The 57,671-nt window shown below is 68.7% G+C and carries 35 protein-coding genes and 1 pseudogene (2 of these 36 running past the window's edge); 8 read left to right on the forward strand and 28 right to left on the reverse strand.

Features of this window, described 5'->3' with window-relative positions:
* Positions 1 to 1,639: the 3' portion of a molybdopterin oxidoreductase family protein gene (locus tag ABZ909_RS16280; RefSeq protein WP_356999800.1), read on the forward strand. It extends 326 nt beyond the left edge of the window; 1,639 of the gene's 1,965 nt are visible here — the last part of the coding sequence; the start codon falls outside the window, past its left edge; it ends in the stop codon at positions 1,637 to 1,639.
* Between the two features lie 18 nt (positions 1,640 to 1,657).
* Here the strand turns inward: ABZ909_RS16280 and ABZ909_RS16285 are convergent, their stop codons facing one another.
* The 5 genes from ABZ909_RS16285 to ABZ909_RS16305 all read right to left on the reverse strand — a co-directional run bounded on the left by ABZ909_RS16285 (position 1,658) and on the right by ABZ909_RS16305 (position 8,503).
* Positions 1,658 to 2,554 (reverse strand): SGNH/GDSL hydrolase family protein, encoded by an 897-nt coding sequence (locus ABZ909_RS16285; protein ID WP_356999803.1) that lies wholly within the window; start codon positions 2,552 to 2,554, stop codon positions 1,658 to 1,660.
* 129 nt (positions 2,555 to 2,683) lie between these two features.
* Positions 2,684 to 5,197 carry an MFS transporter gene (locus ABZ909_RS16290; protein ID WP_356999806.1) on the reverse strand — a complete coding sequence of 838 codons (2,514 nt, stop codon included), beginning with the start codon at positions 5,195 to 5,197 and terminating at the stop codon, positions 2,684 to 2,686.
* Between the two features lie 121 nt (positions 5,198 to 5,318).
* The gene (locus ABZ909_RS16295) at positions 5,319 to 5,978 is read right to left on the reverse strand and encodes a PhoU domain-containing protein (protein WP_356999809.1); all 660 of its coding nucleotides are present in this window, start codon (positions 5,976 to 5,978) and stop codon (positions 5,319 to 5,321) included.
* A gap of 242 nt (positions 5,979 to 6,220) precedes the next feature.
* Positions 6,221 to 7,468 (reverse strand): sensor domain-containing diguanylate cyclase, encoded by a 1,248-nt coding sequence (locus ABZ909_RS16300; protein WP_356999812.1) that lies wholly within the window; start codon positions 7,466 to 7,468, stop codon positions 6,221 to 6,223.
* A 156-nt stretch (positions 7,469 to 7,624) separates the two neighbouring features.
* Positions 7,625 to 8,503: a DMT family transporter gene (locus tag ABZ909_RS16305; RefSeq protein ID WP_356999815.1), complete on the reverse strand. Its 879-nt coding sequence runs from the start codon at positions 8,501 to 8,503 to the stop codon at positions 7,625 to 7,627.
* Positions 8,504 to 8,654: 151 nt separating this feature from the next.
* Here ABZ909_RS16305 and ABZ909_RS16310 point away from each other — a divergent pair, with 151 nt between their 5' ends.
* From ABZ909_RS16310 to ABZ909_RS16320, 3 genes are all read left to right on the forward strand, one after another.
* Positions 8,655 to 9,275, forward strand: a complete 621-nt coding sequence (locus tag ABZ909_RS16310; RefSeq protein WP_356999818.1) for a TetR family transcriptional regulator — start codon at positions 8,655 to 8,657, stop codon at positions 9,273 to 9,275.
* 57 nt (positions 9,276 to 9,332) lie between these two features.
* A complete protein-coding gene (locus tag ABZ909_RS16315) occupies positions 9,333 to 10,901 on the forward strand; it encodes an FAD-dependent monooxygenase (protein ID WP_356999821.1) in 1,569 nt (522 codons plus the stop codon).
* Positions 10,902 to 11,025: 124 nt separating this feature from the next.
* On the forward strand, positions 11,026 to 12,399 hold the full coding sequence (locus tag ABZ909_RS16320; protein ID WP_356999824.1) for a DUF2252 domain-containing protein: 1,374 nt from the start codon (positions 11,026 to 11,028) through the stop codon (positions 12,397 to 12,399).
* 12 nt (positions 12,400 to 12,411) lie between these two features.
* Here the strand turns inward: ABZ909_RS16320 and ABZ909_RS16325 are convergent, their stop codons facing one another.
* Entirely contained in the window at positions 12,412 to 13,392 is a 981-nt protein-coding gene (locus tag ABZ909_RS16325) for a zinc-binding dehydrogenase (protein WP_356999827.1), read from the reverse strand.
* A gap of 268 nt (positions 13,393 to 13,660) precedes the next feature.
* Complete coding sequence (gene hrpB, locus ABZ909_RS16330; RefSeq protein WP_356999830.1) at positions 13,661 to 16,108, reverse strand: ATP-dependent helicase HrpB; 2,448 nt, start codon at positions 16,106 to 16,108, stop codon at positions 13,661 to 13,663.
* A 160-nt stretch (positions 16,109 to 16,268) separates the two neighbouring features.
* Between hrpB and ABZ909_RS16335 the strand changes: the two genes are divergently transcribed.
* The 3 genes from ABZ909_RS16335 to ABZ909_RS16345 all read left to right on the forward strand — a co-directional run bounded on the left by ABZ909_RS16335 (position 16,269) and on the right by ABZ909_RS16345 (position 20,129).
* Positions 16,269 to 17,807: a DUF4185 domain-containing protein gene (locus tag ABZ909_RS16335; RefSeq protein ID WP_356999833.1), complete on the forward strand. Its 1,539-nt coding sequence runs from the start codon at positions 16,269 to 16,271 to the stop codon at positions 17,805 to 17,807.
* 154 nt (positions 17,808 to 17,961) lie between these two features.
* Entirely contained in the window at positions 17,962 to 19,167 is a 1,206-nt protein-coding gene (locus tag ABZ909_RS16340) for an Ig-like domain-containing protein (RefSeq protein ID WP_356999836.1), read from the forward strand.
* A gap of 341 nt (positions 19,168 to 19,508) precedes the next feature.
* Positions 19,509 to 20,129, forward strand: coding sequence for a pyridoxamine 5'-phosphate oxidase family protein (locus ABZ909_RS16345; RefSeq protein ID WP_356999840.1), 621 nt, complete (start codon positions 19,509 to 19,511; stop codon positions 20,127 to 20,129).
* A 106-nt stretch (positions 20,130 to 20,235) separates the two neighbouring features.
* On the opposite strand, the gene ABZ909_RS16350 is transcribed toward ABZ909_RS16345, so the two are convergent.
* The 16 genes and pseudogenes from ABZ909_RS16350 to ABZ909_RS16425 all read right to left on the reverse strand — a co-directional run bounded on the left by ABZ909_RS16350 (position 20,236) and on the right by ABZ909_RS16425 (position 47,738).
* Positions 20,236 to 21,609 carry a cutinase family protein gene (locus ABZ909_RS16350; protein WP_356999842.1) on the reverse strand — a complete coding sequence of 458 codons (1,374 nt, stop codon included), beginning with the start codon at positions 21,607 to 21,609 and terminating at the stop codon, positions 20,236 to 20,238.
* Between the two features lie 322 nt (positions 21,610 to 21,931).
* On the reverse strand, positions 21,932 to 22,495 hold the full coding sequence (locus tag ABZ909_RS16355; RefSeq protein ID WP_356999845.1) for a hotdog fold thioesterase: 564 nt from the start codon (positions 22,493 to 22,495) through the stop codon (positions 21,932 to 21,934).
* Positions 22,496 to 22,539: 44 nt separating this feature from the next.
* On the reverse strand, positions 22,540 to 23,841 hold the full coding sequence (locus ABZ909_RS16360) for a PLP-dependent aminotransferase family protein (protein ID WP_356999848.1): 1,302 nt from the start codon (positions 23,839 to 23,841) through the stop codon (positions 22,540 to 22,542).
* Positions 23,838 to 24,794 (reverse strand): alpha/beta hydrolase, encoded by a 957-nt coding sequence (locus ABZ909_RS16365; RefSeq protein WP_356999851.1) that lies wholly within the window; start codon positions 24,792 to 24,794, stop codon positions 23,838 to 23,840. The genes ABZ909_RS16360 and ABZ909_RS16365 overlap by 4 nt, the downstream gene beginning before the upstream one ends.
* Before the next feature lie 28 nt (positions 24,795 to 24,822).
* Positions 24,823 to 25,704: a MaoC/PaaZ C-terminal domain-containing protein gene (locus ABZ909_RS16370; RefSeq protein ID WP_356999854.1), complete on the reverse strand. Its 882-nt coding sequence runs from the start codon at positions 25,702 to 25,704 to the stop codon at positions 24,823 to 24,825.
* Positions 25,701 to 26,510 carry a hypothetical protein gene (locus ABZ909_RS16375; RefSeq protein ID WP_356999978.1) on the reverse strand — a complete coding sequence of 270 codons (810 nt, stop codon included), beginning with the start codon at positions 26,508 to 26,510 and terminating at the stop codon, positions 25,701 to 25,703. The genes ABZ909_RS16370 and ABZ909_RS16375 overlap by 4 nt, the downstream gene beginning before the upstream one ends.
* Positions 26,507 to 26,755, reverse strand: coding sequence for a hypothetical protein (locus ABZ909_RS16380; protein ID WP_356999981.1), 249 nt, complete (start codon positions 26,753 to 26,755; stop codon positions 26,507 to 26,509). The genes ABZ909_RS16375 and ABZ909_RS16380 overlap by 4 nt, the downstream gene beginning before the upstream one ends.
* A gap of 28 nt (positions 26,756 to 26,783) precedes the next feature.
* A pseudogene (locus tag ABZ909_RS16385) lies at positions 26,784 to 27,092 on the reverse strand (carboxyl transferase domain-containing protein); the annotation flags it as partial.
* A gap of 47 nt (positions 27,093 to 27,139) precedes the next feature.
* Complete coding sequence (locus ABZ909_RS16390; RefSeq protein ID WP_356999857.1) at positions 27,140 to 28,123, reverse strand: hypothetical protein; 984 nt, start codon at positions 28,121 to 28,123, stop codon at positions 27,140 to 27,142.
* Positions 28,116 to 29,255, reverse strand: coding sequence for a 3-oxoacyl-[acyl-carrier-protein] synthase III C-terminal domain-containing protein (locus tag ABZ909_RS16395; protein ID WP_356999859.1), 1,140 nt, complete (start codon positions 29,253 to 29,255; stop codon positions 28,116 to 28,118). Before ABZ909_RS16395 ends, ABZ909_RS16390 begins: the two co-directional genes overlap by 8 nt.
* A 42-nt stretch (positions 29,256 to 29,297) precedes the next feature.
* Positions 29,298 to 29,564, reverse strand: coding sequence for an acyl carrier protein (locus tag ABZ909_RS16400; RefSeq protein WP_356999862.1), 267 nt, complete (start codon positions 29,562 to 29,564; stop codon positions 29,298 to 29,300).
* Positions 29,565 to 29,695: 131 nt separating this feature from the next.
* Entirely contained in the window at positions 29,696 to 30,526 is an 831-nt protein-coding gene (locus ABZ909_RS16405) for an SDR family oxidoreductase (RefSeq protein WP_356999865.1), read from the reverse strand.
* A gap of 12 nt (positions 30,527 to 30,538) precedes the next feature.
* The gene (locus ABZ909_RS16410; protein ID WP_356999969.1) at positions 30,539 to 36,928 is read right to left on the reverse strand and encodes a type I polyketide synthase; all 6,390 of its coding nucleotides are present in this window, start codon (positions 36,926 to 36,928) and stop codon (positions 30,539 to 30,541) included.
* Positions 36,929 to 36,954: 26 nt separating this feature from the next.
* Entirely contained in the window at positions 36,955 to 39,003 is a 2,049-nt protein-coding gene (locus ABZ909_RS16415) for an AMP-binding protein (protein ID WP_356999868.1), read from the reverse strand.
* 31 nt (positions 39,004 to 39,034) lie between these two features.
* Positions 39,035 to 41,170, reverse strand: a complete 2,136-nt coding sequence (locus tag ABZ909_RS16420; RefSeq protein ID WP_356999870.1) for a beta-ketoacyl synthase N-terminal-like domain-containing protein — start codon at positions 41,168 to 41,170, stop codon at positions 39,035 to 39,037.
* A gap of 28 nt (positions 41,171 to 41,198) precedes the next feature.
* Positions 41,199 to 47,738, reverse strand: coding sequence for a type I polyketide synthase (locus ABZ909_RS16425; RefSeq protein ID WP_356999873.1), 6,540 nt, complete (start codon positions 47,736 to 47,738; stop codon positions 41,199 to 41,201).
* Positions 47,739 to 48,086: 348 nt separating this feature from the next.
* Here ABZ909_RS16425 and ABZ909_RS16430 point away from each other — a divergent pair, with 348 nt between their 5' ends.
* Positions 48,087 to 49,826: a hypothetical protein gene (locus ABZ909_RS16430; RefSeq protein WP_356999876.1), complete on the forward strand. Its 1,740-nt coding sequence runs from the start codon at positions 48,087 to 48,089 to the stop codon at positions 49,824 to 49,826.
* A gap of 61 nt (positions 49,827 to 49,887) precedes the next feature.
* On the opposite strand, the gene ABZ909_RS16435 is transcribed toward ABZ909_RS16430, so the two are convergent.
* The 5 genes from ABZ909_RS16435 to ABZ909_RS16455 all read right to left on the reverse strand — a co-directional run.
* The gene (locus tag ABZ909_RS16435) at positions 49,888 to 51,477 is read right to left on the reverse strand and encodes a class I adenylate-forming enzyme family protein (RefSeq protein ID WP_356999879.1); all 1,590 of its coding nucleotides are present in this window, start codon (positions 51,475 to 51,477) and stop codon (positions 49,888 to 49,890) included.
* Between the two features lie 16 nt (positions 51,478 to 51,493).
* Positions 51,494 to 53,983, reverse strand: a complete 2,490-nt coding sequence (locus tag ABZ909_RS16440; protein WP_356999882.1) for an FtsX-like permease family protein — start codon at positions 53,981 to 53,983, stop codon at positions 51,494 to 51,496.
* Positions 53,980 to 54,681, reverse strand: a complete 702-nt coding sequence (locus ABZ909_RS16445) for an ABC transporter ATP-binding protein (protein ID WP_356999884.1) — start codon at positions 54,679 to 54,681, stop codon at positions 53,980 to 53,982. The genes ABZ909_RS16440 and ABZ909_RS16445 overlap by 4 nt, the downstream gene beginning before the upstream one ends.
* Positions 54,678 to 56,759 (reverse strand): helix-turn-helix transcriptional regulator, encoded by a 2,082-nt coding sequence (locus ABZ909_RS16450; protein WP_356999887.1) that lies wholly within the window; start codon positions 56,757 to 56,759, stop codon positions 54,678 to 54,680. The genes ABZ909_RS16445 and ABZ909_RS16450 overlap by 4 nt, the downstream gene beginning before the upstream one ends.
* Before the next feature lie 683 nt (positions 56,760 to 57,442).
* On the reverse strand, positions 57,443 to 57,671 hold the end of the coding sequence (locus ABZ909_RS16455; RefSeq protein WP_356999888.1) for a KR domain-containing protein. 1,187 nt of this gene lie beyond the right edge of the window; only the last 229 of its 1,416 coding nucleotides appear in the window; its start codon lies beyond the right edge, outside the window; it ends in the stop codon at positions 57,443 to 57,445.

A 57,671-nucleotide genomic window follows, 5' to 3' on the forward strand; every position in this document is an offset into this window, starting at 1 on the left:
GAGCCTCGGCTACATCCAAGGACTGGAGGGCTTTTCCGGCCGGCGATTCTTCAATGCGCTCGGCGCCTCCCTGCACGACCCGACCATCTGCTCCATCGCGGGCAGCACGGGGCTGAAATACACCCTGGGCACCGCGGGCGGCATGGACCCGGAGGAGCTGGCGCAGTCGCGGCTGATCCTGTTGTGGGGCACCAATCCGCTCAGCTCCGGCCATCATGTCTGGAAGTTCATCCAGGACAGCGGCGCGTACACGGTGGCCATCGATCCGGTGCGCACCCGCACCGCCGAACGCTGTGACGAGCACCTGGCCCCGCTCCCCGGCACCGACGCGGTGCTGGCGCTGGGCCTCATGCACGTCGTCGTAGGGCTGGGGGCCGAGGACACCGAATTCCTGGAAGCCCGCACCGAGGGCTGGCCCGAATTCCGTGACCGCATAGCGCAGTACCCGCCGGAGCGGGTCGCCGAGATCACCGGGCTGCCGGTGGAACGCATCGTGGCCCTGGGCGAACGCATCGCCCGCACCCGGCCCACGGCCATTCGCGCCTCGCAGGGGATGCAGCGGCACGCGGGCGGCGGGATGGCGCTGCGCACCCTGGCCTGCCTGCCCGGCGTCACCGGCGACTGGGCGATTCCCGGTGGCGGACTGCACTATTCGACCAGCGGGCACTTCCGGCTCGACACCCCCGCGCTGATGCGGTTCGACCTGCTGCCGCATCCGGTCCGGACGCTCTCCATGACCCGCATGGGCGAGGTGTTGCTGGACACCGACGGGCCGCCGGTCAAGGCGCTGTTCGTGATCGCGGCGAATCCGGTGGGCTCCAATCCCGATCAGCGCCGCGTGATCGAGGGCCTGTCCCGCGAGGACCTGTTCACCGTTGTCCTGGAACACTTTCCGACCGACACGGTCGACTACGCCGATATCGTCCTCCCGGCCACCATGCAACCCGAGCACCTCGATGTGCTGGCCGCGTACGGCAATCTCTATCTGGTCTGGAACGAACCGGCCGTTTCCCCGCCCGGCGAATGTCTGCCCACCACCGAGACCTTCCGCCGGCTGGCCCGGCGCCTGGGGCTGACCGAACCGGCGCTGTACGAGTCGGATGAAGACCTCGCGAACCAGCTGTTGAAACAGTACGACGTCGATCGGTTGCGCGCCGACGGCTTCCTGAAGATCGATCCGCGCCCGGTGCCCGTGGACAAGCTCCGGTTCGTGTCGGACCGCGCCGCGCGGGCGGGCCACGATCCGCTGGCCGGGTACACCCCGCCAGCCGATCCGGGCGACGGGCTGGTGCTGATCTCCGCGGCGTCGCACTACTTCCTGAATACCAGCTTCGGCATCGATCCCGAATTACGCAGGCGCGCGGGCGAACCGACCGTTACCCTGCATCCCGATGACGCGGCAGCGCGCGGCATCACGGACGGCGATCCGGTCACCGTCCACAACGGCCGCGGCTCCTTCGAGGCCGTCGCCGAGGTCTCCGACCGGGTCCGGCCCGGTGTCGCCGCGACCACGAAGGGCCGCTGGGCCAAGCACTCCGGCGGTTCGACGGTGAATGCCACGGTCGCGGAACGTGATTCGGACTTCGGTGGCGGCGCGGTGTTCCACGACAACCGGGTATCGATCACCCCGCGCCGCTGACGGAACGGCGGCGTCGGGTCAGGACGCGGCGTCGAGGGTCTCGAGGACCCGCCGCGCCTGGTAGTCCGCACCGAGCTGGTTGGGGTGGAACGGCACCGCGAGCCCGACCGGGCTGCCAGAGAACGGCAGCAGCCCCTCCACCCAGCGGGTGCCGACGGGCTGGCAGGCGTCGTGCCCGGAGCTGCCGCCGTAGGTGTCGACGAACTCGACTCGGGTCTCGGCGGCCACCCGCCCGAGCATGTCGTGCAGTTCGATCAGCTTCTGTCCCAGCCAGATGGCGTCGGCGTCGGAGATGGGGATCTCCGGCCAGCAACCGCCGACGAGGCCGATGCCCTCGAAGTAGTCGAGCAACAGGATGCGGGCGTGCGGGGCGCGCTCGCGAATGCCGGCGATGGTGGCGGCCACCCGGGATTCGGTGCGGACGATGTTCTGCGACATCCGGTCGGCGCCGTTCACCACCATCTCGTTCAGACACGGGCTGACGGCCGGATCGACTGTGATGCAGTCGGTGACGGTGGCCGCGAGATTGGCGTCATTGCCGCCGATTTCGAGGGTGACCAGGTCGGTGTTCTCGGTCAGCCGGTCGAACTGCGGCGCGTTGTCGCCGAGTGCGGTGTGCTGCGGCCGGGTCATGTCGGCGGTGACCGCGCCGGCGCAGGTGGCGTCGCGGAACACCGGCACGGCCAGGGCCGCGGCGACCTGCTTGGCGTAATTGTGGACGCTCTGCACGCAGGGCGCCGGGGTGAAGGCGGTGGTGAGCTGGCTCAGGGTGGCGTCGGCGGCCCAGGAATCGCCCAGGGCCACATACTCGTTGACGGCTGCGCCGGTCTTGGGGGAGGCTGGTGCGGCCTGGGCGGCGGCGGGCACGATAGCGGCGAGGGCGGCCACGGTCAGCAGCGCACGCGAGGTCTTCATGTCTGTTCTCCCCTCAACCAGCCCAATACCGAATGTTGTACCGTATTCAGATCGGAAACCCAACAGCGACACGACCGTGGCGCGCGGTGAATTGAAACAATCCCTACTCGCAACCTCTCCCGGCCGGGCTCAGACCCGATCCACCGACTCCCAGCGCTCCCGCTCCGGCGACTGCACCCGTTCGTAGCCCAGCCGGACATCGTGGGCGACCTCGCCATCGGCGACCGTAACCCGGCTGAACACCGCCGGATATCCCCGGGCCATCACGGTGTAGCGCCCCTCCGCCAGATCCGGCACGGCATAGCGTCCGGTGTCGTCGGTGCGGGTCACGGCGATCAGATCCCCGGCCTCGTCCAGCACCGTGATCTGGGCATCGGGCACACCGTGCCCGCGGTCGTTGCAGGCCGATCCGGCCAGCACCGCGCGCGGCGCCAATTCGATGTCGTGGCGCAGCATTCCGCTGCCCGGCACGGTCAGGGTGACCGCGGAGGGACGCATGTGATCGGCCACCGCGACCAGCGTGTAGGTGCCGGCCAGCACGCCGCGGCAGATGAAATCGCCCTCCGGGGTGGTGATCGTCGAGCCGACCACGTCGCCGAACGCGTCGGTGAGGGTGACGGTCGCATCGCCCAGCGGCGCACCGCGTCCCACCGACCGCACCACGCCCGACACCTCACCGGATCCGAACAGGGCCACATCCAGGCGGTGCGGGCGGCGGCCGACCGAGATGGTCACCGCGGCGGGCTGATACCCGAACGCCGACACGATCAGTACATAGCCGCCCGCCCGCGGAACCCCGATGACATAGCCGCCGTCGGGCTCGCCGACGGCTCGCGAAACCTGGCGTCCGCGTTGGTCGATGAGGGTGAGCACGGCGTTGGGCACCGACTGGCCGTCCTCGCGGTGCACACACCCCGACACCGACAGCCCCGACCGCTCGACGAAATGCAATTCCGGCTCCGGCTCGGGCTCGAGTTCGGGTTCGGGTTCGGGTTCGGGTTCGGCGATCTCCTCCATGACCGGCGTCGGAACATCCTGCAGCGGAATCTCTTTCATGAACATGAGCACGAACGCCGCCACCACCGCCACTGCGGCCGCCACGAAGAAAACCCCGCCCATGGCGTGGGTGAAGCCGGCCAGGATGGGTACGCGCAGCTGGTCCGGCAGTGCCGCGATGCCGCTGGTGTTGCTCTGGATCCGGCCCAGCTGCCCGGCGTCGAATCCCGGGGGCAGCTGTCCACCGAAGGCCGCCAGGATCTTACGCGGCAGCAGGTTGAACAGAATGGTCAGGAACACCGCGACGCCGAGCGTGCCGCCCATCTGTCGGAAGAAGGTGGCCGACGCGGTGGACACACCCATATCCGAGCGCGGCCCCGCGTTCTGCGCCGCGATGATGAGCGTCTGCATGCACCCGCCGAGGCCGAAACCGATGATGCCGCAGTACAGCAGCGGCTGCCACAGCGGGCTGTCGTAGTGCACGAACGCGAACAGCACGGACCCGGCGGCGATCACCAGTGAGCCGAGGATCGGCAGCGCCTTGTAGCGCCCGGTGAATTTGGTGATGAGCCCGGACAATTGCGCGCCCAGCATGATGCCCACCACCAGCGGCAGCATGAAGAGCCCGGAGCGCGTGGGCGAATATCCGCGTACCACCTGGAAATACAGCGGCACCAGCACGATCGCGCCGAACATGGCGACACCGACGATGAACCCGCCGAGGATGGCGATGCTGAAGGTGCGATTCGCGAACAGCCGCAGCGGAATCAGCGCGCTGCCCTTCATGCGGAATTCGACGATCAGGAACAGCACCAGACCGGCCGCCGCGATGCCGTAGCAGAGCAGCGCGCGATGGGAGCCCCAGCCCCAGTCCCGGCCCTGCTGGGCGACGATGAGCAGTGGAACCGTGCCCGCCGCAAGGGTTATCGCCCCCAGCCAGTCGGTGCGGTGGCGGTGCCGCGCGAAGGGCACGTCCAGCACCTTGCCGACCACGATCAGCGCCAGCACCCCGATCGGCACGTTCACCAGGAACACCCAGCGCCAGCCCGCGAGCCCGAGAATGTGGTCGGCATTGGAGAAGAAGCCGCCCAGTACCGGCCCCAGCACCGTGGCGATGCCGAAGACCATCATGAAATAGCCCTGGTACCTGACCCTTTCGCGGGGCGGCACGATATCGCCGATGATGGTGAAGGCCAGCGACATGAGCCCGCCCGCGCCGACGCCCTGCAGCGCACGGAATCCCGCGAGCTGGTACATGGAGGTGGCGAAGGTGCAGCACACCGAGCCGATCACGAAGACGCCGATGGCAATGAGGTAGCAGGGTTTTCGGCCGTAGATGTCGGCGAGCTTGCCGTAGAGCGGCGTCGAGATGGTGGCGGTGATGAGGTAGGCCGTGGTGGCCCAGGCCTGTTTGTCGAAGCCGTGCAGGCTGTTGGCGATGCGGACGATCGCCACGCTCACGATGTTCTGGTCCAGCGCCGCCAGGAAGACGCCCAGCAGCAGGCCGGACAGGATGGTCATGATCTGACGGTGCGACAGCGTTCTCTCGATCGGCGCTGCCCTGTCGCTCGGTGCCGGGGCGACCCGGACCGGCGCCGCCACCCGCGGCGGGGTGGACACCGATGTCTGGGTGGAGATGTTGGTCATGTTTGGGGCCCTTGTCGGATTTCGACTGTCCGTACGTGCGGTACTACTCGAAAAGACCTCGCCATGAAGCAATTCGAGCAGCCTACTCCCGCCGATCGGGGCCCCTCACACGAGGTGGTGGTTACGTCTCCGTTTGCGCGTAGAGCGGAATACCGGTGTGGAAGAAGCGAATGAGCCGCCCGATGCGCACGCAGTGGTCGGCCCCGCGCTCGTAGTGGTGGGCCAGCAAGGCGATGTCGATGGCCATGGCCGACCCGTGCGGCCAGCCATCATCGGCCGCCAACTCCACCAGCCGGCCGCGCAGCCGCTCCAGGTTCTCGTCGCGCGGCACCAGTGCGCGATCGCGCGGCGGGTTCTGCGCCGCAATGACTTTGCCCGCCAGATCGGTGAGATCGGTGACTGCGGCGGACATTTCCGCGAGCAGGTCGAGCACGTGCTCCGGGGCCACCGCATTCGGGTAGCGGCGCACCACTACATCGGCCACCCGGCTCAGGGCGCGGCTGACCGCCAGCAGGTCGTCGGCGATCTGCATGGCCGTCACCACCTGGCGCAGGTCGCGGGCCACCGGCGCCTCCAGGGCGAGCAGGATGACCGACCGGTCCTCACATTTCGCGTGCTCGATCTCCACCTGCTCTTCGAGCGCGAACACCTCGTAGGCGGCGGTCAGGTCGCTGCCGAGGAGCGCCGCCGCGGCCCGCTCGGAGGCCTCATGTGTCAGCCGCGCCATATGCGCGAGCTCATCGGTCAGCGCTATCAGCTCGCTGGAGAATTTCGTGCGCACTCGCATATCTTGGCCGCCCACCCGCATGCCTGCACACTATCGCGGCAAAACCTTTATCCCCGAACGGCTCTCGATTCTCTTCCCGAGGTAAAAACAGACCGCCCAGTCGGACGCGAGCCGGCTCCCGATGGTCACCACCTGCTCGAATACCGTGCTGCGCCAGAGGAACAACGGACCCGTGGCCACCAGAGTTGCCCCAGCGCGCTCTCATAGCCGTCGGACACCCACGTGTCGGCCATGGCCTACTGCTCGGCTGCGGGGCCGTTGTCGGTGCGGTGCAGTACCCAGGTGCCGCGGCCGGCGGCCTTGGCGCGGTACAGGCCGGCATCGGCGTCGTCCAACAGCTTTTCGGCATTCGCGCCGGCAACCGGGGTGACAACGGCGCCGATGCTGGCCGAAATCGACAGCAGATCGCTGGGACCGACCGGAACCGGGTCTCGCAGTGTGGCGAGCATGGTCTCGGCGGCCGCGTGGGCGGTGTCGTCGTCGCAGGGCGGTGCGAGTAGTGCGACGAACTCGTCTCCTCCGATGCGGGCCGGCGTGACCGTGGGCGAGGTCAGGGTCGCGTCGAGCCTGCGGCCGACCTCCGCCAGCACGCTGTCTCCCGTGTGGTGGCCGTAGCGGTCGTTGATCAGCTTGAACGCGTCGAGATCGAGGAAGCACAAACCGATCTGATCGTCGGGCCGGGCCGCCGCGACAATGGCCTCCAACTGCTCGAGCAGGTAATGACGATTCGGCAGACCCGTCAACGGGTCGTGACGAGCCTCCCACCACAGTTTCTGCTGCATAGCTCGCCGTTCGGTGATGTCCTCCCCGACGGCGAGCACGCGCACCTCACGTCCGTCCGCGTCGTGCACCAGCGTCATCGTCCATGCACCCCAGCAGACGCTGCCGTCGGGGCGACAGAAGCGGCCTTCCAAGTGCGCGGTGCCGCTTCTGCGCTTGAGCAAACCGACGACCGCGTGACGGAGTTTGTCGCGGTCTTCGGGGTGCATCAAGTCCAGAGCGGACACTCCCGGCAGGTCCTCCTGGTTCATCCCGACCATCCGTGCCGTCGTGGCATTGGCCTCGAGCGTGATGCCGTAGTCGTCGTAGAGCGCGATAGCCACCGCCGCGTTGTCGAACACCACGCGGAAGCGTTGCTCGGCAGCCTCCTGGCTGCGGGCGTGGACGTCCAGCAGCTCGGTGGTGTAGCCGCGGCCCAGCTCTCCCAAGAGTGCGCCGAACCGCTGCGCTCGATCCGGCCGCTGTGACCGCTCCAGCAAACCGGCCAGCACCGCCGCGGTCGGGGTCATCATGGCGGGGACCGTCAGGTTCGACTGGACCATTTCGACCCCGACTCGGCATGCGGGCGACGGGTCGAACGCCTCAGCCGACAAGGCAGCTTCCAGCTCGACGATCCATCTTGTCGTCAACTGGCGGATGTCGTGCGGCACCGATGCCGGCACGCCATCGCAATCGACCAGGGCCGCCGACCATTCCCGCGCCATGTCTGCAACCTCACGACCGTCCATCCGTGAGGACCTTCCTCCATAGCCGGACCATCGTGGTCCAGCACTTCCCCCCACTCGCTAACAATGAGCATACGAAAGAACCGCTGTGCCCGGTTCGGTGCCGGCCGCAACCGGCCGAAGAGGGCGGCCGAGCTAGGCCGGCGCGGGCTCGGCCGCGGGCTGCACCCGGGCCCGGGCGGTGCCGAGGATCGAGCCCAGGATCACCAGCGGGAAGCCGATCGCCATGCCCGCGGTGAGGGACTCGTCCAGCAGCGAGACGCCGATCAGCAGTGCCACCGCGGGATTGATGTAGGTGATGACGGTGGCGCGCGACGGGCCGACCTCGCCGATCAGGGCGAAGAAGACCACGAAGGCCAGCGCGGTGCAGATCAGGCCCAGGCCCACCACCGACCAGCTCGCCCCGGCGGGGAAGCGAGAAGGCATGCGCCACAGCGCGAACGGCAGATAGATGGCGGCGGCGAAGATCAGCGACCCGGTCACCACGCCGATCGGCGGCAGCTCGGCCAGCTTGCGGTCGATGATGATCGGACCCAGCGCGTAACCGACGACACTCACGCCGATGGCCGCCAGCGCACTCAGATTCGAGACGTCGATATCCAGACCGACCAGGGCGGTCACGCCCGCGAAGCCGATCACCAGGCCGAGAATGCGCCGCGGGTCGAGGCGCTCGTGCCCGAGGCGGGTGGTGAGCACGATGGCGATCAGGGGCACCGCCGCGATCAGCAGGCCCACCGTGGAGCTGGTCAGCCTGGTCTCGGCGCGCCCGATGAGCAGCCACGGACCGGTGATCTCGACGATCGTATACGCCAGCACCCAGCGCCAGTGCCGCAGTGCCGGCCGCAGCACCCGGGTGGACAGCGCGATGGGCAACAGCACCAGCGCACCCAGGAGGGTCCGCCCGAAGGCCACGAACACCGGATCGAAATCCCGCACCGCGACCCGGATCATGGCGTACGGCACACCCCAGATGACACCCATGCCCAGGAACAGCAGCCAGCCGCGCTTGCTCACCGCCCCACCCCGCAACCTCGTCGCACGTCGCGCTCCTTCCGAATCCCCGGGAGCGTAAGCCACGCCGCCGACACGTAGGCCACGAGTAGCGGCAAAAAATTTCCCAGCGAGCAATATTGCCCATCAGGCACGTTTTGCGCATACTGGAGTCATGCCGGACGAACAGCCCCTCGGTCTCCGCGAACGCAAGAAGCTCGACACCCGCAAAGCCTTGAGCGACGCGGCACTTCAGCTCATGTTCGAGCGCGGCCTGGAGAACGTGGTGCGCGAGGACATCGCCGCCCGCGCGGGAGTGTCCGTGCGCACCTTCAACAACTACTTCTCCGGCAAGTACGACGCACTCGCCTACCGGCACCTGGCCCGAATCAGCAGCGCCGTCGAGATTCTGCGCTCCCGCCCGGCGAACGAGCCGCTGTGGGAGTCGCTTACGGCGGCACTGCTCGAGCCGCTCGAGGCGGAACTCGCCGAGTCGCCCGGGTATCTGCCCTCCGCCACGGAGCTCGCCGAGGTCCGGAAACTGGTGGCCGCCCCCGAGACTCGGGCCCTGCTGTCCAAGGGTGTCGAGGACAACCTCATCACCGCCATCGCCGAACGCACCGGCACCGACCCGGAACTCGACCTGTACCCCCGGCTGGTGGCCGGAGCGGCGGGCGCCGCGCTGCAGGCCGCCTTCGAGGTCTATGTGCGCACGGCCCCGGCCGTCCCCGTCACCCATCTGCTCCGGCAGGCCCTGACCGCGCTCGCGGCGGGCCTGCCGAAACCACCGGCATAGCAGCGCCGCTCTCGCCGGTTTCTCCAAATACCCTCAACGACAAGAGGTTTATTTGCCATGCCCGAAAACATCGTCGACATCGTCATTGCCGGAGCCGGACCCAACGGTCTGATGCTCGCCTGCGAACTCGCACTCGCCGGCCTCCGCCCGATCGTGCTGGATCGACTACCCGCACCCAGCCCCGAGCCCAAGGCCAACGGCCTGGCCGGGCAGGTGGTCCGGGTCCTGGATATGCGGGGGCTGTACGGCGCGTTCAGCGGCAGTCCATCCGCACCGGCCCCGACGCCGCGCTACATCTTCGGCGGCCTGCCCCTGGATCTCACTGCCGTACAACCGAATCCGGTGCACGTCGTCTTCAAGCCGCAGCCGGAGATGGTGGAAATCCTCACCAAGCGCGCCATCGACCTCGGCGTGGACCTGCGCTGGGGACACGAGCTGACCGACATCGATCCCGCCCGTGACCAGGTCACGGTCACGGTGTCCGCGCCCGACGGGCCCTACCCGTTGACCGCCCGCTTCCTGGTCGGGGCGGACGGCGGTAAGAGCCTGGTGCGCAAGCGGATCGGGATCGAATTCCCGGGCATCACCTCCGACGGGCACGTCAGCCGGGTCGGCCATGCCACCCTGCCCGGCGAGTTCCGTTCCGGCGACGGCGGCATCGAGATTCCCGGGGTGGGCCGATTCGGACTCGGCCATCATCGGCTCGAACGCGGCATCTTCATCTACGCCGAACTCGATCCGGGCCGGCCGATCATCGGAACCATGGAATTCCAAGGCGGCGAGCAGTTTTCCGACGACGAGCCCCTGACCTTCGAGGAACTGCGCGAGAGCGTCGAGCGCGTCCTCGGCGCCCCGCTGCCCATCACGCCGCCGCCCGGCCCGGGTCCGCACACGCTGCGCCGCACGATCGGCCAGAACACCCGGGTAGCGCAGCACTACCGGCAGGGCGCCGTCCTCCTGCTCGGCGATGCCGCACACGTGCATTCGGCGATGGGCGGCCCCGGGCTGAACCTCGGCCTGCAGGACACCGTCAACCTCGGCTGGAAGCTCGCGGCCGAAATCCGGGGCTGGGCGCCCGAGGGCCTGCTCGACACCTACGAGTCCGAACGCCACCCGGTGGCCGAACGCGTGGTGATGTACTCGCTCTCCCAGGCGGCTCTGGTCTCCCCCGGTCCGGAAATCACCGCTCTCCGAGAGCTTTTCGGCGAACTGCTGCGGCTCCCGGCAGCGGCCGCCCATATCGCCGGGCTGCTGGCGGGCTCGGACATCCGCTACGACGTCGGCGACGATCATCGGCTGTCCGGCTACTTCTTCCCCGACTGTGCCCTCGAAACAGCCGGCGGCCCAACCCGGATCGCTGAACTCCTGCGCGACGCCCGCCCCCTCCTGGTGACCTTCGACACCGCCCTCGATCCGGTCGCCGCCGCGGCGGGCTGGACCGACCGCGTCACACCCATCGCCGCCACCGCCACCGCCACCGACGCCCCCGTCGCGGCACTGCTGATCCGCCCGGACGGCTACGTGGCCTGGGCGACCGACGACGTCACCCCGGCCGCTCAGGAGGGCCTCCGGAACGCCCTGCATCGATGGTTCGGCGCACCCGCTCTGCACGGCTCGACCGCATAGCGGCGTCGTGCGGGCTCGATCAGGCATCGCCGCCGAAGGCAAGGCAGCCAACCCGGTCGAGCCCGTCGGCACCGTCGCCCGCGGTGTCCTGGGAATCCGCGTGCGGTCGAACTAGAGTCCTCCCATGGCGACATCGGTGGCTGGCGGTAACGGGGCGGCGGAGGCCGGGCATGCCGCCCGGAAGCAGGTGCCACGACGATCGCTCGGTGAGTGGAAGCCCGCGGCGGATCGGGAGGATCCGGTGGCGGTGCTGGAGCGTCAGGCCGCGACCCGGGTGCCCGAGTTGGTGGAGATCCGGTACGCGCGGATGGCGGCCGGGCGGTTCCCGTTCTATCGGGGTGCCCCGGCGATCATGGCGGCCGATCTGGCGAGCGGGCCGAACACCGGGCTCAACGTGCAGTTGTGCGGGGACGCGCACCTGTCGAACTTCGGGTTGTTCGCCTCGCCGGAGCGGTCACTCGTGTTCGACGTCAACGACTTCGACGAAACCCTGCCCGGGCCGTTCGAATGGGATGTGAAGCGGCTGGCGGCCAGCGTGGCGGTGGCGGCGCGGGCCAATGGGTGCGACGACGCCGAGGCGAGCGGGGCGGCGGTCGCGGCGGCGCAGGCCTATCGCGAGTCCATGGTGCGGCTGGCGGGTCTGGGCGAGACCGACGTCTGGTACGAGATGGTGGCCGCCGAACAGGTTGCCGAGCTGCTGCACCCGCGCGACCGCAAGCAGACGGAGAAGGTGATCAGCCGGGCGCGGGCCCGCACCAGCCTGCAGGCGCTGGACAAGCTCACCGAACCCGGGCCCGACGGCGCGCCGCGCATCAAGGCCGAGCCGCCGCTGCTCAGGCCGGTACCGAAAGAGCTGCACACCGAACTGCTCTCGGTGCTCTCGAACTACCGGGACACGCTGCCGGAGGAGCGCCGGGTGCTGCTGGATCGGTACGAACTGCGGGATATCGCCATGAAAGTCGTGGGCGTGGGCAGCGTAGGCACGCGCTGCTTCATCGCGCTGCTCACCGGGCGCAATACCGGCGATCCGCTCTTCCTCCAGGTGAAGCAGGCCGAGAATTCGGTACTGGCCACGCACCTGCGGAACAGCCGGTTCCAGCATCAAGGGCATCGGGTGGTGCACGGGCAGCGGCTCACCCAGTCGGCCGGTGACATCTTCCTGGGCTGGGCGACCGGCTCCGATGGGCTGTTCTACTACTGGCGGCAGCTGCGAGACATGAAGGGCTCCTTGGTCATCGACGAGATGTCGGCGGCGCAGCTGCGGCAGTACGCGAGCCTGTGCGGGCACACGCTGGCGCGTGGCCACGCGCGATCGGGAGATCGGGTGGCCATCGCCGCGTATCTCGGCAGCAACGACGTCTTCGACCAGGCCATGGGGGCCTTCGCGCTGGCCTACGCCGATCAGACGGCGGCCGATCACGAATCCCTGCTCGCCGCCATCGAATCCGGTCGCGTCACCGCTGCCGAAAATCTCGCGCCGGAAAAGAACGGGCAATAGGCGGGCCGGGCGCTACTCCGGGTTGACGGCGATCACCAGCTTGCCGGTCGAGGAGCGGCCCGCCATCAACCGGTGTGCGTCCGCGGCCTCGGCGAGCGGGAACTCGGCGGTGATGGGCAGCCGCACCTTGCCGGAGGTGGCCAATTCGAAGGCGTGCGAGGCGATCTCGTGTAGAACGTCCGGGGCCTCGACACTCAGGCCGAGAATGGAGAACCCGGCCACCGAGCGGCCCTGCGGGTAGAGGTCGGGCGCGCCGACCTGCCACGGTCCCGCACCGCCCGCATTGCCGAAGGAGACCAGGCGGCCGAAGCGGGCCAGGGAATCCAGTGTGCGGCGCAGGGTTTCGCCGCCGATGGACTCGAGCGCGAGGTCCACGCCGCGACCGCCGGTGGCGGCGGCGACCTCCGCATCGAAGGATTCGTTCAGAAATGCTGCGTCATAACCGTATTCGCTGGCGTACTCGGCCTTGGCCGGGCTGGACACCACGCCGTACACCGCGCCCGCGCCCGCGAGCTTGGCGATCTGCGCGACCACAGTGCCGACGCCGCCCGCCGCGGCCTGCACCAGCATGGTCTCCCCCGGCTGCAGGCGGCCGACGGTGTGCACCAGGGCGTAGGCGGTCGGCAGCACCGTGGGAAGCGTTGCGGCGGTGCGCAGATCGACGCCCTCCGGTACCGGGAACACCATCGCGGCCGAGACCACCGCGACATCGGCGTACGCGCCGCCCTCGGTGATGGCGGCCACCGGCTGGCCGACCCGCAAGCCCTCGACGCCCTCGCCCACGGCCCGGACCCGCCCGGACAATTCCAGGCCCGGCACGAACGGCAGCCCCGGCACCCGATAGCCCACGGCCCGCGCCTGCAGATCGGCGAAATTCACTCCGACATAGGCCACGTCGATGGATACCTGCCCGGCCCCCGGTTCCGGCACCGCGAGCTCCACCGGCCGCAGGACCTCCGGTCCGCCGAATTCGTCGAATCGAATCGCACGCATGCCGCCACACTCCCTCTCCGCCCTCTCTCCGAGCGGGTCGAACCACATCATCCGAACGCCGGACGCACCGCCTTGCAGCATCGGGGCGTCACCGGCTATTCCGCATGCTGCCCTTCAAGTCTCACTCCCGCCACCCGGTCCAGTGCAACACCGGTACCCGGTGCGAGCGCCCTTCGCCGGCCAGAGCGGTGAGCCCTCCTCGGTCCCGGCAATCGGCCCTCGCCCCCCTGGTCCGGTGAGACCCGTCGATCCGAACGATAGGCCCCCGTCAGCCAGAGCGATTGGCGTTGCGGGCGGTGCCGCGGTGGGCGGTGACCGTGGTGGGGTCCTCGGGCCAGGAGTGTTTCGGGTAGCGTCCGCGCAGGTCGGCGCGGACCTGGGGCCAGCCGGTGCGCCAGAAGGACGGCAGGTCGGCGGTGACGGCCACCGGGCGCTGGGCCGGGGACAGCAGGTGCAGCAGGATCGAGGCGCGGCCGCCGGCCAGGCGGGGCGGCTCGGTCCAGCCGAAGATCTCCTGCACCTTGACCGCGAGCACCGGCGGGTCCGCGGAGTAGTCGAGGCGGACGCGGCTGCCGGAGGGGACCTCCAGGCGTTCGGGGGCGAGCTCGTCCAGGCGTGCGGCCTCTGGCCACGGGAGCAGGCGGCGCAACGCCTGACCGGCGTCGGCGCGCTCCAGGTCGGCGCGGCGGCGGGCGGTGGAAAGTTCGGGGGCGAGCCAGGTTCCGGCGGCGGCCAGCAGGGTTGCGTCATCGACAGCGGGCCAGGGCGCGCCGAGGGTGCGGTGCAGGAAGTCCAGGCGCTGCCGCAAGCTGCGGGCATCCTCGTCCCAGCGCAGCAGGTCCAGACCGGTGGCGCGCAGTCCGCACAGCAGGGCGGCCGACACCAGGCTCGGATCCGGCTCTCTGAGCGGCTGCTCCGAGAGCACGATCGCGCCGAGGCGCCGCACCCGGCGGGCCACCAGATCGCCGTCGGCCCAATCGACCTCGTCGGCGGTCTCCAGGAGGTTCGCGGCGGCCCGGCGGGCGAGCTGCTCATCGGCCTTGGCGGCCAGCCGGATTCGCCCCTCGGCCCGACCCGGGTCGCGCCCGGCCACCGCGATGGCGAGCCATTCGGCATCGCCCAGCCCGCTGCCCGGCGGCAGGGTCACCGCGGTGCCGCCCGCCATCAGGTAACTGGCCGAACCAGGGGCGCGGCGGCGGGCCAGCCGCTCCGGATAGGCCAGTGCCGCAACGAGGGCCGGGTCGTCCACGCCGTCGCCCTCGACGAGTTTCGCCAGCCGCTGTGCCTCCCGCTGCCAGCGGGCGGGCCGGTCGCCGCGCAGGCTCCGCAGCGCCGCGACCAGATCGATACCGGGAGCGAGGGAATCGTCATCGAGCAGCGCAACCACCTCGGCGGCCGCCCGCGCCCCCACCTCGCGCGCCCCGTCGAGCAGTGCGCGCGCCAGACGCGGATGCAATCCGACGGCCGCCATGCGCCGTCCCCGATCCGTCACCGCCCCATGGTCATCCACCGCGTCGAGTGCCCGCAGCACCGCCCGCCCTGCCGCCAGGCCACCCGCCGGCGGGGCGTCCCACCAGGCCAGCGCCTGCCCGTCGACGGTGCCCCAGCACGCCAATTCCAAGGCCAGCCGGGTCAGATCGGCGGTGCGGATCTCCGGTTCCGGATACGCGGGCAGTGTCGCGTGCTCGTATTCCGGCCAGCACCGCCACGCCCACCCCGGGCCTTCGCGGCCCGCGCGCCCGGCCCGCTGCTCGGCCACCGCGGCCGAAACCCGAACGGTCGCAAGCCCGGACAGCCCGCGCCGATGATCGATGCGCGGCACCCGAGCCAGCCCCGAGTCCACCACCGCCCGCACCCCCGGGACGGTCAGACTGGATTCGGCCACCGCCGTGGACAGCACTACCCGCCGCCGCGCGCCCGGCCGCAGCGCCGCATCCTGGGCCGCGGCGGACAGCCTGCCGTGCAAGGGCATCACGTCCACGTCGGGCAGTCCCGACAACAGGTCGGCGGTCCGGCGGATCTCCCCGGCTCCGGGCAGGAAGACCAGCACATCGCCGGCGCTGCCCGCCAATGCCTGGCGGGTCACCCGCGCCACCTGCTGCTCGATCCGCTCCCGGGCCGCCGGCGGCACGTACTCCAGCTCGACCGGATAGGCCCGGCCCCGCACCTCCAGCACCGGCGCGGCGGGCTCCCCCTCGCCGCCCAGCAGCGCCGAAAGCCGGTCCGCCGCAACGGTCGCCGAGGTTGCCAGCACCCGCAGGTCCGGCCGCAGTCCGGCCCGGGCATCCAACAGCAGGGCCAGCAGCAGATCCGCGTCCAGGTGGCGTTCGTGGCACTCGTCCATGACCACCACGTCGACCCCGGCCAGCTCCGGATCGTTCTGCAGCCGCCGCACCAGCAGCCCGGAGGTCACCACCTCGATCCGAGTCCCGGCCCCCATCTTCCGGTCCCCGCGCACCGCATACCCGACCGTCTCCCCGACCCGCTCGCCCAGCAGCGCCGCCATTCGCGCGGCCGCCGCCCGCGCCGCCAGCCTGCGTGGCTCCGCCACCACCACCCGTCCGCCGGTGGTCGCGGCCAGGGCCAGCGGAACCAGCGTCGTCTTGCCGGTTCCAGGCGGCGCGACCAGCACGGCGGTCCCGCACTCGCCCAGGGTGGCCGCGATGCGGTCCAGAGCCGGGCGGACGGGGAGGTCGGGAAGATCAGGCAGCTTCATTACCGCTCAGTCTGCCGCCCCGGCGACGCGCCGCCGCCACCGGAGTGGGCGGCGACGGCCCGGAACGACCGATACTGTGACCGGTTCGTACCGCTACGTGTAGCGGGCGGAACCGAACTCGGGTGAGTCAGTCGATCGTGGATGAGGAGCCGCACACCACATGGGAATTCGATCCCGCCGCCGGTCGAGTCATTCCGGATTCCCTGCGGCGCCAGCCCTCTCGGGCGTCGTCGCACTGGGTGCGATGCTGCTGCCCGCGCCGCCCGCCGGGGCCGCGCCGCATCCGTGGGCGCCCGCGCCGGTGAACGGCTGCGGCGAGACCGGATTCGACCCGCTGGATCGCCGAGCGGACCCGAACAGCTCCCAGCCGCAGGGCAATCAGACCATCAAGATCCCGATCCCGGTGCCCCAGATCGTCACCGTCCAGGTGCCGGGCCCGAAGCCCGACGACACCCGCGTCGATCCGGTCGCGCTGCCGTCCGATCCCTGCGCCAACCCGTGCCCGGACGTCCGCGACACCGTCCCGGCCCCGGCGAATCGGCCCGGCGGCGGCAGCGTGTCGCTGCCGCAGGTCGAGATCACCACCGAGCCCGAACCCATCCCGATCGTGGTGCCGGGCGGCGATCCACCCGAACCCCAGGCCGCGCCCACCGTGGCCGTCCAGCCCGCCGCGCCCGCGCCCGTGGCCGCGGCGGTGGACGCGCCGCGGGTGGATTCGGTCCAGCTGGTCAATCAGGTCACCGGGCAGGGATCGATCAATCGCACCGATATGCGCTGGTCGGTCGACGGCACCGACCTCGGGCTCATGTGGGAGACCAAGCCCGGCCAGGTCGCCGTCATGTTCGGCGACACCTTCGGCAAGGGCTGGAAACCCACCGGCGCCGGCACCGACCAGCAGGACTGGCGCAGCAATGTGCTGGCCTACAGCAGCACTCGCGATCTGTCGCAGGGTCTGATCCTCGACGACTTCGTGCAGAACAGCCGCTGCCACGCCGCCGAACTGCTCGACAGCCGCAAGATCAAGAACTTCGAGACCACCACCATCCCGACCTCGGGATTCGCCATCGGCGACCGCCAGTACCTGACCTACATGTCGGTCAACCACTGGTCCAGGATCCCCGGCATGTGGTGGACCAACCACGGCGGCATCGCCTGGTCCGACGACAACGGCCGAACCTGGACCAAATCACAGTGGGCCCGCTGGGACAACATGTTCGGACTCGGCCGATTCCAGGTCGCCACCATGGTTCCGCACGGCGACTACGTCTACATGTTCGGGACACCCAACGGCCGCCTCGGCGTCATCGGCCTCGCCCGTGTCCCCGCCGACCAGGTTCTCGACAAGTCCGCGTACCAGTACTGGATCGACGGCACCTGGACCCCCGCCGACGGCTCCAACGAATTGCTCGCCACCCCACTGGTTTCCGGCACCGCCAGCGAACTGTCCATCCACTACGACCCCGAGTCCAACCTGTGGCGGATGGTCTACCTCGACGTCACCCGCAACCAGATCGTCCTCCGCACCGCCGCCGAACCCCAGGGCGCCTGGTCGGATCCGACCCCGCTGCTCGGCACCGACGACTACCCCACCGCCTATGGCGGCTTCATCCACCCCTGGTCCACCGCCAAGGACCTCTACTTCACCATCTCCACCTGGAACAGCTACAACGTCTACCTCATGCACGCGACGCTGAAGTGATACCGACCCGCTGAGCACTCCCGTTCGATTGCCGCTAGGTGTCGGTTGCGCGACGGAACGGTGGAGGTCCCGTCCGGCGTCGTGATCTTGATAGCCGGCGGCGCGATGCTGACACGTCCGAGCCAGTTCGGGCTCAGGTCGAAGGGAGCGGGCGATGGGGTTGCGGCGTCGTCAGATATTGACCGGGATCTTGGGGCTGGGCGGCCTGTTCGTCGCCAGCAGCGTGCCGTACCGGGGCAACGGGCTGCTCCCGCGCGCCTGGCGGCCCGCGGCCATCGTGTTTCCGCCCGTGGCCGCCGGGCGCGCGTTGAGTCCGCGCCAACTCGGCCGGGTCGGTGTTCTCAACGGCACCTTGACCTCGGTCTCCTGGATCGACGAAGCCGGTCGAGCGCTACCGGGCGCGCTCTCCGCGGATCGCCGGGCCTGGATCAGTTCCGAACCACTTGGCTACGGTCACACCTATACGGCGTCGGTGGTGGCGAACGGCGAGACCGGACACGTCGACGCCACCGCCGTCTTCACCACTGTCCGGCCCGACAGGCTGACCAGCGTCTCCTTCCGCTCGAACAATCTCCTCGACATCCAGGACGGCGAAACCTACGGCATCGGCCTGGTGCTGGTCGCGCACTTCGACGAGGCCGTCGACCGCGCCGCCGCGGAACGCACCCTCCGGGTCACCACCGAGCCGCCCGTGCCGGGCGCGTGGTACTGGCTCGACGACCACAACGCGCACTGGCGTCCGGAGAACTATCACACGCCCGGCACCCGAATCACGGTGGCGGCGAACCTGTTCGGCACCCGCCTCGGCGACGGCCTGTATGGCCAGGACGACCAGCGGGTCTCCGTCGTGATCGGCCCCTCCCACCTCGCCATCGCCGACGACAACACCAAACACATCGAGGTCTTCGAGAACGGCAACCTGATCCGCACCATGCCCACGTCCATGGGCCGGGGCGGCACCGCCGTGGTGGGCGGGCGGGTGTTGTCGTTCTGGACCCATCCCGGGGTCTACACCGTGCTCGACAAGAACAGCGTCGTCAGCATGGACTCCTCCAGCTACGGCCTGCCCGTCAACTCCGGCCTCGGCTACCGCGAACTCATCAAGAATGCCGTCCGCATCAGCCATGACGGCATCTACCTGCACGAACTCGCCGCGACGGTCTGGGCGCAGGGCAATACCAACGTCTCACACGGCTGCCTCAACCTCAGTCCCGCGGACGCCGCCTGGTTCTTCGACTTCGCCAATCCCGGCGATGTGGTCGAGGTCCGCAATACCGGTGGCGATGCCCTCGACATCGGGCAGGGCGGAGACTGGACCATCCTCTGGCCGGACTGGCAGCGCGGCAGCGCCCTGGCCTGAGGGCCGTCAACGGTCGGCGGGCAGGAAGTCGCAGCCGGGTGGCGGGGTCGCCGGGCGCCGGGCCGCGAGTCCCGCGATCCTCTCCCGCAGCGCCCTGCTGGGCATCGAGCCTCCATTCCGCGTCCGCTTCGAAGTATGTGCGGACCCACCCCTCGTTGGGCCCGGACCGGGCAAATCTATCGGTGTTCCCGTGGCCGGACGGGGATGGAACGCGCCTGATAGGGGACATTTTGCGCCAAAGTGCATGATTCGATCCGCATGACTCGACGAAGAGTGGCGGCCAGATCACGTTCACGGTAAGTCGCTGGCGTGGACGCTGCCGAAACACGTTGAATCGGAGCATGAGTGAGATCACCAGTCCGGCCCGGCTCCGTGAACTACTGGGTGCACCGAGCGAGCGGGCGGTCAAGAAGGAACGGGTCACATTGCATCCGCACGACCGCGAGTGGATCTCGTTGTCCCCGTTCATCGTGCTGTCCACCAGCGATGCCGACGGGAACTGCGACGCCTCACCGAAGGGCGATCCGGCCGGGTTCGTGAAGGTGCTCGACGACACCACCCTCGCCATCCCCGAACGGCCCGGCAACCGGCGCGCCGACGGGTATCTCAATATCCTCGCCAATCCGCACATCGGCGTGCTGTTCCTGATCCCGCGCCGCGGCGAGACCCTGCGCGTCAACGGGCGCGCCCGCCTGGTCGAGGACGCGCCCTACTTCGACGACATGGTCATCAAGGGCCACCGGCCGATCCTGGCCATCGAGGTGCAGATCGAGCAGATCTTCTTCCACTGCGCCAAATCCATTCTGCGCAGCGACCTGTGGAAGCCGGAGAAGTGGGCCGCCGACACCCTCCCCGCCCAGGCCCAGATAGTGAAAGACCTCCAGCCGACCGGGCAGGACTCGCTCGAGCAGCTGGAGAACTTCTATGCGGACCAGTATTCGAACCGGCTCTATAACGCCTGAACCCCAGCGCCGCGATCGGTCACGCTGCGGGCCAATCGTTCTCGGTCGCGGCGGCCTTACCCGAGCAGCCCCGGAACCGGTGGTTCCGGGGCCGGGAGCGAACGTCCTACGAAGTGGCCAGGGAGCCCAGGAAACTCAGCAGTATCTGCGCGTCGTCGCCGTAGTCGACGTGGGCCTTCGAGGCGTAGAAGGTGGCCATGTCGACGCCTTGGCGGCTCAGTTCCAGCAGATCGTTGATGCTGTCGACGCCGCCGATGCTGAGCAGGGTTTGCGCGGCTACGCGGAGATCACCCCGTACGGCGTTGGAGAGCGGGCCGAGCACGGAGCCGGCCAGGTCGAGTCCGGCCGGGGCGAGGGTCGCCACTTCGGCAGCCGCGCCGCGCGCGTCGTTGCGGGTGAGGGATTCGACTGCACGCCAGAGGGTTTCCTGCATTCGGCCGACATTCCCCGCGATGCGCAGGATGTCGATCTGGGTCAGGGCATCGGCGATCACGCTGGCAGCGGCGGTCCAGCCCGACGGGTCGATGGCAGCGGCCGCACGGATGACCGAGCCGATGAGAGGCAGGTCCACGCCCGCGGCCGCCTGGACCATCGGAGCCAGGGCCGTATTGAGGTTGCTCGCGATCTCGTGTGCACTTGTGATGTCGCCCGCTTGGATCAGATCGGGGAGGTTGGTGAGGCTTTGGAGAATGGCGGGCAGGTTCGCGGCGGTCGCCGTCCAGCCGGCACCGACCTTCACGGCCTGCGCGAGGAGTGTGCTGGGATCCGTGCCCGCCGGAATCAGGGATGCGATCATCGCGGAGTCGCCGCTGAGCACCCGGCCGAGCGCCGAGAGGAACGGGGACGTGGCGGCATTGAGCGAGCAGTACAGATCGCCTTCGACGCACAGGGTGCGCACCCGATCGGTCAGCGCACCGAAATCCTGACTGCGCGTCCCCGCGATGCCGTGACCGGGTTGCGGGTCGCCCAGCGAGAGTGTGGTTCTCGGATCGCGATGCGGATCGGCCAGCAGCCCCACGCCGACCACCCGATCGGCGCTGATCGGCCCCTCGCCATTGCCGATCTCGGTCGCGAGATCGCCGATCCCGTCCGCGCCCTGGCTGTAGCCGGCGAGGAAGACTCGCGTCGAACTACACAGGCTGCTCGCCATCTGGTGCAGCCGGGATTCGAGCGTGCTCAGGGATTGCGCATAGCTCAGCCCTTGATCGAAAGCGCTCGCCGCATACGGGGCATAGAGCACAGTGATGTCACTGCCGTACTGCCGTTGCAGCCCATCGCCGATCGGCCTGAGCATGCCGACCGGCACTGTCGGATCCGCATCGAAACGCGTCTCCCAGGTCCCCGGCGCGAAAATCGCCGTATACGGGGTGCAGGGCAGCGCACCGTGCGTCTCCGCCCGCGCATCGCCGACCACCGTGGTTCCGACCGTGACGCCCGCGGCAACCAAGATCGCCGCGCACGCTGTCGCCAGCCTGCTCATTGTCCAATTCCTCTGGTGCCGAAGGTGTTTCGGGCCGGTGCGGCGGCAGGTCCTCGTTCCGCTGCGCAGTCATGGACAATTCTCGCCACTCGCGGTCGGTTTCGCAGGCTTTTCAGACACATAATCGTTTCAGACCACGTCAGGGCCACCGACGACCACGCCGAGCAGGCGGACAGCGAAAGGGCCCCGGAGAGAATCTCTCCGGGCCCTTCATTTGTAGCGGGGACACGCCGCCGAACCCGAAAGAAGTTGACACGCAACCACCGACGGCGCAGCTAACGCTCGGTCACCTCGAGGTGTCGCCCATAGTACTTGTGCGGGTTCAAGTCCCGCCTCGCGCACTTCTCTCTCCCCGGTCCACCGTCCCGCCGCAGATTCCTTCCGAATCCAGCTGCACAGCAGCGTGCTTCAGATTTCGGCAACCTTCTGCCGACCTCGGCCGCGGCGGGGCGGAGTCGCGGTCCGGTTCGTCATGCCAGGACGGCGGCGCAGGCAGCGCCGAATGGGATTGGGCGCGGACGACACACGTCACGCGGGCTGTGCAGATCCGCGATTCGGAGTCGTCCTTGATCAGGACTTCGTAACTCACCAGCGTTCGGCCACCGTGCAACTGTGTTGCCACGGCCGTGACATGGCCCGACACTGCCGACCGGTGATGCGAGGCGTTCAGTTCGATGCCGACCGCCGACCGCCCGGGCCCGGCGTGCAAAGCCGCGGCGATCGAGGCGGCGGTCTCGGCCAGCACACAGGACGCACCGCCGTGCAACAGGCCGTATGGCTGGGTATTGCCCGCGACCGGCATTCGCAGCACCGTCCGGGCCGGACCGGCTTCGAGCACCTCGATGCGCATGTATTCCGATAGCGCGCCCGCCCCGGCGACGCCCATGCGCCGCCATACTGCCGCGTCGTCTCGGGTGCCGGCCGGTTCGCTTATGACGCTGCCCTAGATTCCTCGGCCGCCACGAACGCCGCCAATCGCCCGACACCGGCCCGGATCTCCTCGGGAGTGACGGCGCTGCAGGACAATCGGATCCCGTGACTACCCGCGCCATCACGGTGGAAGTAGTTCATCGGCGTCCACAGCACCCGATGCTCACGGGCGGAGCGCTCGAGTGCGGCGTCGTCCGCGGTGAACGGCACGGTGAGGACGACGAAGAAGCCACCGTCGGGCCGGTTCCAGGCTATGTCGGCGCGGCCCTCGAATCGGTCGGCCAGTAGATCCAGCAGGAGCTGGAGATTCTGCGTGTACAACTTGGCGGCGTCCGCGTTCGAGTCACGCAAACGGCATCCGTTCGCGATCAGCATGCCGCCGATCACCGCCTGGCTCACCGCGGAGGTGTTCACGGTGACCATGCTCTTGATCTTCGAAAGTTCCTGGGCCAGTGTCGTTCTCCGGCCGTGCGCGCCCGACACCGGCTGATCGGCCAGCACGTATCCGACCCTGGCGCCCGGCATACAGGTCTTGGCGAACGACCCTATATAGATGACCCGGTGGTCACTGTCCAGGGCCTTGAGCGTCGGACGCGCCTCGCCCACCCGGCGGAAGAAACCGTACGGATTGTCCTCGATGACAAGCAGTTCGGCGGCCGCTGCGACCTCGAGCAGCCGCAGCCGCGCCGCGGTCGGCAGGCTGGCACCGGTCGGGTTCGCGAAATCCGGCACCAGATACAGCGCACGGGGTCGCTTGCCCCGCGCCCGGATCTCGGCCGAGATCCGTTCCAGCTCCGCGAGTTCCATCCCATCGGTACCTTCGGGCACCGCCACCGTCTCGATATCGAGCAACCGCGCCACCCCGGTGATCCCGACATAACACGGTGAGGAGACGAGCAGCACGTCTTCGGGAGAGCCGAACAGGGCCCGCAGGACCAGCAGCATGCCCTCTTGCGCGCCGACCGTCACCACAACGTTGTCCGGATCGACGGCGATGCCCTCGTCGTTGGCCACCGTACGAGCGATCAAGCGGTGGATCTGACCGTTGGTGCGGCCGTACTGGAAGAGCTCGGCGGCGATCCGCTCCGGCGAAAAACCTTCTTGCTCAGCCAGATACGACGTATACACCTCCAGATACCGGGAAACGTCCGTCGCCCGGAATTCCCCTTCGGACGGGCGCCCCGGCGCGAAGGAGATCGCATCCGGGTAGCGCTCGACCACCTCGTTGAGGAAGTTCATCGCGCTCAACGCCGGATCGCTCAGGCTGGCGTGCAGTTCCGAGAGCGGCAATGCGGCATTCACAGGCCGGCCCCGATCTGTTCGAAGACTCCGCGCAGATGACCGGCCACCTGCGCGACGGCCGCACGTGCCGCGTCGAGTTCACCGCTCATGGTGAAGAATCCGTGCATCACGCCCTCGTACCGCCGATGGAACACCGGCACGCCGGCCGCGGCGAGCCGATCGGCGTATTCCTCGCCTTCATCGCGCAACGGGTCATATTCAGCGGTGAGCACGAGCGCCGGAGGCAGACCACTGTGATCGGCGGCGAGCAGCGGCGACGCCAGCGGGTTGCGGCCGGCGGCCGGGTCGGCGAGATAATGACTCCAGTACCAGCGCACGGAATTCCGATTGAAGAACACCCGATCCTCCGGGCGGACATCGGATTCGGTATTCCCGTCGTATCGGGTGTTCGGGTATATCAGGACCTGGGACGCGATGGCCGGGCCACCGCTGTCGCGGGCCAGCAGGCTGACTGCCGCGGCCAGATTCCCGCCCGCGCTGTCCCCGGCGACGGCCAGCCGGCCCGCGTCCACGCCGAGGCCGGCCGCATTCGCCGCCACCCAGCGCACGCCCGCCGCGCAATCCAGCACTGCCGCGGGGAACTTGTGCTCCGGCGCGAGCCGATAACCGATCGAGACGGTCACGCAGCCAACGGCATTGGTCAGCGTGCGGCACAGGGCATCACAGGTCTCCAGACTGCCCAGCGTCCATCCACCGCCGAAGAAGTACACGAGCACCGGTAACGGACCGTCTGCCGCCACCGCCGGCTTGTACACCCGGATCGGCAGGGGTCCTTCCGGTCCGGAAATAACGGCGTTGGTGACACTGTGTACCGGTTCCGGCTCACCCCGGGAGTTTCGGATCGCGGCGATATCCGCGGCCCGCGCCTGTGCCAGGCTCAGGGTGTAGAGCGGCGGCACCTGCGCCGCGACCAAACGGTCCCGCAGAGCCCGCACTTGCGGATGAAGTGACATGTTCCTGCTCCTGTCGCGAGACGGAATTTCAGACCGCGAGCTCGACCAGCCCATCGGTGATCACGAAGTCGTCGCCACGCGCGGTCTCGAAGGCGTAGCGAGCGAGAGCGTCCGACCCTTCCTTGCGCCAGATGCGGGTTTCCAGGCCGTCGCCGGGCAGCACGGGCTTCCAGAATCGGCCCGCGAATCGCCTGATCCGGTGGACATCCGAGTCGCCCACCCGGGTCAGCACCGCCCACGAGGTGAAGGCCAGCGTGCACATGCCGTGGGCGATGATGCCGGGCAGACCGGCGGCCCGGGCGATCTCCTCGTCGAGATGGATGCGCAGTGGATCGCCCGACACCGGTGCGTAGCGGGCCGGCTGGTCGGCGTCGACCCGCTGGGGCACCACCACCTCCGGCGGGCGGCGGCGCAGGGTCGGATCGAAGCGGTGCAGCGGGGCCCGCTCGCCGACCTGGTCACCGGCGTCGAATCCGGGGAAGACGAAGGTGGCGTACTGCTCGTTGACCAGTTCGCCGGCGTCGTCCCGGCATTCGACCCGGGCCAGCGCCCGAGTGCCGGTGCCGAAACCGGTATAGCCCGCGAGCATTCCGCGGGTCCGCAGCACATCGCCCGGCCGGATCGGCCGATGGAATCGGAAGTCCTGTGCGCCCTGCACCATGCCCGCCAGCGCGGCGGGCGGGCTGACCGAGATGGTGGCCGTCTTCATCAGCTCGAAGCCCGGTACCGCGGCGAACATGGGCGAGGCGATGTCGCCGGCACGGTGCGCGGGGATCGGGTCGTTGGTGGCGGCGGCGTAGGCGGCGAGGTGTTCGCGGGTGACGGTGAACACCGCGGCATCGGACCAGACGCCGACCGCCCCGCCGGCGAAGGCCATCAGTGGAATGGTCGGCATTCGCTGGAAGTTCATGCGCCGGACTCCTTTTCATCGAAGAGCCCGTGACGGTCCGGCAATTCCTCGGCAGCCTTCGCCGCCGCGGCGCGGGCTCGTGCCTGCGGCGTGAGCGTCGCGGCCGCCGCGCGCGCGTACGCGCCCGCGTCCTCGTCCAGCGCCTGGACGACGTGCAGCAGTTCGGCCCAGGCGTCGCCGGTGGCCGCCGCGCCGACGAGAGCGTCGATGGTGGCGCGTGGCATCCGGCCGACCAGTCGCCGGAGCTGGTCCTGCTGGTAGATGAGGTACCCGGACCGTAGCAGCGCCGTCGGGCTCAACCCCTCGACCACCGCGTCGAACTGACGCTCGGAGAACTTCTGTTCCGCGAATTCCGCCAGCGTGAGCCACTTTTCGCGGGCCGACAGCTCAGCGACCACATCGGCGAGCAGTTTGTCGGGCAATCCGCCGATGAGCACCGCACCGGTCGCGGGGTCCAGATCCATGGCGATATCGGCCAGCATGGTCACGGGAAGCCGACGGCCGACCTCGGCGGCACGGGAGGCGTCCATGGCGACCGCCATCCGGGCAGCGAACAGGCTGCTGCCACTGCGCACCGCTATACGCGCCGCGATGGCGGGTGGAATGATCGCGGAGATGGTCGCGATGCGTTGCAGCCCAGCCGAATTGGCCCGGGTAATGAGGGCGATGACTTCCAGGCGGAGATCACGGAGGTCGATCGCGGGTACCTGGTCGAGGTAATCGATCTCGGTGGGATCCACACGCAGGACCCGGGCCAGTGCCAGCTTCTCGACTTCGACGGAGCCGGTCATCACTCGCGTGCTCATTTGGTCAGCAACTTCATCAGGGGCCTCCGCAGAAACGACGGCACTTTGTCGAGTTCGCTCAACGCGTCGACGAGCAGTTCTGCGGTCTCGTGCTCCACGGCACGCTGGATGAGCCCGGCGAGGTGGGCCTGCTGTTCCGCCGACAGCGCGGCGATGACAGCGGGCGAGACCGTGCCCAGTTGTCCGGCCAGCGGGCCCGCCGCTGACTCCGGCGGGGATTCCTCTCCGATCGACATGTCGGTCATGGCATCTCCTCTCGTATCGGTTACAGCGGATGTTCCCGTGCTCGCCGCGACGCTGCGGCGACGCGTTCAGCGCCCGCGCGAGCGCGCCACGGGTGCGGTGCGGTTCGATCACCGCGTCCACCACGCCGATCGCCAACGCCCGATCGACACCGCCGACGGTGGCCTCGTGTTCAGCGGTCAACCGGTCCAGCAGCGCGGCGCGTTCGCGGTCCGGAGCTGCGGCGAGAGCCCGCTTGTGCAGAATCCCCACTGCCGCACGGGCTCCCACGACCGCGACCTCGGCCCCCGGCCAGGCATAGACGGCCGACGCCCCCAACGCCCGTGAATTCATCGCGATGTCTCGTGGGGCGGCGGTGCGGACGCGGGGCATCTCATCGGTCGTGGTCATGCCGACCTCGCCCGATTCGACCCGATGCCCGGATCCGGACGCGGCGAGGGGAACAGGGCGGTCGCGATCCGGCGGCGCACCCGAGGCTCGAAATACCCCTTGCCGATGCGGCGCACCAGGCTGAGGACCGGTAGTCCGACACCGATGGCGATACCGAGCCAGCAGACGAACAACAGCAGCATCAGGCTGTGCGCGACCGAGCCGAAACGCCCGGCCGCGCGCACTCCCGCTCCCCAGAAACGGAAGATCCGGCCGCCGGTGAGATCCGCACCCGCGATGAGCGGCTCCACGGGTGCGGCATCGACCGCCGGCAATGTCCGGACCAGCACATCACCGGCGACGGCATCCGACGGTTGCGCATTTGCGACGATCGACTGCCCGGCGACCCGCAGCCGATCGAGTTCGGCGACGCCGACCCCGGCCGCCGGAAAGCCGAGAAACCCTTCACGTTTGCCGCGCAGCATCCAGCGCAGCGTGGTCACCATCGAGGTGAAGTGCCGGTTGGTATCGGTCGCCGCGACGACTCCGACGAAGCGCGCGCCCAGCCGATCCAGAATGGCCCGGATCTCGACCACCGCGGAGTACCACTTGTCGCGGCAGACCATGAACGCCAGTACATCCCTGTCATGGAAGAGTTCGGGGTGGTCGGTCAGCAGCGCGCGCACCGGCAGCGAGGGAGACAGGTACCAGACCTGGGCGGCGAGTATCACCAGCTCGTCCGGCTCGGTGTGCAAACCGGACGCCGGCGTGCGCAACGCGACCGTGGCGCGCGGATCGGTCGAAGTGGGAAACGCCTCGAAGAACGATCGAATCGACCACGGGAAAGGAAACTCGTTGTCCGGCACGACATCCACCCAGCGCACCGACCATCCGGCAGCGGCCATGGGCGCGACGAACGCCTCGACGGCCTCGCGCAGCTGACCGGTCTGGGTGTAGCAGAGAATGGTTACCCGGCGCGTGCCGGACAGCGAATCAGGCATGGTCCGAATCACCCGCCACAGCGGTCAGATGCATGAACGAGATGGCGAACCGGCCCGACTCGGGCACCATGCACACGACCTGCTGACCGGCTTCGATCATGCCCTCGTTCAGCATTTCGTCGAGAATGATGTAGATACTGGCGCTGCCGATATTGCCCACCCGGGTCAGGTTGCTGAACCACTTCTCCGGCGCGATATGCAGGTCGGCGCGCTTCATCTCGCCGATGAGCAGCTCCTTCATGCGCTCACTGGAGTAATGCGCGGGGAACCAGTCCAGTCGGTCCAGGTCGATCCGGCCCGCGTCGATCAGGCGCTGCGCCTCGATGATTCCGATATTGACCAGGTGTGGCAGCAGGGCCAGCTTCTGGCGCGGGAACGCCGCGCCGTCGGCCGCGGCGGCCGCGGAGTTCGGATAGTCGTTCCAGGTCTTCTCACAGTCGTTGGTCTTGCTGCCGAAGTACATGCATGTCTTCTCGGTATTGGCGTACGAGGTCAGCGAGATCCAGTCGATGCGCAGGCTGATGCCGTCGGCCTTCGGCTTGTCCTGGACGACCGCGGCGCCGGCACCGTCGGAGAGCATGTAGCGCAGGAAGGCGGTCTCCATGGGGAGGCTGCCGTCCTCGGCGATCGGGGTCATCTCCGCATAGCGGGAGCTCTTGAACCCACGGGAGGCGAGTTCACTGGCCACCGCGACCGCGTTCTTCTTCTCCCCCGCCATCACCTGCAGATACGCGTTCTTCAGCGCCATCATTCCGGAACTGCAGATACCGTGCGCGGTAATGATTTCCAGCGGCGCGTAGCCGAGTTCGCCGTGCACCATACTGGCGTGCCCGGGGCCCATCAGGTCGGGCATGGTGGTCGCGGCGGCGAGCAGATCGAAGTCGTCGGGACCGAGGTTCGCCCGCGCCGCGGCCGCCCGGACGGCCTCGGCCGCCATGCGCGCGTTCGAGTAGACAGTGTTCTGCTGCTTGTCGATGGCGTAATGGCGGGTCTTGATCCCGCAGTTCTCGAGGATCAGCTCCTTGAGATCGGAGGAACCGCGGCCGACCTTGCCGATGTAATCCTCGATCTCGTTGTTGGGCACCGGGTCTCCGGGCAGGAATCGGCCTGTCGCGGTGATGTAGGCGTTCACGTCAATAGCTCCGGTTCTTTCGAATCCTGTTGGTAGGGTGTCCTATTCGGCGGCGGCCCGTTCGGCCTCCGCGCTCTTCGTGCTGATGAACTCCAGCAGATCCGAGAGGGTCCGGACCGAGGCCAGGCGCTCGTCGTCCATCGAGAACCCGTACTTCCCCTCGATCAGGTTCGCGATCGCCAGCAACCCCAGGGAATCCACGCCCAGGTCGCGGACGGTAGTGTCCGGCGGCAGGTCGTTCAGATCGATCTCATAATGGGCGAGCAGATAGCCCGAGATATCGTCGCGAACCGATTGTTCGATGCTCATGTGCGGTACTCCTGTTGTACGAACCCGCATCCGACCGGTGCGGGGATATTGAATTTCCCGATGATCGGAACCGTTCGGACAGTCCAACTTTCGCCGATCATCGGATACGTCGACACCCCTACGGGCAGCCCCTAGCTCCGCCGCTGCGCACGCAGTGACTGCAGGCGGGGGTGCCCGAAGGACACGATCGGCACCACGATTCGCTTGGGGCTGTAGTAGGCCAGGTAGGACACGAAGCGGTTGAGCTGCCCGGGAATCACCACCATGCGCCCTCGCGCGACACCGTTCACGCCCGCCTTGGCGACCTGCTCGGCCGACTTCCACATCGGGCGCGGCATGAACTTGTATTCCTTCTCGGTGAACCCTGCGACCTCGATGAATCCGGTCTCGACCGGTCCCGGGCACAACGCGGTCACCTTGACCCCGGTGCCGAACAGCTCACCTTTGAGGCTCTGGGTGTAGGACAGCACGAAGGCCTTGGCGGCGCCGTATCCGGTCTGCCCCGGCAACGGCTGGAACGATGCGGTGGAGGCCACATTGAGGATCGCGCCGGCGCCGCGTTCGACCATGCCGGGCGCGAAACGGGTGCACAGGTCGACGACGGACATCACGTCCACCTCGACCATGCCCAGCTCGTCCTCCGGGTTCGCACCGACCACCGGGCCAAGCGTGGACCATCCGGCATTGTTGACCAGGATGTCCACCGCCAGCCCGAGATCGTCGACACGCTTGGGCAATTCGGCGCGGGCGGCGCGATCGGTGAGATCGAGGGCGAGCACCTCGGCGCGTCCACCCGCCGCCTTGATCTCGCGGGCGAGTTCGGCCAGCTTGTCTTCCCGCCGGGCGACGAGGCAGACCTGGTGTCCGCGTCCGGCGAGCTCACGGGCGATGGCGCGGCCGATGCCGGAAGACGCGCCGGTTACCAGCGCGGTGCGGTCGGGGGCGGGACTGGGGAGTGCCATAGGATTGTCCTTTCAGTGCTGCGCGGACGGTGCGCTGTCGATGAAGTCGAAGAGTTCGTCGTCCTCGGCGGTGTCAAGATCTATGCCGGAGTCTTTGTCGCCCTGGAGATTCCGGATGACCTCGGTGAGTTTGTCGGCCAGGAGTGAGACTTCGGCCTTCTCCAGATGGATGTCGCGGCAGGCCGCCGACAGCACCTCGGCCTGAGCCACCAGCCGCGCCACCGCATCGTCGGCGGGCGCGATCTCCTCGCGGAGATAGCCGGCCAGCATCGACGGCGTGGGGTAGTCGAACACGACGGTGGTCGAGAGTTTCAGGCCGGTGGAGGATTTCAGCCGGTTGCGGAACTCGACCGCGCCCAGGGAGTCGAAACCCAGATCCTTGAAGGCGTCGCCCGTACCCACCGAATCGGCTGAATCGTGCCCGAGCACCGCCGCGGCATGCGAGCGGATCAGGTCCAGCAGCACCTTCTCCTGCTCGACGGGGCTCAACCCGCTCAGGCCGGCGACCAGCTTCGACGCCTGCTCGGCACCCGCGTCCGCCGCCCGTCGCACCGAGCGCACCAACCCGCGCAGCACCGGCGGCAGCGCCTCCGGCTCGACGATCCGCAGGGCGGCGATATCGAGACGGGAGGCGACCACATAGGACTGGCCCGAAGCGACCGCGCCGTCCAGCATCGCGACGCCTTCATCGGTCGAGATCGGCAGGAACCCGCCCGCCCGCAACCGGGCTCGATCGGCGTCGGTGAGCGCACCTGTCATACCTGTGGCCTGCTCCCACAAACCCCAGGCGATCGAGGTCGCCGCCAGGCCGCGGCGCCTCCGCAGCACCGCCAGCGCGTCCAGGAACGAGTTCGCCGCCGCATAGTTCGACTGCCCCGGCGAGCCGACGGCGGCGGCGATCGAGGAGAACAGCAGGAACATCGCCAGCGGCAGGTGCTCGGTCGCCGAGTGCAGATTCCAGGCAGCGTCCACCTTGGGCACGAACACCTTTCGCAGGCGCTCGGGGTTCTGATCGACGAACAGTCCGTCATCGAGGACGCCGGCCGCGTGCACGACGCCGGTCAGCGGATGCGCCGGATCGATGCCCGCCACCAGCGCCCGCACCGCATCCGCGTCGGAGACATCGCAGGCGACGATCTCGACATCGGCGCCCAGGGCCGAAAGCTCCTCGGCCAGCTCGCCCGCGCCCTCGGCCGCCGGTCCCCGCCGCGAGGTCAACACCAGATGCTCGACGCCGTGGGCGCGCACCAGGTGGCGGGCGACCACCGCGCCCAGGCCACCGGTGCCGCCGGTGATCAGCACCGTGCCCGTGGCATCGAGCCGTCGCGGCACGGTGAGTACGTTTTTACCGATATGGCGGGCCTGCGACAGGTAGCGAAATGCCTCGGGCGCTCGCCGCACATCCCACAGCGTCACCGGCAGCGGTTGCAGCACACCGGCTTCGAAGAGGTCGACCAGCTGATCGAAGATTTCCGAGAGCCGCTCGGCGGGCGCATCCATCAGCACGAAATCGCGGTACTCGACACTCGGATGACGGGCAGCGATCAGCTCGCGCTCGCGCAGATCGGTGAGACCCATCTCGATGAACCGGCCGCCGCGTGGCAGCAGCCGCAACGACGCGTCCACGAAATCACCTGTGAGCGAATTCAAGACGACGTCCACGCCGCGACCGTGGGTGCGCGCCAGGAATTTCTGTTCGAAGTCCAGCGTGCGTGAGCTCGCGACGTCGCCGGCATCGAACCCCAGCTCCGTCAGCACCTGCCATTTCGAGGGCGAGGCGGTACCCAGCACCCGTGCACCCAGATGCCGGGCCAGCTGGATTGCGGCGAGGCCGACTCCGCCGGTCGCGGCGTGAATCAATACGGACTCACCGGCTTTCAGCCCAGCGAGATCGATGAGGGCGTAGTAGGCGGTGCCGAAGACCGCGGGCACCGCCGCCGCCTGTTCGAAGCTCCAGCCGTCAGGGATGCGCGCGAGCTTCGCCTGCGGCGCCACCGCGTACGATCCGACTCCACGGTCGAAAAGGCCCATCACCCGGTCACCCGGATGGAATCGGGTCACCGCGGAACCGACAGCCGACACAACGCCCGCGCCCTCACCGCCGACGACGACCCAGTCGATCGGGTAGACGCCGAGTGCGATGAGCACATCGCGGAAGTTCATTCCGGCGGACCGCAGCGCGACCCGCACCTCGTCGGGGGCGAGCTCGGGCTCCTCTGCGGCCGGTTCGAGAACCAGATTGTCGCCGCGCAGTGTGCCCTTTCCCAGGGAGGCCAGCCGCCATTCGCCAGCGGTGGCCAGTTCCGCACGGCCCACCGTGTCCGGGCCGCCCGATGCCAACCTCGGCACATGGGTGACACCGCGGCGGACCGCGGCCTGAGGTTCGCCCGCCTGGGCCAGCGACCGCACTGCGACCCGGCGGTCGGAGTACGCGTCGATGTCGAGAATCACCACGCGACCGGGGTTCTCACTCTGGACGCTGCGCACCAGGCCGAAGACGGACGCGTGCGCCGGGTCGACATCCGCGCCCCCGTCAATCGCGACGCCGTCGCGCGTGACGACCACGATCGTGGCCGCGGTGAGACTCTCGTCGGCGAGCAGCTGCTGGATCCGGGTCAGCGCCGCGGCCACCAAGTGATGGGTGCGGTCCACCAGTGGCCCGACCGTTTCCTCGGATGGGCAGCTCAGCGCGAGGATCTCCCGCTCGCCGGTGCAGCGCTCGAGTAACCAGCCGCCCTCGTCCCCGACGGTTTCCCAATCCCGGCCGATGGCAGCGGTCTCGGTGTCCGGCAGGGCGATCCAGTTCATCGCGTAGAGACCATCGGCCACCGGGGTCCGGTCGGCGAGGGCACCCGCGGCGAGCGGCCGCAGCGTCAGCGCGTCGACCCGCGCCACCAACCCGCCCGCGGCGTCGGCCAGGGTCAGCTCCATGCGGTCGCCGGACAGCACGGCGCGCACCCGAAGCGCCGAAGCACCCACCGCGGACAGCGTGACCCCCTCCCACGAGAAGGGCAGCTTCACCGCGCTCAATTCCCCCGACTCCGACGCGGCCACCAGGGAGGTGTGCAGCGCGGCGTCCAGGAGTGCGGGGTGCAGCCCGAAGCGGCCGGCGGATTCCACCGCCGCCTCCGGCAGCGCCACCTCGGCGAAGATCTCGGCGCCGCGCCGCCATACCGCCCGAAGTCCCTGGAAGACCGGCCCATAGCCGTATCCGGCATCCGCGAACTGCTCGTAGGCGGTGCCGATCTCCACGCTCGTGGCGCCGACCGGCGGCCACACCCGCAGGTCACGGATCGAAACCGGTTCCGCCGGAGCGGAATCGAGGATGGCGGTGGCGTGGCAGAGCCATTGTCCGGGCGTGGCGTCCGCGGCGGATGCGTGCGAGTAGACGCCCAGCCGCCACTCCCCCGGTTCGGTCTCGCTCACCCGGATCTGGATCGGCACCGCACCGTGCTCCGGAATCACCAGCGGCGCAGCGAGCACCAGTTCGGCCAGTCGCGTGGCGCCCACGGTGTCCGCCGCGTACAGCGCCAGCTCCACGAATGCGGTGCCGGGCAGCAGCACCCGTTCGCCGACCCGGTGGTCGGCCAGCCACTGATGCGCCGACAGTGACAGCCGGCCGGTCATCAGCACGCCGTCATGATCGGCGAATTCGACGACCGCACCCAGCAACGGGTGTTCGGCAGCGGCGAAGCCCAATTCGGTCGCTCGCCCCGCCGGCTGCTCCTCCAGCCAGTAACGCCGACGGTCGAAGGCATAGGTGGGCAGGTCGATACGCACAGCACCCGAGTCCGTGAATACCGCGGCCCAGTTCACCGGAACGCCGTGGACGTGCGCCTCGGCGGCCGAGGTCAGGAACCGGTCGAATCCGCCGTCCCCACGGCGCAGCGAGCCGACCGCCACCGCCTGGTCGAATTCCTCGGTGCCGTCGAGGAATTCCGACACATCGGCGGTCAGCACCGGATGCGGGCTGCACTCCACGAAAGCGCGGCCCTTGCGGTGGTAGGCGGTGGACAGCGCGTGATCGAAGCGCACCGGCATGCGCAGGTTCCGATACCAGTAGGCGGCGTCCAGGTCCCGGCCGTCGACAACTTCGCCTGTGACCGAGGAGATCACGGGAATCTTCCCCGGATCCGCCTGTACCTCGCCGAGTTCGCGCAGCAGGTCCTCCCGCACATCCTCGACCCGGTGCGAATGCGCCGCGTAGTCGACGGCGACCCGGCGGGCGCCGATGCACCCGCGGTCACAGTGCCGGATCAGCTCGTCGAGGGCATCGTCCTCCCCCGACACCACTGTCGAGGTCGCACCGTTCACCACCGCGATCGAAAGCCGCCCCGGCCAATGCTTCTCGATCAGGCCGGAGACTTGCGCTGCGGGCCGCTGCACCGAGACCATCCCGCCCTGTCCGGCGATGGTCAGCAATACACGGCTGCGCGCCACCACGATCCGGGCCGCCTCACGCAGCGACAGCGCGCCCGCGACACATGCGGCGGCGATCTCGCCCTGTGAGTGCCCGATCACCGCATCGGGTTCGACTCCCAGCGAGCGCCACAAGTCGGCAAGGGCGACCATCACCGCGAACAGCGTCGGCTGTACCACCGCCGGATTGTTCAGCCCAGCAGCCAGTTCAACATCCCGCAGCACGTCCAGCAGGGACCAGTCCACGAACTCGGCCAGGGCGGCCGCGCACTCGTTGATCCGAGTGGCGAAAACCGGTGCGGTCTCGAGCAGCTCGGCCGCCATGCCGAGCCATTGCGATCCTTGGCCGGGGAAAACGAACACCGTCTTGCCGGCCATCTCCGCCCGTCCGCTCACTACGCTCGAACCAGCTCCCCCACTGGAGAATTCGGCGAGACCGTCGGTCAACGAAACTCGATCTCGACCGAGAACGACGGCGCGGTGCGCGAACAGCGAGCGCGAGGTGACCAGCGAGAACCCCACGTCGGCGGGATCGAGCTGCGGATTCGCGTTCAGCAGCTCGTGCAGCCGGCGCACCTGCCCGGTCAGCGATTCGGCGGTCTTGGCTGACAGCACCCACGGAATCACCGGCGGTGCCGTAGTTTTCACAACCTCCGGGACCGGCTCGGCGGGTGCCTGCTCGAGAATGACGTGGGCATTGGTTCCGCTGATGCCGAACGAGGACACCGCGGCGCGGCGGGGATGGTCGGTACGCGGCCACTCACGGATCCGGGTGGCGAGCTCGACCCGTCCGGACTGCCAGGCCACGTGCGGGGAGGGCGCGTCGACGTGCAGCGTCGGCGGGATCACCGCGCGCCGCAGGGCCTCCACCATCTTGATCACCCCGGCCACACCGGAAGCCGCCTGTGCGTGCCCGATGTTCGACTTCACCGACCCCAGCCACAGCGGCTCGCCGGTGGCACGCTCACTGCCGTAGGTGGCCAGCAGCGCGGTCGCCTCGATCGGATCTCCCAGCCGGGTGCCCGAACCGTGCGCCTCCACCACATCGACCTCGTCCGCGCCCACCCCGGCGTCGGCCAGCGCCTGCCGGATAACCCGCTGTTGTGCCGGTCCGTTGGGCGCGGTGAGACCGTTGCTGGCTCCGTCTTGATTGACCGCCGTACCGCGCACCACCGCCAGCACGGTGTGCCCGTGGCGACGCGCGTCCGAAAGGCGTTCCAGCAGCAGCACACCGATGCCCTCGGACCAACCCACACCGTCGGCGGCGGCCGCGAAGGCCTTGCAGCGGCCATCGGGCGCGAGGCCACGCTGCCGGGAGAACTCCACGAACGAGTTCGGTGTCGCCATCACCGCGACACCGCCCACGATGGCGAATCCGCATTCACGGCTGCGTAGTGACCGCATGGCCAGATGCAGCGCCACCAGCGACGACGAGCACGCGGTGTCGACCGTGATAGCGGGGCCCTCGAGCCCCAGGATGTAGGCCAGCCGCCCGGACACCACCGATCCCGCCGCGCCGACCGCGTCGGTCCCGTAGTTGTGGTACATGACACCGGCGAAGACACCGGTATCGCTGCCGCGCAAGGAGACCGGGTCGATGCCGGCGCGTTCCAGCGCCTCCCAGGACACCTCGAGCAGCAGGCGCTGCTGCGGATCCATAGCCGCCGCCTCGCGCGGGGAGATACCGAAGAAGCCGGCGTCGAATTCGGCGGCGTCGTGCAGGAATCCACCGCGGCGGGCGTAGATCTTGCCGGGCGCCCCAGGCTCGGGATCGTAAAGACTGTCCAGATCCCAGTCCCGGTCGGTCGGGAACTCCGAGGTCGCGTCGACGCCGTTGGTGACCAGGTCCCACAGGTGTTCGGGGGCGCGCACCCCGCCGGGATAGCGGCAGCCCGTCGCGACGATCGCGATAGGCTCCGAACGGACATCGGCGGTGCTGCCGTCCCGGCGCAGCCGCTCCTGCTCCAGCAGCGAATTCCGCAGCGCCTCGACCAGTTCCTCGTTCGTCGTCACCGTCCGCCGCCCTTTCCGCCGCTGCTGCCCGTATTGATCGATGTGTGATTCACCGGTGTACCGGCGGAGGCCAGACGGACCAGTTCCGCGGCATCCATGGCCGTGATTTCGTCCACGCGCCGGGCGAATTCGTCGCCGAGCGCGGGTAGCCGGTCGTCAGGTGGCCGCCGCACCGGCTCGCCGAGCAGGATCGCGCGCAGCCGTCCGGCGAGTGATTCCGGTGTGGGGTAGTCGAATACGGCCGTCACGGGCAGATCCACTCCGGTGACGACCACCAGCTGATTGCGCAACCCGACCGCGCCCAGTGAGGTGATCCCCCAGTCCTTGAAGGTCCCGTCCATGCGACGGCGTCCCGCACCCAGAATCAGCGCAACCGATTCCAGAATGCGGTCGCCGAGCAGTGCTATGCCGTCGGCGGGTGAGAGCCCTGCCAGCCGGGCCCGTAGCTGTGCGCGGACCTCGGCGTCCGGCGGCGCCCATCCGGTCGCGAGATCCTCTGCTTCCGGTGGCGCGGCCGCCAGCCAGCGCATCGGCAGACCAGACAGCTCTTGGCGACGCACCTTGCCCGAGCCGGTACGCGGCACCGCGTCGATTTCGTACAGGTCCACCGGAATCTTTGTGTGTGACAGCATCTTCCGGCATTCAGCGAAGACAGACCCGGCACTCGGACGGTCCGGCCCGAGCACCAGCAGCGCGACCGGCACCTCACCCAGCGACTCATGGGCCTTGCCGATGACCGCCGCGTCCAGCACCCCGGGAACGGCCGTAAGGGCGTTCTCGATCTCCGCGGGGTGGATGTTCTCACCTCCGCGAATGATGAGCTCCTTGAGCCGGCCCGTGATCCACAGCGCACCCAGCGAGTCGCGGCGGCCCAGATCACCGGTGCGCAACCACTCTCCACGCAGCACGGTGGCGGTCAGCTCCGGCTGTCGGTGATACCCGAGCATGACGCCCGGGCCCGCGACCCACAGCTCCCCCTCCGCGCCGGTCGGCACATCGGCACCGGTGCTCGGATCCACCACGCGCACACTGGTTCCCAGCACTGGATAGCCGGCCGATTTCGGGGTGTTTCGATTCGAGGACGGGTTGATGGTGATCGGCCCGCTGGTCTCGCTCGCGCCGTAGGTGTTCAGCAGCGGCACTCCGAGTACCGCCTCGACCCGCTCCCCGAGTTCGGCGGAGCCGGGCGCGCCACCGAACCAGCACGCCCGCAGCGCATCCGGGCGCGGCCGGGTCTGTCCTTCCGAAGCCTGGATCAGGCGGTGGAACATGGTCGGCACACCGACCAGCACGGTCGCCCGCGAGGAGTGCAGTGCTTCGAGCAGCGGCCCGGCGGCATATCCGTCGATCAGCCACGCGCCCGCGCCCACCGCCACGGTGCCCACGACACCCAGGTGGTGCCCCAGGCAATGGGAGAGCGGCAGCGGCCACAGCAACCGATCGTCCCCACACAGTCCGAGCCAGGGGACGTAGCCGGCCACCGTGCCCCACAGGGCCTTGGTGAGCGTGGTGACCACGCCCTTGGGCTGCCCGGTGGTGCCCGAGGTGTAGAGGATCCACCCGGCCTCGTCGACGCCGAGATCATCGCGAGGCGGGACGACGGATTCACGGGTAGCCAGGGTCTCGAAATCGAGGTCACCGCCGGGTTCGCCGCCGGCGACGATGATCCGCAACCCGTGCCGGGCCAGTGTCTGCTGCCGGCGCTGCGCCGAACTCGCATGGGTGACCAGGGTTCTCGCCCCGCTGTCGGCCAGAATGTGGTCGAGCTCGGCATCGGAACAGTACGGATTGATCGGCACGCCGACAGCCGCGGCACGGGCCACGCCGAGATAGCTCTCGGCCATCTCGACGGTGTTGCCGAGCATCAGCGCCACGCGATCGCCGCGCTCACAGCCCAGATTGGCGGCGATGCGCCCGGTTCGGGCCGCGAGCTCCGCGTAGGTCACCGCGCGCCGGGCATCGGCGAACGCGATGCGGTCGCCGAAGGCGGCTGCGTTGCCGTGCAACTGCTCGGGCAACGGCCGGATGAGGTCAGTGCGTAACATGGGATTTCCTCGATCTCGATGCGCTGCCGCTTCAGGACTGCGGCAGTGAGGAGCCGTCCGTGTCCAGGTGGAAGTGCACCCGGAACTCCTCCTCCAGCTGTGAGCCGTCATTGCCGAGCTGTGTTGCGGCGGATCCGGATTCGACGTCGGGATTGATGAAGAAACGCCGTCGCTGGAACGCATAGGTCGGCAGATCCACGGTCCGGACCGCGCGACCGGCGTAGACCGCCGGCCAATCCAGCTCCGCGCCGCCGGTCCAGGCGATCGCCGCCGCCGCACCCGGGTCCGTGGCGTCCACCTCCACCGCCCCGGGCGTGGGGCGCGTGTAATCGTCCGGCGCACCCCATGCTTCGAGGAGACCGGCGGCCGCCGCCACCGCGGCGTCGGCCGCGGGAGCACCGGCCGCGAATGCGGCGTCGTAGGCCGATGCGAAGGCCGGATACGCCGACCGGGCCTGGTGATCGGCACCGATTCCCTTGCCGGAGAAGACAAGTGTGAATTCGGCGGGCTTACCCGTACGACCCAGGTACACACCCGCCGCGGTCGTGGCCTCCGCCACCGCGGTCAGCCCGGCAATCGCCGTCTCCCGGGTGTCGGCGACCACCGCCGCGCGGTGTTCCAGCGCGGTCCGGGTGGTCGCGAGCGAGAAGCTCACGTCCCGCAGGTCCGTATCCGGATGGGCGACGAGCCAATCGCGCAGCTTGGCCGCCTGCGCCCGCAACGCCTCCTCCGTCTTTCCCGAAATAACCAGTGGCAGAGCAGTTTCGGTGTCCCGCGGCAGTTCCTCGACAATCTGCTCGGGAGCCTCCTCCACAATGACGTGCAGGTTGGTGCCGCTGAAACCGAACGAGGAGACGCCCGCCCGCCGCGGGTGCTCAGCACGGACCCACGGCTGTTTGGTCGTCGGCAGCCGTACCTCCCCCGCGTCCCAGTCGACGTGCGGTGTAGGCGCGTCGACCCCGAGGGTGGGCGGTACCAGGTCGTGCCGCATCGCCTCCACCATCTTGATCACGCCGGCCACGCCCGCCGCGGCCTGGGTGTGCCCGAGATTCGATTTCACCGATCCCAGCCACAGCGGCTTGCCCTCCGGACGATCCTTGCCATAGGTGGCGAGCACCGCCTGCGCCTCGATGGGATCGCCCAGCACGGTGCCGGTGCCATGCGCCTCGACGACGTCCACCTCGGCCGCGCTGACCCGAGCGTTGCTGAGCGCCTGCCGGATCACTTTCTGCTGAGCCCGCCCACTCGGTGCGGTGAGTCCGTTGGACGCACCGTCCTGGTTGGCGGCCGACCCCCGGATCAGTGCCAGTACCGGATGCCCGTTGCGCCGGGCGTCGGAAAGCCGCTCGAGCATGAGCATGCCCGCGCCCTCCCCCCAGCCCGTGCCATCGGCGGCCGCCGCGAACGGCTTGGGCCGGCCGTTCTGGGCCAGCGCCCGCAGCCGTGAGAAAGCCACGAACCACAGGGGTAGCGACATCACCATGATGCCGCCGGCCAGGGCCATCGAGACCTCACCGGATCGCAGTGCCGCGCAAGCCTGATGGATGGCCGTCAGTGAAGACGAGCATGAGGTGTCGACCATGACGGCGGGGCCCTCGAGGCCGAGCAGATAGGAAATGCGGCCGGCGGCGACGGCGACGGCGCTGCCGGTCATGAGGTAGCCCTCGACCCCGATCCAGTGCTTGTTGAAGCCCACCCACTCGTAGGACTGGGTGCTCATCCCCAAATAGAGACCGGTCGTACTGCCGCGCAGCGAGCCGGGCTCGATGCGCGAACGTTCTATTGCCTCCCAAGCGATTTCGAGCAGGATCCGATGCTGCGGGTCCATGACGCGCGCCTCGATCGGCGGAATCCCGAAGAATTTCGCGTCGAAATCGTAGGCGTCGTAGAGGAAGGTGCCCTCATCGACGTAACTGCCGCCATTGAGGCCCAGCCAGTGATGCCAGGAGCGATCGGTGGGCAGCGGACCGAACAGGTCGCGACCGTCCTCGAGCGTTTCCCAGAACTGGTCCGGGGTTTGTACCCCGCCGGGAAATCGGCATGACATCCCGGTGATCGCAATGGGTTCCACGGCGCGGGCCTCGAGCTCGTCGAGGCGGCGCTGGGTATCCTTCAGCTCCACCGCAGCCTTCTTCAGGTATCGGCGGAGTTCTTCTTCGCTTGCCATGATTTCTCCTGGTCCTGCGCGACGGTGGTCAGGCGAGGCTGGAGGGCCGGGCCTGGTCGATGAAATCGAAGAGCTCGTCGTCCTCGGCGGTGTCCAGGTCGATTCCGGAATCGTTGTCGCCCTGCAGTTTCCGGATGATCTCGTTCAATTTGTCGGCCAGCAGCGAGATTTCGGCCTTGCCCAATTCGACGCCTGTGCAGGCCGTCGAGAGCACATCGGCCTGGGCCACCAGCCGCGCCACCACATCGTCGGCGGGCGCGATCTCCTCGCGGATGTAACCGGCCAGCGCGAGCGGGGTCGGGTAGTCGAACACGACGGTGGTCGAGAGTTTCAGGCCGGTGGAGGATTTCAGCCGGTTGCGGAACTCGACCGCGCCCAGGGAGTCGAAACCCAGATCCTTGAAGGCGTGATCGGCGCCCACCGAGTCGGCGGAGTCGTGCCCGAGTACCGCCGCGGCATGCGAGCGGATCAGATCCAGCAGCACCTTCTCCTGCTCGGCGGGATTCAACCCGCTCAGGCTGGCGACCAGCTTCGACGCCTGCTCGGCGCCGGCGTCCGCGGCGCGGCGCACCGACCGCACCAGACCGCGCAGCACGGGCGGCAGCATGGCGGCATCGACGTTACGCAGCACCGCCGTGTCGATGCGGGAGGCCACCACGTAGGACTGACCGGAGACGACGGCGCCGTCCAGCATCGCGACACCGTCCTCGGTCGCGATCGGGATGAAACCACCCGCCCGCAACCTGGCGCGATCAGTGTCGCTGAGCGCCCCGGTCATCCCGGTGGCCTGCTCCCACAGGCCCCAGGCGATCGAGGTCGCCGCCAGGCCCCGGCGGCGGCGCAGCGTGGCCAGCGCGTCCAGGAACGAGTTGGCCGCCGCATAGTTCGACTGTCCCGGCGAACCGAAGACCGCCGCCACCGAGGAGAAGGTGACGAACATCTTCAGGTCGAGATCCTGGGTCGCCTCATGCAGGTGCCAGGCAGCATCGGCCTTGGGCGCGAGCACCTTCGCGACCCGTTCGGGTGTCTGCCCGGTGAACAGCCCGTCATCGATGATGCCGGCCGCGTGTACCACGCCGGTCAGCGGATGCGCCGGATCGATGCCCGCCACCAACGCCCGCACAGCCGTGCCATCGGAGACATCGCAGGCCACCACCTCGACACTCGCGCCCGCGGCCGACAGCTCCTCGACCAGTTCCGCGGCGCCTTCGGCCGCCGGCCCCCGCCGCGAGGTGAGTACCAGGTGGTCAACACCGCGCTCCTGCACCAGGTGACGGGCCACCACCGCACCCAGACCACCGGTACCACCGGTGATCAGCACCGTGCCCGCCGGATCGGGCTGCGCAGGGATTGTCAGCACGTTCTTACCGACGTGCCGGGCCTGAGACAGGTAGCGGAACGCCTCGGGCGCCCGGCGCACATCCCACAGTGTCAGCGGAAGCGGCTGCAGCACACCGGATTCGAACAGCGAAACCAGCTTCGTCAGGATCTCCTGCAGCCGCTGCGCACCCGCCTCCATGAGCACGAAGCCGCGGTAGTCCACGCCCGGGTGGGCGGCGGCGACCTCTGCGGGTTCGCGTACGTCGGTCAGACCCATCTCGATGAACCGACCGCCGCGCGGCAGCAGACGCAACGAGGCATCGACGAAATCGCCCGCCAGCGAGTCCAGCACGACATCCACACCGCGACCGTCGGTCTGCGCCAGGAACTTCTGTTCGAAGTCCAAGGTCCGCGAATTGCCGATGTGACTGTCCTCGAATCCCATGCCGTGCAGCACCGGCCATTTCGGCTCCGATGCCGTCACGTAGATCTCCGCGCCCAAATGCCGGGCCAGCTGCACAGCCGCCATGCCGACACCGCCGGTGGCGGCGTGGATCAACAGGGACTCACCAGCTTTCAGCCCGGCCAGATCGACCAGGGCATAGTAGGCGGTGCCGAACACCGCCGGCGCCGAGGCAGCCTGCTCGAAGGTCCATCGCGACGGCATCTCGACAACGGCGGACTGATCGGTCACCACCGTCGAGCCGACACCCGCGAACAGGCCCATGACCCGGTCACCGGGCCGGAACCTGGTGACGCCGGGGCCGACGTTCACGACCACACCCGCACCCTCACCACCCACCGGTGTCCCCTCGATCGGGTACATGCCCAGGGTGATCAGGACATCGCGGAAGTTCATGCCAGCGGCCCGCAGTTGCACCCGGACCTGTCCGTGCTCGAGGTCGGCGGTGTCGTCGCCTGGCTCGAGGATCATGTTGTCGCCGTTGAGGGTTCCCTTGTCCAGGATGCCCAGCCGCCACGGTGAACCGGATTCGGCGAGATGCGCCCCGGTCGTGGTATCGGCGCCCGCCCGCACCAATCGTGGCACCAGCAGCCCGCCGCGCCGCTGTGCCGCCTGCGGCTCGTCCGCGGCCAGCATCGCGGCCACGGCGGCCCGTCGCGGTTCGGGCGCGGCGCTGTGCGCGTCGAGGTCGAGCAGCAGCACGCGACCGTCGTTCTCGCTCTGCGCGCTACGCAGCAGACCCCAGACGGCGGCGCTCGCGGGATCGATGTCCTCACCGCCGTCCACGGCTATCCCGTTGCGGGTGACGACAACCAGGGCGGCATTCGTGTAATCCTGTTGCGCCAGAAGCCATTGCACGCGCTCGAGGGCCCCGGCGGTCCGTGAGTGCAGTGCGGCCAGCGGTGTCTGCGCCGACGGCGCCGGAGTGGTGAGGGCGATGACGTCGCGTCCGGCGACGGTGCCCCGCTCCAGCTCCCACAGACCGGTTCCGTTGCTGGACACCGTCGGATCCGGCAGCGCCAACCATTCGCCGGCGCCGTCCACTTCCTTGGATGGCGCGGCGACCCAGCTCAGCCCGAACAACGCGTCGGCGACCGAGGAAGACGGCCCGGCCAGCGCCTCGGCCGAGATCGCGCGCACCGTCAGCGATTCCACCCGGGCGACCGCGCCGCCGGTGGGGTCGGCCATGATCAATTCCATCTTGTCGCCGGCCTGCGTCAGCTTCACCCGCAAGGCGGACGCGCCCACCGCGGCCAGCGAGACGCCCTCCCAGGCGAAGGGCAGCTTCACGGTCTCGACATCCCCGGATACGAGTGCCCCGACCAGCGAGATGTGCAGGGCCGAGTCCAACAGCGCCGGGTGCAGACCGAACTTCCCGGCGTCACCGGCGGCCTGCTCCGGCAGCGCCACCTCGGCGAACCACTCCTCCCCGCGTCTCCATACCGATTTCAGACCCCGGAAAACCGGGCCGTAACCGTAGCCGCCCGCGGCGAAGATGTCGTAGACGTCGCCGACCTCGACCGCGGCCGCGCCGACCGGCGGCCACAACTGGAGATCATCGACCGGAATATCCTCGGCCGCGGCCGAATCCAGTACGCCGGTGGCGTGGGCGATCCACGGACCGGCCTCGGCGTCGGGCAGCTGGGCCCGGGAGAACACTCCGAGCTGCCACTCGTCGGTGTCCTGACCACCCGAGACCCGGACCTGGATCTGCACCGCGCCGCGATCGGGAATCACCAGCGGGGCAGCCAGCATCAGCTCGCCCAGCCGGGCGGCCCCGACTGCGTTCGCGGCATAGAGGGCCAGCTCCACGAAGGCAGTACCCGGCAGCAGTACCCGGCCCCCCACCGCGTGGTCGGCCAACCATGGGTGCGAAGACAACGAGAGACGACCGGTCAGCAGGACATCCCCGCCGTCGGCCACGCTCACCACCGCACCCAGCAACGGATGCTCGGCGGCGCCGAGTCCCAGCTGGCGCGGATCGCCCGAGCCGGTGCCCTCCACCACCCAGTAGGTCCGCTGATCGAAGGCGTAGGTGGGCAATTCGACGAGTTCCGCACCGGAACCGGCGAACAGGGCGGCCCAGTCCACGGCGGTCCCGCGTCCGTGGGCGGTGCCCAGCGCGGTCAGCAGCGACATCGCCTCCGGACGCAGCGCGCGCAACGCCGGGACGGCCGCGAATTCGGGACCGCCCTCGGTCTCGTCGGCATCCTCGGCCAGGGTCGCGGTGACCAACGCGGTCAAGGCCGCGGTCGGCCCGACCTCCAGGAAGGTCGAACCCGCCTTGGCCACCCGCGCCGCCTCGGCGATACCCGCGGCGAAGCGCACCGGTGCGCCGACGTGGCTCACCCAGTACTCCGGGTCGCGCAGGCGCTCGGCGGTGGCGATGGCGCCGGTGACGTTCGAAATCACCGGCAGCGTGGCTTCGTGATAGGTCAATTCGGCGCAGACGGAACGGAATTGATCGAGCATCGGCGTCATCAGGGGCGAATGGAAGGCATGGCTCACCCGCAACCGCGTCGCCTTCACACCGGTCGCCTCGACGGCCTTCGCGATCTCCTCGACGACGGCCTCGACCCCCGAAATCACGACGGAGCCAGGCGAATTCACCGCAGCGATACCCACCTCGGACTCCCGGCCCGCCAGCAGCGGAGCGACGGTGTCCTCACCGGCCGCCAGCGCGATCATGGCACCGCCGCCGGGCAGTGCCGCCATGAGGGTGCCGCGCGCGGCTACCAGTTTCACCGCGTCGGGCAGCGTCCAGACGCCGGCCACGTGCGCGGCGGCGATCTCGCCGATCGAATGTCCGACCAGCAGATCGGGATTCACACCCCAGGAACGCATCAGCTCGAACAACGACACCTCGCAGGCGAACAACGCGGCCTGAGTGAAGTCGGTACGGTTGAGCAGCGCGGCGTCGGCGCTCTCGGCCGCGGCGAAGACGATCTCGCGCAGCGGGCGCTCGAGCCGGGCGTCGAACAGTGCGCAGATCTCGTCGAACTTGGCGCGGTACACGGGATACGCGTCATACAGTTCACGGCCCATCTCCGCGCGCTGTGAGCCCTGCCCGGAGAAGACGAACACCGTCTTGCCCTTGACCGAGCCCCCGCCGATGGTCACGCCGGGTGCGGCGCTTCCTCCGGCCAGTTGCTCGAGGCCGGCCAGCAGTTCGCCACGGTCGGATCCGAGCACCACCGCGCGGAAGGGGTGGCGGGCACGCGTGGTCACCAGCGACAGGCCGATATCCGCGGCCGAGATCCGCTCGTCGGCACGTACCCGGGCGAGCAGTCGGCGCGCCTGACCGGTCAGGGCGTCGGCGCTGCGCGCCGAGACGATCCACGGAATGATCCGGGCGTCGGTATCTTCCGGCGCCTCGGCCGGTTCGTCGGCCGTTGTGGTCGCGGTGACCGGAGCCTGCTCCAGGATCACGTGCGCGTTCGTGCCACTGATGCCGAACGAAGAGACCGCCGCACGCCGGGGACGCCCGTTGTCCGGCCAGTCCCGCGCCGCGGCGACCAGTTCGACCGCACCGGCTTCCCAATCCACGTGTGGGGTGGGCGTATCCAAGTGCAGTGTCGGCGGCACCACGCCGCGGCGCATCGACTCCACCATCTTGATCACGCCCGCGACGCCGGCGGCGGCGAGGGTGTGCCCGATATTGGACTTCACCGAGCCCAGCAGCAGCGGCTCACCCGTGCGTTCACGCCCGTAGGTGGCCAGCAGCGCGGTCGCCTCGATCGGGTCACCCAACGGGGTACCGGTGCCGTGCGCTTCCATCACGTCCACATCGGCGGCGCCGAGGCGGGCATCGGCCAGGGCGAGCTTGATGACCCGCTGCTGGGACGGCCCGTTCGGGGCGGTCAGACCGTTGCTCGCGCCGTCCTGGTTCACCGCGGTGCCGCGCACGACCGCCAGAATCCGGTGACCGTTGCGCTCGGCGTCCGAGAGCCGCTCCAGCACCAGCACACCAGCGCCCTCGGAAACGCTGAATCCATTGGCGGACTCCGCGAACGACTTGCAGCGCCCATCGGGGGCCAGCGCGCCGAGCGCGCAGAACTCGACGTACTCCGCGGTGCCGGCGATTACTGTCGATCCCCCCGCCAGTGCCATATCGATCTCGCCGGTCCGCAGCGCCTGGACCGCCTGGTGCAGGGCGACCAGCGACGAGGAGCAGGCCGTGTCCACGGTGACCGCGCCGCCCTCGAGGCCCAGGATGTAGGCGATGCGCCCCGAGGCGATACTGCCGGTGTTGCCGGTCATCACCAGCCCGTGGAAGGGCGACTTGTCATCGGGCTCCGGCGGATGAATGGGCGCGATGACGCCGGCGAACACACCCGTCGCGGTGCCGCGCAGCGTGGTGGGATCGATGCCGGCGTTCTCCAGCGCCTCCCAGGCCACCTCGAGCAACTGCCGCTGCTGCGGGTCCATGGCCAGGGCCTCACGCGGCGAGATGCCGAAGAACGCGGCATCGAAATCTCCTGGGCGGGAAAGAAATCCGCCGTGCCGGACATAGGTGGTGCCCTTGTTCTCCCGGTCCGGGTTGTACGCCGACTCGACATCCCATCCACGGTCGGGCGGGAACTCGGTGATCACGTCCAGGCCGGCCAATGCCGTGTCGAACAGGTCGGCGGGGTTCTCGATATCGCCGGGGAAGCGGCAGCCCATACCCACGATTGCGATCGGCTCGTGCGCACGCGCCTCGACATCCTGTAACCGCTGCCGCGTTTCCTGCAGATCGATCGCGGCCTTCTTGAGGTACTTGCGGAGATCGGATTCGGTGGCCATCGTTGTTCACCTTCCTGCGTGTGCGCGTCCATGCCGGAGTTTCCACGGCGGACGTCGCGAGTTCGCGAGAGTTACCCAGCTGCCGAATATTCTTGATATCCAGCCGAATTGGAGATTGATGCTGATGCTCGCCGTCAACCAGCTACGCTGTCGGCTCCCTGCGAATACTGCTGTAATCACCGGCCCGGCCGAAACCCCTAGTCGTCCCCTACCTTCGAAACAGACACCGGCCCCGCACATCTCATGCGCACGGCGATACCCCTATTTCCCCGCTATCACGACTCCTGGTTGCTGCCAATAACTTTCGTGTGCGACAGTCGGCTCCTCCGCCCACTGAGAGAGCCGATAATGGGTAAAGCAAACAATTCACATGCACGGCGCTTCGCGTGCCGTCTGTCACTCGCACTCTGCTGTCTGGCGATTCCGGCCTTTTCCGGACCGGCCACGGCGACACCGGATGCCGCCGACCGCACGGAAACCGTCATCGACACCGCCGACGGCATCACGGTCAGCCGCGTCCAGCTGTACGCACCCATGCTGCCGGGCGCGGCGTCCCATCCCAGCGCTTGCGATTACATCGGATACATCCGCTATCGCCGGACCGGCGGGCCGGACGACCCGGAGCGGTCCGACAGCGTCGTGATCGCCCAACCGGGCGCGTTTCTGGGCGGGTTCAGCCTCGACAATCTCGCCCGCGACACAATCACCGCTGCGGCGGCCCGCGGCAGCTCGCTCGAATTCTGGTCCATGAACCCCAGATTCGGCTGCGCCTTCGACACCACCGGGTTGACCGCGGCCGACGAGGCCGGTGACTATCACCTCGCATGGGACTACTACTTCGGCGGCAAGCCGATCGCGGGCCGTCGTTTCGCGGGCTTCCGTCCGGATTCCGAACTGGGTTATCTGGCCGATATGGGCGCCGCACAGGCGGTGACGGATCAGTACACGATCATGCGGCACGACCTGCCAGATCCGGACTTCCGCGCCACGCGCACCTTCTGCGGCGGTCACTCCGACGGCGCGCTCATGGCGGGCTGGTTCGCCTCCTGGGACTTCGGCGACGGTGGCCCCGGGTACCAGCAGTGCGCTGGAATGTACGCTCTGGAGAGCCTGGCCACCTCCGATGCCGTTGCGATCCAGGACAATCCGTTCACCAAGTACGTCGCCTCCGTACTACCGGGAGCCACTCATGCGGACATGGTGGCCGCGACCCGCGCCGGCACACTGCAGCGCAGCTTCAACAACACCCCCGGATTCAATCCGCAGTGGTGGACGCTGGTGACCATCGCCGGCATCGCGGCACACTACGCCCCGGACGCGGAGACCGATCTCAACAAACTGGCGGCGGGCGTCCCCGCGCTGACGTCCTCGTTCCGGGTGATGTTGGGCGGCACCTATGCCGATGCCGCCTTCGGCATCGACGGCCTCGAACAGTTCCGGTTCACCAACACCGCGTTCCTCGGCACACTGCTCGACGACAATTCACTCAATATCGGGCTGACGCTGGCCAGTGTGGGTGCGCTCAGCGGTGGGCCGGTGGCGCCCAAGGACTTTCCGGCCGACGACGCCTTTGTGCGGTCCATTCCGCTGGTCGGTGACCTACTGTTGCGCACGGTGACCGGCGGCAGCATCCGGGTACGGCCCACCGACAAGTCCGCGCTCTATACCTGGAAGCGCTTCGACGAACTCGACGACGAGGTGTGGTTCACCGACAAGACCAAGGAGACCGTGGACATCCGTGACATCGCGCGGGTACTGGCCACCAGCCACGGTGACTTCGTCGAACCGTATTTCCCGTTCCGCTACGAGGCGGTCGACAATCCGATGATCCAAACCGGTGCGCGCGATGGCGATCTGGCGCCCATGCGGTTCGACACCCAGGCCCGCGCGAAGCCGACCCTCACGGTCTGGGGCACCGAGAGCCAGGAAGGAACGCTGGTGGCCCCGATCATGCCGCGCGACAGCATTCTGGTGCCCGGCTACCACCACTATGATCCCCCGCTCGCAGCGACCAGGCAGAACGACGGATCCTTCGAGCACTTCGCCGATATTCTGGCCGGATACGTAACAGCTCGGCATCCGAGCTGAGACAGCGCGGCGGCGGTGGTCCCACTCTCCGGAGTGCGTCCACCGCCGCCGCTCTGTTGGTCTAGAGCTCCCCCGCCCCCAGGAATCCCGTCTCCGACAGCGTCGGCAGGGTGTTCCGTTCGAGCATCCGCTGCAATTCCAGACGCCGCACCTTCGCGGTGGCGGTCAGCGGCAGATCGCTCCAGCGCACGTGCAGGGGCGCGTGCATGTCGGGCAGGTCCGCGATCGCCGCCTGCCAGGCCGGCATATCCAGTGGCTCATCGAATTTCGTGCATACCAGCAGCAGCAGCCGAGCACCGCCGCCGGGAAGGACGATCACCTCGCGCAGCTGGGTCAGCCGTCGCATCAGGACGTCTTCGATCGCCAGCCCGCTGGGCAGACCGTCGATCTGATCGACCTGGCGGTCCATCAGGTGCAGGCAGCCCCAGCGACTGCGGTAGCCGACATCGCCCATGTCCCACCACCCCCCGTCGCACTGGGCAGCGAAGCGCTCGTCCTGGCCGACGTAGGTCAGGGCGCGTCCCCGGGAGGAGACCTCGATGCGGGCCGGATTCGACGGGGTGCCCGCGGTGCGGAATCGGGTCCGCCCGATCAGCGGATACCCCACACAGCGATCGTGCGCCCACCGCACCACCGACCGCGTGTAGAACTTGATGGTCGCCGGACCCGACTCGGTCTGGCCGTAGCCCTGGAAGTACACCACGAATCTGCGATCGGTGGCCGCCATCAACCGGCGCACCGTCCGCAGATGTATCGCGTCGAAGGTATTGATGAAGAACCGGACCTGCCGCAGCGGCCGGGTGGGGTCGCTGGCGAACTGCTCCCACTCGACGAACTGATTCGGATGGGTCTCGATCAGCCCGGGTTTGAAGCGCAGGAACACTTCCCGTGCGGTGTCGAGATCGGCGTCGGCGAGCAGCGCGAACGGCCAGCCCCGTCGTAGCACGGTGCCGAGCGCGGAATAGGTGCGGATGTGCACGAACGACGTGCACATCGCCCACCGCAACGGAATTCGGGCCCGCAGCTTGCTGACCCGGTACTGGAACCCGATATGCGCCTCGAGTCCGGCCGCGGTCTGTGCGACCAGTTTGGGCAACCCGGTCGTCCCCGAGGTGTGGGTGATGATCCGGGTGGCGTCCGGGTCCGAGTCCGGGGGGACCGGCACGTCGACCGGCAACACGTCACCGACGGTGGTGAACCCGGCCACCCGGCCTGCCGCGAGCAGCACGGTCGCCTCGCCGTGTGCCGCCTGCCGCGGATCCCACCCGCGGCCGGTGACCTTCTCCGAATCGGTCAGGATGAACTGCGGATTCAACACTTGGACCAGTTCGCTGGCGGACGCCACCGACAGGAATGAATGCACCAGCGCAGGTACCGCACCGATGCGCGCCACCGCCAGTGCGATCGCGACGATATCGGCATTGTTGGTCTTGTAGACCACCACCCGATCCCCCGGTCGCACCCCCAGCGCGTACAGCCGGCCTGCGAAGGACTCCACCACCGCGGCCAGATCCGCGACGGTGAAACTGGTTCCGAGATCGGGCTGGATCGCGAACGGCTTGTCGAGCATCACCTCCACGTCCGGTTTGCGCTCCGCTGCCCGCTGGACCATCAGTCCCGGATCGAAGTGCGGATGTCGTTTCTCGCCCATTTGCCGAACCCCCATGTCAATCGATGCTCACAGCCGCGACGATATTGGCTCGGGCAGCACGCAGCGCGGGCGGCACCGAACCGAGTAGACAGATCACCAGTGCCGCGGCGGCAAAGGCGAGCACGAGCGGACTGGCGTGATACGGAATGTCGATATTGAGGATCTTCGAATTGGTGATGGCCGCCAGCCACTGATAGATCGCGCCGAAGATCAGCCCGAGCACACCGCCCACGATGCCGACACCGCCGGCCTCGGCGAGCACCATGCGCAGGGTGAAGCGTCGACTGGCTCCCATGGCGCGCAGCACCCCGATCTCTCGGCGCCGCTCGAGCACCGACAGCAGCAGAGTGTTCAGCAGGGCGATGGTCGCCACCATCGCGACGATCCAGGTGATCACATTGATCAGGAAGGTGCCCTGCACCACCGACGCACGCACGCTGGAAAGCGCTGTCGCGCCGGAGAATACATGCACGTCCGCTGGCACCGCGGCCTGGATTGCCGCCACCGCCGTGGGTCGTGCGGCATCGGTGAGCTGCACCTGGAGCAGCGTCGAGCCCGGCCGGTCGAACCAGGTGCGCAGCTGATCCAGATTCATGGCCAGCGCCCCGGTGAATCCGGACAGGTACGGCACGACGTCGATGACGCGGACTTGCTTGCGGCCGTGCGGAGTCGGCATTTCGATGGTGGCGCCGGCGCCGATGCCCAGCGATTTGGCGCTGTCCTGGGACAGCAGCACTCCCGCACCGGACAGCACCTGATCGCGCACCTGGGTGCTGACGTGGGACAGCATAGGGTGCACGGTGCCCGGCGCGACGCCCTGGATCATGACCTTCTTGTCGTTGATGGTCGCGAAGGCCATTTGCGTCGGAACCACCTTCTCGACGCCCGGCAGTGCCGCGACCGTGCTCTCGACCGAGTCGGGAAGCAGTGGCGAGGTCGGGAGCACACCGGGCGCATTGGAACTCACCCACACATCCGCTCCCGTGAGCGAGGCGTAGCCGTCGGTGGTGGTCTCGACGATGTCGTTGTCGGAGCTGGAGATTCCCGACACCATCATCACCGCGATCAGCACCGACATCAGGGTGGTCCAGATGCGCCGCGGCGAACGGATGATGGTGGCGGCGGCCAGCGCGCCGGGCGCGCCGAACATGTGCGCGACCGCCGCCGAACCGCGAATCATGGTGTAGCCGAACCCGAAGCACACGCCGATGACCGCGATCACGTACAGCGACACCGATGCGGTGGCGAGCAGGCCGACATCCGAGGAAGCGATGACCACGGATCCCGCGATCGCCGTTGCGCCGAGCACGCCCATCAGCACCCGGACCCACATTGGCGGGACGTCGGCGGACGAGGTGCCCACGGGCGCCAGCGCCTCGATCGGCGCGACCTTGTACACCGCGCGCGCCGCCACCAGCGCTGCCGCGACGGTCGCGAAGACACCGGCGGCGATCGCCACCGGAACTGCGTAGAAGGGCAGGATGAACTCGGCCCGAGCCTCGAGGGACTGCAACAGGATCGGCGGCAGTCGGTCGATGGCCCACCGGCCGACGAATGTGCCCGCGATGGCCCCGGCGGTTCCGCCCAGGAAGCCCAGCAGGGCAGCCTCGAACAGCAGATCCACCACGATGACCGGACCGCGGCCGCCCAGGGCCCGCAGGGTGGAGATGGTCGGGCGGCGCTGGGTGATGGCCATCGCCATCGCGTTGTAGATCAAGAATCCGGCGACCACCAGCGATACCGCCGCCGCCAGCAGGGTGGTCGTGCGCATGATCGCGATCGCCGCCGCCGCCTGTTCGATACGGGCGTGCGGGGAGGCCACCAAGGCTCGATTGCCGACCGCGTCATCGACTCGGGACCGCACGTCGGCGAGCTTCTGGCTCGGGTCGGCGATGACCAGGACGGAGTCGATCTGCCCGGCGCGCCCGCTCACCTTCTGCGCCAGCACGAGTGGGGCGATGACAAAGTGCCCACCGTTGAGCCGGTCGGCGTCGGCTCCGCTCACCACCGTGGTGACGGTGAGCTTCTGCCCGCTCAGTTCGAACGAATCCCCCTCCCCGACACCCATCGCGTCGCCGACCACCACGCCGTTGGGCACGCTGGCCATCCGGCCGATCTTGTCCGCGAGCAGCCGCTCCATCGCGCTGTGCAGCTTGGTGATATTGGCATCGGCGCCGATCAGGAGGGTACGTCCGGAGTTGGATGCGACCGGCATGCGCAGCAGCGGCGCAGCCACGGTCACACCGGGTACGGCGGCGACGTCTTTGACCACCGTGGCGTCGAAACCGCCCTCGGTGATACCGGAGATCTCGAGATCCGCGTCCCCGGCCACACCGGTGACCAGTCGCTCGGCCGAACCGGTGATGGACCCGGAGATGCTGAACACCGCGACCAGCAGCAGTGCGGACACCGCCACCACCGCGAACGCCGCCGCCGCCCGCCCGGGGTGCATGCGGAGCTCACGAACGTTCAACAGCCGCAAGCGGTCCCAGGTTGTCCCGATCATGCGGAAAGCTCCTCGGCGACCAGTAGACGGTCGGCGCCGAGCCGGCCGTCGGTGAGAGTGAGGACCCGATCGGTTACCGCGGCCGCCGCATCGCTGTGGGTGACCATGACGATCGCGCGATCGCCGTCCTGGTGGGCTATGGCGGCCAGCAGTTCGAGGATCGCGGCGCCGGTCTTCGAGTCCAGGTTGCCGGTGGGCTCGTCGGCGAGGATCAGTGGCGGGTCCATCATCAGTGCCCGTGCCACCGCCACCCGCTGCATCTGCCCGCCGGACAGCTCCGAGGGCCGATGGTCTGCCCGGTTGCCGAGGCCGACCTTTTCGAGCAGTTCCAGTGCCTTCGGCTTGACCTGCCGCAGCCGGCGGCCGTCGAGCAGTTGCGGGATGGCGACGTTCTCCCACGCCGACATCGTGGGCAGCAGATTGAAGAATTGGAAGACGAAACCGACACTGTGCCTACGGAATTGGGATTGCGCGTCGTCGCCGAGGTTGGCGATCTCCTGGCCTTGGAACCGCACGGACCCGGAGTCGGGTGAATCCAGCGCGCCCAGGATATGCAACAGGGTGCTCTTGCCCGCACCGGATGGACCAACGACCGAGACGAACTGCCCGGATTCGATGCGCAAACTCACCCCGTCGAGGGCGCGTACCTCCTCACCGCCAATTCGATACTGCCGCACCACATCTGTCAGTTCGATCATGGGTTCATTCGCCTTTCTAGAGGGACAGCGAGCCTGTTGAGCGCGCGGCGGAGATCGGTTCGCCGGGAAACCTTCAATTTCCGATAGACCCGGGTCAGGTGTTGTTCGACGGTGCTGGTGGTGATGCCGAGCTGCAGCGCGATCTCCTTGTTGCGCCTGCCGTCGGAAGCGAGTTCCGCGACCCGCAGTTCACTGGCGCTCAGGTGCTCGACGGCGTGGGTCGCCGGGGCCGGATCCGCCGGCTCGGCCGACTGCTGCGCATCGCCGCCGGTGAGGCTCTGCCATAACGGCCGGGCGCCGCAGGTCTTGGCGACCTGCGTGGCGCGACGCAGCAGTGCACGCGAGCGCGAGCGGTTGCCCACTTCCTCCTCGGCCCAGCCCAGTTCGGCCAGAACGGTCGCCAGTTCGAGCTGATCCCCGATCGTCCGCGCGATATCGGCGGCACGTTCGAGCAGTTCGATACGCTCGGCGGGCTCGACCGTCGCGGCGATCAGGCGCAGGGAGACGCCGCCGCTGCGACGCACCGGCGAGCGGCGGACCAGGTCCAGCTGCTGGGTCGCGTAGTGGTGCGCGAGATCCGGTTGTCCCAGCCGCAGGTGGGCCATCGCCACATCGTTGCGCCACGGCACCACGACCGGATTGTCGAGCCTCCACTTTTTGGCCAGCTGGCCCGCCTGAATGAAATCGCCCATCGCGCAAGCGGTCTGGCCGGTCGCGAGCAGGTGGTGACCGCGGGCATGCAAGAAGTCGAGGGCATAGCGAGATTCGAACATCGAATCCGGAAACCGCTGGCGCAGCTGAGCTTCGGCCTGATCATGGTTGCCCGCGGCGGTCATGATCTTCGCGACCACGGCCACCGCCCGCCCGTACAGGTTGCCCAGCGTCTCGCCCCGCACATGGTTGAGCGACTGGGTGGCGAAACGCTCCGCGGTCTCCAGATCGCCGCGCCGCAGCACAGCTTCGGCCTGGCGAAGCGAGAAGATGGCACCCCAGGTCGAGGTGCCGCGCGCCTCCGCCTCCGCGACCAGGGCATCGCACCAGGCGGTCGCGGTGTCGAGCCGGTCCGCATAGATCAGGCAGTCCAGCGCCACGGCCAGCGCGGGTACGGTATCGGAGCTCAGCCGATTCTCCCGTAACACGGCCTCGGCGGCCTCCACCAGCGTGGCGTCGATTCGGCCGCCCAGCAGAGTGTCGACCAGCGTCGCGGCTTCGAGCTGCACGTCGCCGCACACAGCGGCCAGCTTGTCGGAGGCGGTGATCCGCGCCTGGACGGCGGCCAGCTGTGTCTCGTGCCGCTCCGCCATGGCCGGGTATTCGTACGCCAGCGAGGTCCGCAGGTAGCGCACCGCCGAGCCGGATACGTCCGAGTAGGCCGTCGCGCGGCGTTTGAGATCACGCAGCGCGATCTCGGCGTCGTCGAGCCGACCGTGCCACAGCAGATAGTGCGCGAGTGCCGGAAGCAGCCGGACGGGGTTGTGCCCGGCGTGCAGGGCGGTCACCATACGGGTGAAGTTCCTGGTCGAGGCCGACGGATTCGCGCGCCATTCCAGTAGTACCAATTGCGTGGTGGCCGAGGCCTTCTCGTCCGGGCCCGAGGCGAGCCGGTAAGCGGCCTCGAGGTAGCTCACCGCGGAGTCGATCCGATCCGCGCGAACCGCGGAGTCGGCCGCGGCCTGCAGTACGGCGAAGGCCCACGGGTGGCGCGCGTACCCGGCCCGTACGATCTGAGTCGCGATGGCCGTCTCCGCCGCACCGGCCCGATACAGCGCCGCCGCCGCATCGTGGTGGAGGCGGCGGCGGATATCGAGCGGAATGGCCTGCAGCACTACGTCCTTCACGCGCCGACTGTGCAGGCGCAGGCCTTCTACGACATCGGCGGCCCGGAGCTGATCCAGATAGTCGCGCATGCTTTCGGGACTGATGCCGAGCATCGAGACCAGCACACCCTCCGATGCCGATTCCTCGATGACCACCAGCGCCCGGACCACCGAGATCTGCGCGACGGTCGCCTCACGCAGAAAGTCCAGCGCGCGCCGCTCGCGGGCGCAGCGCCCGTTGGGATTACCCTCGCGGACCATCTGGAGGTAGCAGGACTTCCCGTGGCGGCAGATCCCACAGTGGTGCGGGGTTGCTATCGGAGTAGCACCGCTCGCCAGTTCTGAAATATCATCGTTTCTGTAGTAGTTCGCAGCCGTAGCTTTCAATTGACCGTCTCCCCATAGTCAGATAGCGCCCGAGCCGCGCAACTCAATAGTCGAACGGATGTTCGCCCCCACCGAATACAGAGCCAAACCGCATTGTCCGCACTCTGTAGTGATACACCTAACACTGTGCACCCACAGTGGCGTCAACCCCCTACATGCCTGTGGTGCAACGCAATCCGCCATCGCATTGCCATGCACATCAGGTATGACCCCCGTTCCCCGAACGATCGCCAAGCGCCTTCGCGACCGTGCGCATCCCCCGCGCCCCGGTCGGCGACTGCCACGGAATAGGGGTACTCCGAGTGCACCCCATCGCGAACCCCGACGCCTCACCGGAACCGGCGGCCGTGCTGTCAGCCGCCGCCGCCCCACGTTGCCCGGTATCGTGCTGCGACACAACGGCTTTTCCACTGTGCCGAATCGCCGCGAGGTGGCGCCGACCCGGACGGGAGTCCACGTACGAGGTCATGCCTCCATCGTTGCCGGAGCGGCCACTCCCCCGCGACGCCCGAGCGGCTGAATGCGACTGTCAGCCGATCGGTGGACACGCGGTGCCGCTAGGGCGCCTGGTGCATACTCGAACCACGAGCGAAGTCCGGATGCGAGAGCGGGGCGATCAGTTCCACCGCGATACCACGCCGGTCCCGGGCGAACAGATCAGCGAACAGCCGCCCGCCGGTTTCGGCGGCGATCGGTTCGACGCCCCGGCTGCGAATCAGCCGAGCCAGCGCCGGTCCCACCATGCCGCCCTCCCAGGGGCCCCAATTGACGGCGCTCACAACGCAA

The sequence above is a fragment of the Nocardia sp. NPDC046763 genome (assembly GCF_040645495.1).
In the GTDB taxonomy this organism is placed as follows: Bacteria; Actinomycetota; Actinomycetes; order Mycobacteriales; family Mycobacteriaceae; genus Nocardia.

Bases quoted from the DNA above. Each gene is read 5' to 3' on its own strand.
- ABZ909_RS16405 (WP_356999865.1), bottom strand. From the start codon at position 30,526: ATGGCACTCCCCAGTCCCGCCCCCGACCGCACCGCGCTGGTAACCGGC.
- ABZ909_RS16415 (WP_356999868.1), bottom strand. From the start codon at position 39,003: ATGTTACGCACTGACCTCATCCGGCCGTTGCCCGAGCAGTTGCACGGC.
- ABZ909_RS16315 (WP_356999821.1), top strand. From the start codon at position 9,333: ATGCCCGAAAACATCGTCGACATCGTCATTGCCGGAGCCGGACCCAAC.
- ABZ909_RS16400 (WP_356999862.1), bottom strand. From the start codon at position 29,564: ATGAGCATCGAACAATCGGTTCGCGACGATATCTCGGGCTATCTGCTC.
- ABZ909_RS16355 (WP_356999845.1), bottom strand. From the start codon at position 22,495: ATGGGCGTCGCCGGGGCGGGCGCGCTATCGGAATACATGCGCATCGAG.
- ABZ909_RS16350 (WP_356999842.1), bottom strand. From the start codon at position 21,609: ATGAGCAGGCTGGCGACAGCGTGCGCGGCGATCTTGGTTGCCGCGGGC.
- ABZ909_RS16445 (WP_356999884.1), bottom strand. From the start codon at position 54,681: ATGATCGAACTGACAGATGTGGTGCGGCAGTATCGAATTGGCGGTGAG.
- ABZ909_RS16290 (WP_356999806.1), bottom strand. From the start codon at position 5,197: ATGACCAACATCTCCACCCAGACATCGGTGTCCACCCCGCCGCGGGTG.
- ABZ909_RS16310 (WP_356999818.1), top strand. From the start codon at position 8,655: ATGCCGGACGAACAGCCCCTCGGTCTCCGCGAACGCAAGAAGCTCGAC.
- ABZ909_RS16420 (WP_356999870.1), bottom strand. From the start codon at position 41,170: ATGGCAAGCGAAGAAGAACTCCGCCGATACCTGAAGAAGGCTGCGGTG.
- ABZ909_RS16435 (WP_356999879.1), bottom strand. From the start codon at position 51,477: ATGGGCGAGAAACGACATCCGCACTTCGATCCGGGACTGATGGTCCAG.
- ABZ909_RS16425 (WP_356999873.1), bottom strand. From the start codon at position 47,738: ATGGCCACCGAATCCGATCTCCGCAAGTACCTCAAGAAGGCCGCGATC.
- ABZ909_RS16370 (WP_356999854.1), bottom strand. From the start codon at position 25,704: ATGAACTTCCAGCGAATGCCGACCATTCCACTGATGGCCTTCGCCGGC.
- ABZ909_RS16450 (WP_356999887.1), bottom strand. From the start codon at position 56,759: ATGGTCCGCGAGGGTAATCCCAACGGGCGCTGCGCCCGCGAGCGGCGC.
- ABZ909_RS16390 (WP_356999857.1), bottom strand. From the start codon at position 28,123: ATGCCTGATTCGCTGTCCGGCACGCGCCGGGTAACCATTCTCTGCTAC.
- ABZ909_RS16375 (WP_356999978.1), bottom strand. From the start codon at position 26,510: ATGAGCACGCGAGTGATGACCGGCTCCGTCGAAGTCGAGAAGCTGGCA.
- ABZ909_RS16365 (WP_356999851.1), bottom strand. From the start codon at position 24,794: ATGTCACTTCATCCGCAAGTGCGGGCTCTGCGGGACCGTTTGGTCGCG.
- ABZ909_RS16345 (WP_356999840.1), top strand. From the start codon at position 19,509: ATGAGTGAGATCACCAGTCCGGCCCGGCTCCGTGAACTACTGGGTGCA.
- ABZ909_RS16300 (WP_356999812.1), bottom strand. From the start codon at position 7,468: ATGGCGCGGGAATGGTCGGCGGCCCTGGTCGATTGCGATGGCGTGCCG.
- ABZ909_RS16340 (WP_356999836.1), top strand. From the start codon at position 17,962: ATGGGGTTGCGGCGTCGTCAGATATTGACCGGGATCTTGGGGCTGGGC.
- ABZ909_RS16430 (WP_356999876.1), top strand. From the start codon at position 48,087: ATGGGTAAAGCAAACAATTCACATGCACGGCGCTTCGCGTGCCGTCTG.
- ABZ909_RS16380 (WP_356999981.1), bottom strand. From the start codon at position 26,755: ATGACCGACATGTCGATCGGAGAGGAATCCCCGCCGGAGTCAGCGGCG.
- ABZ909_RS16440 (WP_356999882.1), bottom strand. From the start codon at position 53,983: ATGATCGGGACAACCTGGGACCGCTTGCGGCTGTTGAACGTTCGTGAG.
- hrpB (WP_356999830.1), bottom strand. From the start codon at position 16,108: ATGAAGCTGCCTGATCTTCCCGACCTCCCCGTCCGCCCGGCTCTGGAC.
- ABZ909_RS16325 (WP_356999827.1), bottom strand. From the start codon at position 13,392: ATGCGTGCGATTCGATTCGACGAATTCGGCGGACCGGAGGTCCTGCGG.
- ABZ909_RS16335 (WP_356999833.1), top strand. From the start codon at position 16,269: ATGGGAATTCGATCCCGCCGCCGGTCGAGTCATTCCGGATTCCCTGCG.
- ABZ909_RS16320 (WP_356999824.1), top strand. From the start codon at position 11,026: ATGGCGACATCGGTGGCTGGCGGTAACGGGGCGGCGGAGGCCGGGCAT.
- ABZ909_RS16285 (WP_356999803.1), bottom strand. From the start codon at position 2,554: ATGAAGACCTCGCGTGCGCTGCTGACCGTGGCCGCCCTCGCCGCTATC.